This is a genomic window from Acinetobacter sp. YH12070, assembly GCF_013419625.1.
GTDB classification, from domain to species: Bacteria; Pseudomonadota; Gammaproteobacteria; order Pseudomonadales; family Moraxellaceae; genus Acinetobacter; species Acinetobacter amyesii.
Map to the genome: position 1 here is coordinate 1 of NZ_VOZT01000014.1, position 57,671 is coordinate 57,671.

Here is a 57,671-nt window from a genome sequence, read left to right on the forward strand (position 1 = left end):
TTGTTCCATTTTAGAGATTTGTTTAAGATAAGATATAACTCATTGAGATGTGTCATAGTATTCGTCGTTAGAAAACAATTATTGTGACATTATTTCAATGAGTTATCTATTTTTGTCGTGTACAGAGGCAAAATTCAAAAAAAATGGTTGATTTCACAATGAACTTTGAAATTTTTTAGATTGTTGAAAATTAAAACTGTTTATTATTTCTTAATTAAATATTTTTTTTAGTAATTTTTTCTAAATGATGTTGTAAAAAAATTGTATTTAAGCTTTAACTGTTATTTTTATTAGAATAATTCAAATGAAAATTGATCTATGCAAAAACTAGCATTAATATATTTTTATGTCATAAATAAAATAACAAACTTTTAGGAATGTATTATTCCAAATCATTGATTGCCTTTTTTTAGTACAGACCGGCTTTGTTGCACAAACATATCTTTAAAGGCTTATTCCACAATATAATTTTGAGATGAATAAGCCTACACCTAAAATCTACTGTACAACCAATTGGTCCACATACAACCGAGCTCTCATCAATCGTGGGAATATTGCCATTTGGTTTGATCCAAAAACACAATGGTATGCTCAACCAAAAGGCAAACCTGGTCGAAATCAAACTTATTCCGATACTGCTATCCAGTGCTGCTTAATGATTAAATCTATATTTCGTCTTTCTCTACGTATGGTCACTGGCTTTGTGCAAAGCCTCATTAAGCTTTGCGGTTTAGATTGGACAGCACCAGATTATTCCACTATTTGCAGAAGACAAAGGTATATTGATATTTCGATTTGTTATCAAAAAAGTAGTGATGGATTGCATTTACTCGTAGACTCCACTGGCTTGAAATTTTTAGGTGAAGGCGAATGGAAACGCAAGAAACATCAGCCTGAATATCGTCGACAATGGCGTAAATTACATATTGGTATAGATGCGAAAACCCTACAAATACGAGCAGTTCAGTTCACAACGAATAATGTGAGCGATTCACAAGTCCTTGGAGATTTACTTGATCAAATTCCGTTGAATGAACAGATTGATTCAGTTTATACAGACGGGGCTTATGACACAAAACAATGCCGTCAGTTCATTGCAGATCGGCAAGCACATGCAATTATTCCACCCAGAAAAAATGCAAAGCCTTGGAAAGATACAAAGGTTCATTCGCAAGAGCGAAATGAATTACTGAAAACAGTTAAGCGCCTAGGAAGAGCCCTTTGGAAAAAGTGGTCTGGTTATCATCGTCGAAGTTTGGTAGAAACCAAGATGCATTGCATCAAATTATTAGGCGATAAACTCTGCTCAAGGAATTTTGATAGTCAAGTGAATGAGCTCCATGCACGCGTAGCTGTATTAAATAAATTTACAGAATTAGGCAGACCTCATACCCAAGTTGTAACCTAAATTTTAGCAACTTAGGAATACTTTACCTTCAAAGGCTTTATGCAACAAAGCCTCAGAAATGTACCTTTTTTTTTGATCATTAACTTTAAGCGGTTGTAAACCTGAAATCTCAGTCCAATATTTAATACTATTGACCATATTTTTACCTACACCTAGGTCAACAACCAAATTTTCTTCATTTTTTTCTTTATAATCTAATGAATTATACGACTTATTAAGCCATCCATATCTTAATGCAAAAGTCTCATGACCTGAAAAGCGCAGTGTAAAACTCATAGTCTAGTCGTCTTAAAAACAGATTTACTGGAAGATTTTCTCCAGTAGCTTATACATCATTATAATTTTATTCAAGGAATAACTCGATTGATACGACACAACCTGTCTCTCTTAGTAGTACATTTAAATATTAAGATACTAATCCGCGATATTTATACAGATGCTCTGATAAAAGTAAAAAATAGCAAGAAAAAATAAGTCATAAAGCATTGAAATTAATTAACAAAATTTAATCCACTAATGGTCATTAAAAATTTTTACTGCGGAATATATTCATATTATTAAACTTACTTTAGTCCAATCCCTCCAATGTAGAGCTAGGTCAAAATTTTCATCAAACATAAACTCATCTGCTCGCTCTTTTTTTAATATCGCTAGGGCATAAAAGAAACATTTTTCACATAACTGCAACTCATATTTTTCACCATCATGCTTGGAACCATAGCCCCAATGCGCCGATAAAGTTCCAAACTCCAATTTCGTTGATTGGTTGCATACATCACATACAACATCTGTAACGACTTCTATCTGTTTCAGTTGTTTAATTTCCCTATTAAGAACCTTTAAGTTTTAAAATAAATAGCATGTTATAGGTTGTTATTTAGTTCTTAAAATTATATAAAAACAACAATATATTGTATATTAATTGTAAATATACACAAGATATGGGGTATATCAATCTTGTTTAATATTTCAAAAAATTATAAGAATATTCAATTGATTGTTTTTTACACTTATGGGGACTATGGAAACGGCTTTTGATTTCAATGAAAAATTTGGCACACCTAAAAAATTGTTGTGTAAAAATTTTAATAAAATCCAAATCAGTGTACATCCTTATTTTTCTGGAATTTATCTTTGCTATCAAGAGGCTTTTAAATCCTTAAAAACTGATTTGTCTACATTAAATCCAAGTCTCGAACTTCACGTATGGAAAGATCCTAATTTCTCTGGTTTTACCATTACAAATAATTTTCAGTGGTTTCTATATTGGTCTCAGCATATACCAAAAAATATTAACGTACTTGTTCATTCTTTTCCTCAAGATGAGGACAAAATTGAGCTATTAAAAAAAGTGGCAAGTTCAGAATTCATAAAATTTCTGTCCTTTTATCATGAACTGGACCGACTTAACCCTAAAAAAATGCAATCGCTGATTAATGCCCATATTTCATCTGAAGTTATCCTGGCTTTAAACAAAGAAAATTCTTTCAAACCTCACCGTACTATGAGCTTGGATCTGCTTGCAGAACTGCTGTCATGCACACAAAATCAACTGAAATACCGCAATAAAGTTATAAACCGGAAAAGACAGAATGTGCTTGATCAACTGCAGCAAACCAGTGGAATTGTGCAGCAGCTTCTAAACAATCCCGACTTCGTTCTCACGCCAGATCAGCTATGGAAAGCATAATGTCAGAATCTAACCCAAGCCATCAAAATGCTGCTGATATTACGCGGGTATCATTAAAACAGACACTGGAAAAACTCTTTGGTGACGAGCAGCTCCAACGTACCAAACATATTCAATATGTTGCTGATTTACTGATTTCATATCCAACTGATCAATGTCTGGAAGGGCTGAATCTCGATCTATTAGATTTTGATCTAGAAACCAGTTCTGTTGTTGCTAGACCCGCTGCCTTGGTCTCCTCTCGAAAACATACTGTTAGCGCAACACCAGTCACTTGGTATGTGAACTCAATTGCACAATTAGCAGAGTCCGAAGAAAATGCTTTAATCTGGAATATCCTGGTCTTAAAAGCAGCAGTTTATCTGATTGCTCTTCCGGACATTAAACCTGAACTTTTTAAAGAGGACCACACTGAGCATTTCAATACTGTAAAACGTTTATTCCAGCGCTTCCGTACCGCCAATCGGGTTCTGAATGCCGAAAAAGAATATCAAAATACTCCTGAATATATGCTTCTTTGGAAAAAGTATCTTAAAGATTCCTCCCTTTCCTTAGTTGAATTTATTCGGTATTTGAATGAGGTTATTGATGAAGAACGTTATAAAGAGTCATCTAATGATTTTATGCAAAACCTGCTAAAAGTGATCCGCATCACCTTTAATTATGTTTTGGAAAATAAGGCAAAAATTGCCAAAGAGAGCATCGAGACTCAACTGCAACATGAATTTTTAGACGAAGATCAGCTGATTGTAGAAAGTTCAGAAATTAAAAAAGGGCAAAAATCTAAAGCTCTCAATATAGAAAAACAACTAGATGACCAAGATACACGTCAAATACTTGTAGACCCAACCATCGTTACCCCCATTGCTGCATATTCAGAATCCAGCCAGAGCTATGTGCTGCCTCTGGTTGCCAAGCATATTCAACGAAAAGAACATTTGCTGGCATACAGCAGTCTCTTTCCTAATACCGCAAGTACAAGTGCCCTAATTACTGAACTCTATAAAAATTACCTTGTTGAAATTAAAGAAGACTATAAAGACAAGGATAAAGAAACCAAAAAAAAGAAGGCTTCCTTGATCCTGATGCTGTCATTTCTGACAGGAAATAAAATCCAGGAGTGGCTACGTCTACAAAGTAAACGTGCTAAAAATTTAAATGCTCGCCAACAGATCAAGCAAAGCAATGGGCAATATTTTCTGAGAAGTAAATTTTCAATTTTTGAAAATAAGGATTTTGCATATCCAGATGGCTTACTCAACCAAACAGTCTATCTGGATATTCCAATTCCAAATTCATTTATTGCTTCGCTACAAGATGGTGACACCGTTACGGAAGAGGATCTGCAGCAACATTTGAAACAGCTGAGAGCCAAACTTTATATTCCAAAATTATCATTAATAAGAATTAGCTCTCTTTTACATCAGACTATTTTGCAACGCACTGGAAATAAACAGCTTGCCGACCTCCTCACCGGTATTGATGCAAATAAGTCTTCTTCTACTTCTTATTGCCATCAGAATATTCCGGCTTTACAGACCGAGTATGTCTCAATTTTAAAAGAGCTGTGTGAGTCGTTTTCCGCTGACTACCACAGCATCGATTATAGTAAAGAAAAAAACTTTGGGAGCCGCAAAGCACCAACTTCAAATGTGATTCAAAATACCTTTGCCACACTCAAATCCAGAATAATTTCACAACGAGAAGGTGACTGGATAGCAATTTTTAATCACTACAATATCTGGATGTGGCATTTCTTGTTGCTCTTTACTGCTGCACGACCCGTCGCTGAATTTCCTGGTTTTTTAAAAAGCTTTAACCTGAAAAGAAAAATATGCATGGTTTCTGATAAAGAGGTGGGTGGGCGTCAAGGCTATGGGCGTTTAATTCCCCTAGGTCATTTTGTTGTACAAGAACTCCAGAAATTCATAGATTTTTTAGATTATTTTAAAACTCACATTGCTCCTAGTCAGCCAGAAATTCCACAACATATTCAACAAATTTTAGAGAGCAAGCTCCCACTGTTAAATATCTTTCAGAATGGTCAATGGCACACCTTAAGACCATCGATTATAAAAAAATTTAATCCTGAGTTAGGTTTGCACCATGAAAACTGGCACCGGCATACTGCCCGTGCGTTTCTCAGCCATAAAATTAGCGAAATTGAAATTTTAGCTTTATTCGGTCATGAACCGATGCAGCAAGAAGCTGCTCATCCTTATTCGAGCTTATCTATTTCACAATATTCAAGCATTGCCCATGTTCTTGAACAAATGAAAGATCATTTTCAAATTACCGGTATTGAACTCGATGTCCTCACTCAATAAACATACTAAGCAAACTCGAACACTATATGCCGAAGCACGTAGAAAACAAGACCGACTCGATCAGGAAAAACAGCTTCGAGCAGATGTAGAACAGGAGCTAATTCAATATTTCCAAGAACAAGATTTGGAACAAAAAGAGCATCTTGAATCCTTCTATCCGGCAATTTATGAGTTTATTAAACGCAAAGCTCCAGGCCTGGCATGGAAAAAATATGCGCATGAATTTTTTCGGTCATATATTAAAAAAATCAATTTAAATCGTCGTGAGACTTTGCCCCTACCGAATCTGACATTTGAGATGCAGCGTGATCAGCCGGTTTTTACCATGGACTGGATCGAGAAGGGGCATCAGATTGATGAAATTATTGATAAGCTTTGGGACTACTGGATTCTAGCGAAAGATAGCAAGACATTTTCTGATGATGAAATCATTGGGAATATTGTTATTTCTGCCCTGCTTTACTCCGGCTTAAATCAAAAATCCTCTTTAGAAGCTTTGCTTGAACACTTAAAAGATCCGGCAAAAATCAGAAAAATCGAAGATCTGAACATTATATTTTTAGAACCGCTCTCCCCCTCTTATGGAGATCTCTTTATTGATGAAAAAACCATCCGTAAATCGCGTAATTTTATTCCGGATCAAATTACACGCTTATGGTTAATCCATTTTAATAGCAGAAATATTCGTACAGTAAACCAGAATGTAGAAGACTATCTACAGCTTATTTTTAATAAGATTAAGTTACCATTTAATCTCAAAACTTATAAGTTATTACGCGACTACGCCAACTTTAACTGGATGCAACTCCCGAAAGTTGACATTGATCCTGCACTTTCACAATGCCTCATTGAGAATACTGCAACCTGTGGCTTATCAGAAATAGAATTTGAAAGATTTCTTCATCCAAAATTCAAATATCAGCAGGACACTCTTACTGATTCAAATGTAGAAAAATCACCATCTATTGTGGGTCAATCCTACTCCAATGATGACATTCAGCAAGCCTTGGATGATGTTATAAAGATTCACAAAGACCTTTTACAATTGATTCGTACCACACAAACCGATCAAAGCATTGATGCACTAATTATTGAATATTGCATTGAAAATACTAATAAATTTAATGAGTACAGTAAACGTGTCGCCTTATGGCTCATCAGCCTTTATAAACCAGAATTAGCACAGATTCAGCCACTGGCTGAACGTTTTAATTTTTGCGTAAACCAATTTCAAAAATCGTTTCAGCAGAATAAGCGTTTAAAAGACGGTTCGATTTACACTTATTATTCGCGTATTGCCGAGCCTTGGCTAACCCATTCTTTACAATATCTAGATAGCGAAGATGATCTGAATACGATACTGGCTAATATCTATCAGCAAATCATTACGAATACCCGACTTGCAGATGAGGCAGGCGAGCTTAACTTTAAAAAGTCCAGTGGTCAGACCGTCAGAATGTTGAAACGCTTCCATAGCTTTCAACAAACAGTTTTTGACGCTGAGTCTCTCGAATTAGAGTCAATTGCCATACAAAACAGACCGAGAGCACGTATCATTGGTCCCATGACTTATCAAGCTTTCATGAACAAGTTAGATACCTTATTTTCAGGGGCTAATAGTCAAGAAAGCACTTATAAGATATTAAAAATCATCTATATCTTAGCTTACCGTACTGGTATGCGTATTAATGAAATTCTAGGCTTACGTGTGCGGGATATCGAGGGCTCTAGCTGTCTATCAGTATGGATTCAGCCATACGGCTCAAAAAAGAAAGGAAACTTACATCAACTTAAAACAGATAGTGCTGAACGCAAAGTCCCTGTGTATTGCTTATTAAAAACTGATGAATATCAACTATTTCATAATCATGTAGTCGAGCAACGACTACTCAATCAGGAAAACTTATACCTATTCCGTAATTGGAATGAAAATAGCAAGCTGAACAAACATACGGTGACAACACCTTTTAGAATGATTATGAACGAGCTTTTTAAAACTCATGATTATTCTTTTCACTCATTTCGACACACGGCTGCCAATCACTTATCCGTTCTGCTCAACTGCGAGTACGCTCCCCTAGTTAAGAATCTGACGGATTATACTGAAGAACAATATCAGTCCATTCGGACAGAGTTACTCCGTCATACACATGGTCAAAATCATTGGTTTATGATTGCCCATTTACTGGGTCACATTGACCCTACAGAAACTTTTAAAAGTTATATTCATCTAAGCTACCTGATTGCTGGGCATAAAATACTGAAATATCACCCAGACATCGATACTCAACTGGCAAAAAAGATGATGGGCTACCTACCTTCTTTCAAATTTTTAAACACAGTAAAAGATTCTGCTCCATTCAATTTTGAAAAGCATGCTGTTCATTTAAGTCAGCAGTTACTCAACGATCAGACTGACTGGTTAAAAAGTAACGTAGAAGACATTCTAGATGAGGTTTCATTTAACTCACAGCCTCATGATTTTTTTAAATATTTCGCAGGAACAAAAGAATCTAAAGTTTCATTTGCATGGTTTTTTAAGTGCCTAAATTTACTGGAAATTCATCATGATCCAGATCGGGTATCACAAGAAATGAGTTTACCTGTCGAACTGGTTAACTATTGGTATGAAAATGCCAAACAACTGGGCCAACTCAAGTCTCAAAAAAACAATCTAAGGTTATTTGATCTCAACAACACAAATCATCTGGATAAACCTTTGAAACCCGCCATGATTGATACCGTTGAAGAGCGCACAGCAAGGAACTATTTCTTTGAAAATATTCAAAATATCTTTGAAAAAAAGCCAGATCAAATACAAGCAGTGCTTGAGACTTTTTTAAGTCGTGTTACGATTTCGCACACTGGCATTCATTATCGATGGAATAAAATCGATCACTTGGAATCATTTTATTCCAAGGTAAAAGACCTGTTTCCCCATCAATTTTGGCATTTGCTTGGACAAGACTTGGTACAATTGTTAGATAAAAAGAAACAACCTTTATTACTAAAGCTGGCCAAATCAAGCACAACAGAGCATCCTACGACCCAAGAAGATTATGTTCGTCTTCAGCTTTACTCAACAAAAGACGCCAAAGCACTGGCAGCGTTTAAATTCTGTTTACATCTAGCTTGTATTGGCAGACCCCGATCTCTTGAACTTAAAACTGAAGGTCCAACTTGAACACCCATTTCTCATACAAGCAGGGCTATTTTACAGATCGAAATGATAAATTCATAAATTGCTTTTCAAAAAAAAAGAAACTAATATGTTTCTTATAGTACCTAAAAGCAATAAATGTATCTACAATGAATAAGTCTTTACTTCATCAAATCAAAAAAAGACGAACCCAATTAGGCTTAAAGCAAGTTGATATGCAATCCCGTACAGGCATTTCAAGACAGCAGTACCAAAAGCTGGAAAGTCAGGGCAACCCTCGATTAGAGACCTTAGAAATTATAGCGGCAGGATTAAATGCTCAACTGATGCTCATCCCTGATGATAAGGTTCATTTGATCAGACAATTATTGAATGATGACATTAAAGTCACTATTGAAGATCAGGATGACTTAATGTCTAACCCATGGAAGGGTCTTCTCGGAGGAGAGGAACCATGAATACTGTTGCCGTCCTGAAATTAACATTACATCACACTGTCATTGGATACATGGCAGGATTTCAGAGCGGAAAAAATATTCTGGTTTTTACGGATTCTTTTCACTTGGATCAGCAACGTCCGACCTTGAGCTTGCTTACTTCCCCTTTATATCCTCAAGCGGATAAGATTTTAGAAAAGACCTATGTTACACATCAGCGCTTACACCCCTTGCTATCAAATCTGCTACCAGAAGGTGCATTACGCGAACTCATAGCACAAAGCCTCAAAATACATATAGACAATGAATTTCAGTTATTGGCAGCTTTAGGTCATGACTTACCTGGGGCACTGATTGCAACCCCAGTAGATCCAGAAGAAATCCCAGATGGAATAAAATTTAAGCTTCAGATCTCGAATCCAGATCAGATATTAAAACAAGAGATTCGGACAAATAATAAGTTTTCCTTGGCTGGCGTCCAAATGAAGTTTTCCATGAAAGCCAAAGATGGGCGTTTTACATTAGCACAGGCAACGGAATCCAGCCTACTCGGTGATTGGATTGTCAAAACTCCTTCTACCAGACATGCTTTTGTTCCGCTGAATGAATACTCTATGATGATCCTTGCCAAAATGGTCGGAATAGATATCCCAGAGATTCGTTTGGTAGATATGGCACTCTTACAAGACCTTCCACCATTAAATCTACCCCAAGAGCAATATGCTTTTGCAATTAAGAGATTCGATAGGCAGAGTACTGCTAATACTACAGAGCTTATTCATATTGAAGATTTTGCTCAGATCTTTGGTTCATATCCACACCAGAAATACAGCACCACAAATTATGAGCAGATCGGTAAGATCATTTATCACTATTCAGATAACAAAATTTTTGATATTCAGCAATTTGCCAGCCGTTTACTCATCAATATTTTACTCGCCAATGGAGATGCACACTTAAAGAACTGGAGTATGATTTATCACGATAAAAGAACACCAAGATTATCTCCCGCATACGATATATTGATGACAAGTGTATATATTGAAAATGAGCGTCACTTCGCATTGAATCTTGCCAAAAATAAAGATTGGTATTTAGCTGAGATGAAACACTTTGAACAATGGGCAGAAAAAGTCGGTGTTCCATGGCGTGTAATTGAAAAACAACTTCACGAGATCATGGACAAAGCACGGTCAGTATGGCCAGCGCTATTACTAGATTTACCAATGGGTTCTGCCCATAAAGAAAAACTAAGAGAACATTGGAAAAAATTGCATCCAGACTTTCAAATACTTGCAAATGATTAGAACCCGTAAATACGGTGAGTCTGATAACTGCTATGGTAGCTTATCGTTTTTGACTGGGAAAATCTTGATGGTAGTCATCTCAATTACGCCGCAACGATTGGTTCATTGCAATAGATTCCATTAGATTGTAAATGTCTAATTAGATTTCTTTAATCTAATAGGATCTAATCAGCCAATAAAGCACCTTTTCACCGATCAACCGACACATTTTATAACTCCATTATTTTGTGGCTTAATAGCCATATCTAAACATAAGACACAATATTATGGATTTAAGATTCAGAAAACCAGACAAAGTTATTGCGTTATGATGTGCGAGACTTCGTAAAGAGCGACTGTTGAGTAGCCACCGATTTAATCCAACGCAGCCTAATCAACGGTGGGTTACTGATACAAGAAGCACTGCTTCGCAAGGGGTGGAGAACCAAATGCGCCCCTGGGCGTTGGGACGTAAGAACTGGCTGGTTGCTGGCTCACTGCGCATTGGTCAGCGAGCGGCGAACATCATGCCTTTAATCCAGTCAGTAAAACTGAATAGGCTAGATCCCTATGCCTATTTAAGTGATGTGCTGAAAAGGCTGCCGACACTGAAAGTGACCCAAATAGAAGAATTACTGCCACACCGATGGAAACCCAACTCAAATTAAAAAATAGCGATGGGGCTCAGCGGACGCTTACCAAGAATCTAGGTCAATTTGTTTGACTATTGCTGCTTACCAAATTCAGGACTCCTCAGCAGCTAAATAATTTTTATCAAATAGTAAAAAATAAAAATAATAAAAAATAGAAGCATATTTTATGTTGGTTATTATTGTTGAATTTTAATGCATATTAAAGTGACCAACTTCTTCTTACCCTACCCTACTTTAAATTACACCATTAAATATTAAGGAATTAAGTATTTGTTTTATATGTATTTATTTTAATGTACTTTTAATATATTTAATGTAATTTATGTCGGTGAACATTGCCAAGGTTGGGGTCGGGAGTTCGAGTCTCCTTTCCCGCTCCAAATTCAAAAAGCCCTCATCGAAAGATGGGGGCTTTTTTTATGACTAATTTTATTCATTTTTTGAAAACCTCCTACTACTAGCTACTCGAAAATTAGGATTATTCTTTAAATATACGAGACAAAATAACATCCCTTGATTTGATAATATGTGATGAAACACCGTGTATCAAATAAATTACATGACTCTCTTACTCCCTATAATTAAGGTGACGAATTAAGCATAAAAAGGGACTTTAAAAGTTGAATGCGATCTACGTTTTAGAATTTGTGAAAAACTATGATTAGTGTAGTTAATTACTTATTAAAATTTTAGATATTGATCATTATTTTTTCAAAAAAAACCAAAGCCTAAGCTTTGGTTTTTTAGTAAATTGTATGTCAATTATTTTTGATCAGGCAAAGCATAGGCAATGATGTAATCACCTACATCTTTAGAGTGGCTTGCACCACCTGCAGAAATAACCACATATTGTTTTCCAGTTTTTGGTGACTTATAAATCAATGGTGCTGCAACAGCAGCCACAGGAAGTTCAGCTTTCCACACTTCTTTACCGGTTTTAGAGTCTAAAGCACGTAAGTAGTAATCTTGAGTACCTGCAAAGAATACTAGACCAGAAGCAGTTGACGTTGGACCACCTAAAGTAGGCATACCAAGAGGCATTGGCATATGAGATTTAATACCTAAAGGTCCAAGTTGTTCAGCAGTCCCCATTGGCACTTCCCAAACGACTTTTTTAGATTTCAAATCAATCGCTGTCATGGTTCCGAACGGAGGGCGGTTACATGGTACACCCAATGCAGACTGCATGATGTCGATTTTTACACCTGCATATGGACCTGCAAATTGTGGACGTACAGTCCCCATGAATCCTGGAACTTCATCCGTTGAGATTTTGTACTTGCCCATGTCTTCTTTACGTACAAGAGACATACGAAGTGGCATACGCATATCGTTGACGAACATCAAACCTGTTGATTCATCGATAGAAATACCACCCCAGTTCATACCACCTAAAAGACTTGGCCATTCTATATATGGTTTTTCACCCGGCGGGGTATAAAGACCTTGATACACAGAATCTTTATAATCAATACGACAGTTTAATTGGTCAAAGGTAGAGATCCCCCACATGTCTTTTTCACGTAAAGTGTCATTCCCAATTTGTGGCATATCGACAGAATATGGTTGAGTTGGAGAAAGTTTTTCACCTTCAGCAGCACCAGAGGTTGGAACGGCTTTTTCAACCACTTTAGACACTGGTTTACCCGTACGACGGTCTAAGACAAAGATTTGTCCCATTTTAGTGGTTTGAATCAATGCAGGAACTTTTTCACCTTGATCATTGGTCATGGTGTAAAGCACAGGTTGTGACGGTAAGTCATAATCCCATACGTCATGATGCACAATTTGATACGACCACACTGTTTTACCAGTCGTTGCATTGACAGCAACGACAGCCGAACCAAATTTCTCTTTAGCACCACTACGGTCACCACCCCAATAATCTGGAGGACCATTACCAGTAGGTAAATAAACAAGATTTAAGTCTTTGTCATAGGTTGGAATGGTCCACATGTTTGGCGTTTCAAGGGTATAACCTTTACCATCTTTAGGCTCACCAACAAGTTCAGGATTACCAATATCCCACGCCCAAGCCAATTTACCTGTACGAACATCATAGGCACGTACGACACCAGAAGGCTCGCCGTGCACAATATCACGGACCCAGCCACCTAAAATTGCAACATGACCTGCAATGAGAGGAGTTGATGTTGGGTGGTAGCGTTTACTTTGTTCAGTTGGCCCCATGTCATGTAAAACATCGACTTGACCATTGATACCAAACTCAGGGCATAAAGCACCTGTTTTCGCATTCAAGGCAATTAAACGACCATCAACAGTAGAGGTTAAAATACGTTGTGGACATGCTTTGATGCCGTTAGATGCTAAATCGGCAGGTGTAAGTGATTTATCTTTAGTTGCATCGTAGTAGCCTACACCACGACAGGTAATATGTTCCGCAGTTTTTGCTTTAGGATCATATTTCCAAAGTGCTTTACCACTATCACCATCAATGGCAGTGATAATATTGGTCGGTGTACATGAATACAGTGTGCTACCAATTTGAATGGGTGTATTTTCGTCTACACCTGCTTTCAAATCACGACCCGTATGGTAGGTCCAAGCAACTTTCAAATCTTTGACATTTTCAGGGGTAATGTCAGTATATGGAGCGAAACGTGTACCGTTACCATTACGACCAAAATACTCCCAGTTGTCTGGGTTTTCAGCATTTGGTTTTGCTAAACTTGGATCTTGTACGAGATCAACTGGATTTAAAATTTTGCCATGTGGGAAGAATGCGGCAATCAGCGCAACCACACAGGCAGCTAAACCAACGAATCCAACTTGATTGGCTATTTTAACTTTTGTGAGGCTCAGTGCAGGCAGACTACGACTTGCCCATAGGCTTAAAACAAATAAAACAGTTGGGGTCACTAAACGTGGAATATATTGCCAAAAGTCAAAACCTTGCACTTCAGCAATTGCCCAGATCACAGTTGCAATAAATGTGATGATAGACAACCAAAAGCCAGCGGCTTTTTTCATTGCATATAAAACAGCGATGACGATATACGCAACACCAGCAATGAGATAATAGCTTGAACCACCGAGACTCAATAATTTAGAACCTTGGATGATTAAATATAGTGCGATCAGAGCAGTCAGTACGATAAAAAAATATCGGTAGACTTTAGCCCCTACACGCTCTTGCGGAGAGGTTTGTTCTGTGTTCATACCTTGCCTCTGGGTAATATAGGCTTGGTTGAATAGCCAAAAAATTAGAATAAAGTAAAGTCTTTTAAATCGTATGCTATAAATACATGGTGCCCAACAAAACGCATTTGAAATCGTATAAATCTAATTACATTCTACTCATTCAATTCTTGAAGTTATGGCTAGCATTCAGTTTTAAATACTTACAGATAAGGAAATAATTTGGGCTATTGATACCAAATAGTTGCCTATGTAACGAAGTTTGAAGATTGAGTACAATCACACACTGTGATTGTACTTTAGTAGTAGAAGTATACTCCTTTTCAAGTATTGTGTTTTGATCGACATGCTTATTCAAAGATTCAAAAAATTAAGCCCTCCTAAACAACTTAGATTTAAGTCATCATTGAGGGGTGAAAACAGCCTCGTTCGTTCAATTGATTTCAAACCATTACACATGCATGAATCTGATTAATTTAAGAAATATTGAACTGGTAATTTAGAATCTCATCCTTTATTCCTGTTCGAAGCAATTTCTTAACTGCATTGGCAACGATATTCAGACTGAGGTTTCCACTCATCCCATTTAATGTATGTTAAAACATCAAGCTCTAGAGCCAATAGCTAGATGAAGCCTATCACTACTTTCTTTATAGCTATCGTAATATTACTAAGCTTTTGTCTTCTACAAAGAAAGTGAGATAATTTGGAGCGATTCAGACGAATCTACAATGTTAAATGAGGCCTTGAACAAAGCTATACTTCATTCAAATAGAAGTATCTAACCCACTGTCTTAGATATATTATTTTTAAGGTTGAATATCTGCAAAGTTGCTAATACCTTATTTTCTAATAAATTCATTTGTTGTTATTTCTACATCTATTGTTTTAAATCAAACACTTATTTTATCAAATTTGCATAATTTTTATGCAGATTAAATGCTAAAAAGACATTCTGCTAAGTTAAGAATAATCCATCATTTAAAGAATCACGCATTTACGAGTAGCGTTTTGATATCTATTAAAGGTGTCATTATGTCTCATTTAATCTCTGAAAATATTCATGTTATTGAAAATGACTTAGAAGCAATTCATGCAGCGTATCACGTTGCAGATTTTGCTTTGGAAGGTCGAAATGAACGTGATCAGAACCGCCTACTGCCTTTTGCAGAAATCGACTTATTCAGTCAGAAAGGTTTAGGCGGCATTCGTATTCCCAAAAAATTTGGCGGTGCCTACGTGTCCAACAAGACACTGGCGCAGGTTTTTCGCATTATCAATAAAGCAGATTCTAGCGTGGGCCAAATTCCACAAAACCAAATTGCCTTGCTGTATATGATTGACCTCATGGGAACGGATGAACAAAAAGCCTTTATTTTTAATGAAATTTTACAGGGAAAACGTTTAGCCAATGGTGGCCCAGAGCGCAATACCAAAGACACCAAAACCTTAAATACAACGCTGCGCATTGAAAATGGAACGTATGTGGTCGATGGTGAAAAGTTCTATTCGACCGGCAGTAGTTTTGCAGATTGGTTGGCGATTAAAGCCGTTCACCCTGAAGGTCATGTTGTCCTGACCATCATTGATCGACACGCTACAGGCGTAGAAGTGATTGATAACTGGAATGGTTTTGGCCAACGCACAACGTCTAGTGGCACTGTCAAACTGAATCATGTGGCAGTAGATCCCCTATTAATTTTTGATGAACGTAAGCTTTCTGCAGGGCCAACGTATCGCGGTGCCTTTTCGCAATTGATGCAAGTCGCGATCGATGTGGGGATTGCGGAAGCTGCCTTTGCAGACACCCTTTCTGCGGTACAAAAAGCCCGTCCAATTGTAGATGCACAAGTCGAGAAAGCCAGTTTTGAGCCTTACACCCTACAGGAAGTGGGTAAATCTGCCGTTTTATTGGATGCTGCGATTTTACTTTTAGATGAAGCCGCAGATTACCTCGATGAATTAGATCAGCTTGATCAGGTGAGCGAACAACAAGCTGCTCTAGCTTCGATTCGTGTCGCTGAAGCCAAAATCTATGCCAATGATGCAGCCTTACAGATCTCTGAAAAACTCCTTGAATTAGGCGGCAGCCGTGCAAGTTTGAGTGCCCATAACCTTGATCAACACTGGCGCAATGCCCGAGTACACACCTTACATGATCCTGTGCGATGGAAGCTGCATACCTTAGGCGACTATTACTTAAATCATAAATTACCTGCACGCCATGCGTGGATTTAAGGAGAATTCTGATGACCTCATTTCCAAATATTAATTCGCTACAGGCCATATCAACAACACCTGCGCATATTATTCAGTCCGATGCAGAAGCACTTGAAATTGCAAAACAATTAGCCGAACAATTTAGAAAAAATGCCGTGCAACGTGATGCCGAACGCATACTGCCGTTTGATGAAATCGAGGCCTATAGTCAATCTGGTCTCTGGGCAATCACGGTTCCCAAGGCATTTGGCGGTGCCGAAGTTTCAAGTTATACCGTGGCGCAAGTGATTGCGCTTATGAGTGGTGTAGATGGCTCAATTGGGCAAATTCCACAAAACCATTTTTATGCATTGGAAGTATTACGAAACACCGGCACAACTGAACAAAAGCAAAAGCTTTATGCCGAAGTGCTTGCTGGCGCTCGTTTTGGCAATGCCTTAGCCGAGTTTAAAACCAAAACCGCTGCTCAAAAACAAACGTCGATTCGCCCTCATGACGATGGTTTTGTAGTGAATGGTGAAAAGTTTTATTGCACCGGCAGTTTATTTGCACATCGCATTCCCACATTGGTCAAAGACCCCGATGGTCGTGAATATTTAGCCTTTATTGCACGTGAAAGTGCAGGTCTAGAGCTGATCGATGATTGGACAGGGTTTGGACAACGCACCACGGGCAGCGGTTCTGTAAAATTTCATCAAGTTGCGGTTCCTGCCACAGATGTCATTCCCTTTGATCGTGCATTTACGGAACCCACATTGGTTGGGCCATTTGCGCAAATTATGCATGCTGCGATTGAAGTCGGTATAGCCCGCGCAGCCTTTGAAGAAAGTTTGAGCCGCGTACACCAAGCTCGACCATGGATTGATTCAGGTCTTGATCTTGCAAGCGAAGATCCTTTAACCAAATACGAACTCGGTCGCATTGCCGCAGATGTTCGCGCCAGTGAGGTCTTGCTGAAACAAGCTGCTCGCTCCATCGATGCTGCTCGCCCACAGCCCAATGCCGAAAACATCGCAAAAGCCTCATTAGATGTAGCGAAAGTGCGTGCGCATAGTACTGAAACTGCACTGAAAGCGGCTTCAAAATTGATTGAGCTTGCAGGCAGCCGTGGCAGTCAGCGTGAAGATGGCTTAGATCGATTTTGGCGTAATGCACGTGTCCACACCTTGCATGATGCAGGGCGTTGGAAATATTTCTTCATTGCCAATTACCTCCTAAATGGCGTATTGCCCCCACGTCGAGGGACCTTGTAATGAGCCAAATCACCACAGCAGATACCCAATCACATTCTGCCAAGAAAATTTTACTGAATGCCTTCGACATGAACTGTGTCGGCCATATCAATCATGGCTTATGGACCCATCCACGCGATGAGTCACACCGCTTTAATGAACTGAGCTATTGGACCGATCTTGCCAAAACCTTGGAGCAAGGGCTGTTTGACGGGCTATTTATTGCGGATATCACCGGGGTCTATGATGTTTATGAAGGCAATATTGATCTCACACTTAAAGAGTCGATCCAACTGCCGAGCCATGACCCCAGCACCCTAATTTCTGCAATGGCTGCGGTCACTGAAAACTTAGGTTTTGGTGTAACAGTCAATTTGAGCTATGAAACGCCTTATCAATTTGCACGTCGATTTGCCAGCCTAGACCACCTGACCCAAGGTCGAATCGGTTGGAATATCGTGACTGGATATCTAGACAGTGCAGAACGCTTGATTGGGCAAAAAGGCCTGAAAGATCATGATCTACGCTATGAACAAGCTGAAGAGTTTTTGCAGCTTTGCTATAAGTTTTGGGAAGGCTCTTGGGAAAATGATGCGGTTCAAAAAGATAAAGCAAATCGCATCTTTAGCGACCCAAAAAAAGTACATGCCATTCAACACCAAGGCAAGTTCTATCAAAGCCAAGGGGTATTTCAAGTTTCTCCATCGATTCAGCGCACCCCTGTGTTGTATCAGGCCGGTGCTTCACCACGTGGTTTAGCTTTTGCGACGCAACATGCAGAAGGCATGTTTATCGGTGCAGACAGCGCAGAAAAAGTTAAAAATCAGGTACAAAAAATTCGCAGCCAAACTGCAGCGCAAGGTCGTGACCCACAAGCTGTGAAACTCTTTGTTGGCATTACGGTGGTGACCGCAGAGACCGATGAACTCGCCCAAGAGAAATTGGCTGAATACATTCGCTATGCCAATCCTGAAGCGGGACTGGCACACTTTTCCAGCTCGATTGGGATGAACCTCGCCAACTTTGCAGAAGATGAAGCCATTCCGTATCAGCAGACCAATAGCATCGCATCGGTCAATCAAAAATTTAAAGAGCAGAAAATTACGCGCCAAGATTTGCGTGCTCAGCACGTTCTAGGTGGGCGTTATCCGCTCTTTGTTGGGAGTGGTGCCAATGTTGCAGAACAGTTAATTGATTATTTGGATGAAACTGGCATCGATGGATTTAATCTGACTCGCACCGTTGCACCTGAGTCACATCAAGATTTTATTCGTTTGGTCATTCCTGAATTACAGCAACGTGGTCGCTATAAAACTGCATATGACACCGGTAGTTTGCGGCAAAAACTGTTTCAACAAGGTGACCATTTAGCCACGACACATCCTGCTCATCGCTACCGATGTCGCACTTCCGACGCGGGATCTCAGGCAGCAATTAAAAACGTTGAGACAGCATAAGCTGCACTTAAAAAATAAAATTTTAGTCAAAAAATTTAATTATTTCAAAAAATAGAGGTGTGCCATGGCACAAACAGCAAAATCTAAATTCACACTGATTGGTGTGATCGTGGCCATCTTGGTGATTGGCTTAGTCATTTGGAATCAACAAAAGAAAAATCATCAAAGTGAATTGGTGATTGGGATTAGCCCATCTTTTGCTAAACCCTTACAAGTCGCCGCAGATGAAGCCAAGCAGCAAGGGCTGAATGTGAAATTGGTGGAATTTTCAGACTGGAATACCCCGAATATCACTCTAAACCACGGCGATATTGATGCAAACTTTTTCCAACATCAGCCGTTTCTAGACAATGCAAAAAAAGAAACGGATTTTAAAATCAAAGCCTTTGATGTTGGTGCTGCAACCCATGTCGGACTGTATTCAAAAAAGTATAAAAACTTTGCTGATTTACCCCATAAAGCCAAAGTGGTGATTCCGAATGATCCGGTCAATCAGGGCCGTGCCTTACAACTTTTACAGCAAGCCAAGCTCATTGAACTGAAACAGCCAGATAACTTTTTATCGACCTTAAACGACATTGCAGCAAATCCTAAACAACTTCAATTTATTGAGGTGGAAGGCCCTCAAACGGCACGTGCGATTGATGATGTCGATCTGGCTTTTGGCTATCCACATTATTTACGTCTAGCAAAAACTGCCGATCCTGAAAATGCCTTACTGTTTGACTCCAATACCGACAAGCGTTTTGCCATCTTATTTGCCGTTCGTGATGACTATGTAGATCGTGACGATAAACTGCGTAAATTTGTCGATATTTATCAAAACTCACCTAAAGTTAAACAGGCATTGGACGCAGATTTTGGTGCAAAACTGTGGTTCCCTGGTTGGAAATAAGGAGTCGCTCATGGTGAGTTTCGGTTCATCGGTTGAATTTGCCGTCCCCCATATCCAAATCAAAAATTTAAATAAATTTTATGATGTGCAAGGACAGCAGGTTCATGCCTTAAAAGATATCAATCTGAATATTCCACAAGGCAAAATATTCGGCATTATTGGGAAAAGCGGCGCGGGTAAATCTTCGCTGATTCGAACGCTGAATGGCTTAGAACAAATCAGTGATGGCAGTATTCACATCCATCAACAAGAATTATCAAGCTTAACTCACGCAGAGTTGATTGCTCTGCGTCAGCGTATTGGGATGATTTTTCAGCATTTTAATTTGATGTCTGCCAAAACCGTGTATGACAATATCGCGCTGCCCCTTAAAATTGCTAATTTCAGTCAAGCTGATATCGCTCAGCGAGTGAATGAAGTGCTGAAGCTGGTGGGACTCGAGAATAAAGCAGCGCACTACCCTTCTCAACTTTCCGGTGGGCAAAAACAGCGCGTCGGGATTGCACGGGCTTTAGTTCATCATCCGGAAATTTTACTCTGTGATGAAGCGACTTCTGCACTCGATCCTGAAAGCACCTCTGTTGTGCTGTCTTTGCTTAAAGAAATTAATCAAAAGCTCGGTATCACCATTGTGTTGATTACCCATGAAATGCAAGTCATTCGAGAAATTTGCGATCAAGTTGTGGTGATCGATCAAGGCAAAATTGTAGAAGCAGGACAGGTTTGGAACGTGTTTTCTACGCCTCAGCAGCAAATCACACAAGAGTTGCTCAACCTTGAACAGCTTGATTTACCAAGTGATATTCAGTCACAACCGTCAGATCCAAATGATCAAATCATTTTAAAATTACGCTATGAATCGACACTACAACAGTCGCCGGACTTAAAGTTTATTTTTGAGCAATTTCAGGCGCCAGTACATCTGTATCAAAGTCATATCGATAGTATTCAAGGGCATTTAATCGGTTCGTTGATTGTTGCAGTGGACAGCAGCCATTTAGAGATCAACGCCGTATCTGAACAACTTAAACACCATATCGCACAGATTGAGGTACTCGGCTATGCACGACCAACTCATTGATTTACTGATTAGTGGAACCATTGATACCTTACTGATGGTCGGCGTTTCAGCCTTTGTGGCCTTTCTGATCGGCCTGCCTTTAGCGGTCGTATTGGTGTGTAGTGCTGAACACGGGATTTATCCTTCAAAAAGCCTAAACCACACCCTAGGTTGGTTGGTCAATATTACCCGTTCGGTGCCTTTTCTGATTTTAATGGTAGCGCTTATTCCGCTCACGCGCTTTATCGTGGGCACCAGTTATGGCGTTTGGGCCGCTGTCGTACCTTTAACCCTTGCGGCCACGCCTTTTTTTGCACGTATAGCTGAAGTAAGTTTACGTGAAGTCGATCAAGGTCTGATTGAGGCCGCTCAAGCCATCGGCTGTAATCGCAAACAAATCATTTGGCATGTGCTGCTCCCTGAAGCGCTTCCTGGCATCGTCGCAGGCTTTACCGTGACCTTGGTGACCATGATTAATTCTTCTGCCATTGCAGGGGCTATCGGTGCAGGTGGTTTGGGGGATATTGCTTACCGTTACGGTTATCAACGCTTTGATATGCAAATCATGCTGGCAGTGATTGTGGTGTTGGTCGCGATCGTGATGCTGGTTCAAGCTTGCGGAGATCACATTTCCAACCAGCTCGATAAACGCAAAATTTAAAGCGACCCTCTCGATTATTTTTCGTATTTCTTAGAAAAAAGCGTGTCGCTACACATAAAAAAATACCCTAATCTGGATTAGGGTATTTTTTCGATCAGTTGCAAAATTGATTCTGCTTAAACAGAATCTTTAGACCGAATTAATAAGTCACACGGACATAATCGCGATATTCAGGTTTCCAGAAATTCGCTTCAATCTCATGTTCGAGTACTTCAACGCTGACATTTGGCGCAACACCATCAGCAATCGCAGCCAATGCCACTTTCAATGCGATTTTCTTCGAAATATCCTGTAAATAATCCAAACTTGGCAATAAATCGGCATTTGGATCTGCCAATTTTGGTGAACAGTCTGCCAATGCCGTACTAGATGCCATCAGCATATTTTCCGTCACGCGTTTCGCCCCAGATGCAATCACACCGAGACCAATCCCCGGGAAAATATAAGAGTTATTGCACTGTGAAATATGATGAATCTTGCCGTGATAATTCACCGGTGCAAATGGACTGCCTGTCGCAATCAGAGCCTTTCCTTTGGTCCACTCGATAATATCTGCAGGCACCGCTTCGACACGTGATGTCGGATTAGACAGTGGCAACACAATAGGCTGTTCACAATTCGCAGCCATCGTTTCAATGACCTCTTGACTAAACAGCCCCGGTTGTCCCGAAACCCCAATCAATACAGTCGGTTTGGCATGTGTCACCACATCCAATAGGGAAATGACCGAATCTGCATTTGCCCAATGAGCAACGTTATCCGGTGCTTGTGCAAGTTTGCGTTGGAAATCTAAAAGATTCGGCTGATTTTCAGTAATTAAACCAAAGCGATCGACCATAAACACCCGCGCACGTGCTTGAGCATCGGTTAAACCTTCCGCCACCATTTGCTTGATGATCTGTTCTGCAATCCCACAGCCTGCTGAACCTGCCCCTAAGAATGTGACAATTTGATCTTTGAGCTGTTTACCTGCTGCACGTGATGCCGCAATTAAACTTCCGACAGACACTGCTGCTGTCCCTTGAATATCGTCATTGAAGCAGCAAATTTTATCGCGATATTTTTCCAGTAATGGCATCGCATTTTTTTGTGCAAAGTCTTCAAATTGAATCAGCGCTTTAGGCCAACGTTGTTGTATGGCTTTAATCACATCATCGACAAATTGATAATATTCTTCACCGCTGATACGAGGCTGACTCCAACCCATATAAATCGGGTCATTCAACAGCTGTTGGTTATTGGTTCCAACATCTAAAGTAATCGGCAATGTATAGGCTGGACTGATGCCACCACACGCGGTGTACAGCGACAACTTACCAATCGGAATCCCCATCCCCCCAATCCCTTGGTCACCAAGACCAAGAATACGTTCACCGTCTGTAATCACGATCACTTTCACGTTCTTTTTATTCACGTTATGAATAATTTGATCGATATGATCACGGTCAGGATATGAAATAAAAATCCCACGATGACGGCGATAAATGTCCGAGAAGCGCTGACAAGCCTCCCCCACTGTTGGTGTATAGATGATCGGCATCATCTCACTGAGGTGATTTTCAATTAAGTGATAGAACAATGTTTCATTGGTATCTTGAATATTGCGCAGGTAGATATGCTTATTGATATCACTATTAAATGCACAATATTGCTGATAAGAACGCTGACTTTGTTCTTCAATGCTTTCTGTAACGTGTGGAATTAAACCGTGTAAATTAAAGCTCTTACGTTCATCTTCATTAAACGCAGAGCCTTTATTTAAAAGTGGGAGTTCTAAAAGTGTATTTCCGGCATAAGGAATATATAAAGGACGTTTCGTTTTCAAATTTTCACTGGGCATTATTTAACTCGTTTAATTAATCTTTTGTTTTGCACTGCAAAAAGCGAAATGCACAAAAGTGACTATCTCGTTATTTGTTATAGCCTATCCTGATTCGAGCGCTTTGGGGCATTTAGTAAATTGATAGTAGTTTTAGTTAGATTTTATAATCTGATAACTCGATCATACATCTAGTCACAGCAACGCCTATTTTGGCTTAAATGTATACGACTTTTAGCGAATCTTAGAAAATAACAAAAATAATTAATGATTAAATTTCAATTGATTAAATAAATTCAAAACAAAGTTTTAATTTTGGTAGGTCTTTGGTAGGTGTGAATTTAAAACATCCCTCGCAATACTCATTTCAGGTGAGTATCACCCATAACAACTCAAAATGATGGTAGAAGGAATCGCACCATGGCTTTTAAAAATATTGCAGATCAAACAAACGGTTTTTACATCCCTTGTGTTTCACTTTTTGGCCCCGGCTGTGCTAAAGAAATTGGTGCAAAGGCGCAAAATCTTGGCGCAAAGAAAGCGCTTATCGTGACCGATGCCGGTCTATACAAATTTGGTGTGGCAGACACCATTGCCGCATATTTAACTGAAGCTGGCGTAGAAAGTCATATATTCCCGGGCGCAGAACCCAACCCAACTGACACCAACGTACATAGCGGTGTAGATGCCTACAATGACAATGGCTGTGACTTTATTGTCTCTCTCGGTGGCGGCTCTTCTCATGACTGTGCCAAAGGCATTGGCTTAGTCACTGCCGGTGGTGGTCATATTCGTGACTATGAAGGCATCGATAAAAGTACAGTTCCAATGACTCCACTTATTGCGATTAATACCACCGCAGGTACGGCATCAGAAATGACCCGTTTCTGTATTATTACCAATACTGACACCCACGTTAAAATGGCGATTGTCGATTGGCGTTGTACCCCACTTATCGCTATTGATGACCCGAAACTGATGATTGCGAAACCTGCGGCGCTCACTGCAGCAACCGGTATGGATGCATTAACACATGCGGTCGAAGCTTATGTTTCTACAGCAGCCAATCCTATTACCGATGCTTGTGCTGAAAAAGCCATTTCAATGATCAGTGAATGGCTCAGCCCTGCCGTCGCCAATGGCGAAAACCTAGAAGCACGTGATGCGATGAGCTATGCACAGTACTTAGCAGGGATGGCATTTAACAATGCATCTTTAGGTTATGTCCACGCAATGGCGCACCAACTCGGCGGCTTCTACAACTTGCCACATGGCGTATGTAATGCCGTGCTGCTACCACACGTTTGCGAATTTAACCTGATCGCCTGCCCTGACCGCTACGCACGTATCGCACAGCTCATGGGTGTGCCAACCGACGGTTTAACTGTGACTGAAGCAGCTTATGCAGCGATCGCAGCAATCCGTGAACTGTCTGCTTCGATTGGCATTCCATCGAGCCTTTCTGAACTCGGTGTGAAAGAACAAGACCTCAGCATCATGTCTGAAAATGCACAAAAAGATGCCTGTATGCTCACCAACCCACGTAAAGCGACTCATGCTCAAGTGGTTGATATTTTCAAGGCAGCGCTTAAAGCCAATGCTTCTGTGGTCGACTTCAAAGCGGCTGTTTAAGTTAAGCCCTCAAAGGTCTTCATGTTTAAGTGACCTAAGTGCCTACATTACCCTTTGAGTCTGGTGATGTAGGCTCAACTGAATCCATTTCACTTTTTATTTCAGGGAAGCGACTCTAGATTGGTCGTTTTCATACTGAGGTCACTCTTTTTTAGTTCGCATAACAGCATCGATTATTCATTTGACAAAAGCTTATGGCTCATCAAGGATAAAGCATAATGTCCAATAATATTGATGAGTATAATAATGAGCCATTCACATATTCAGTATCAGCCTGACATTTTGGGCGCAGGCTATGAACAAGCCACGCTGACCTTCCCGGATGATTATGAAGGCCCTGTGGTTGCCACACTGGTTCGCAAAAAAGCAGCGGCCCCCACCTCCAAAGCGGTGCTCTATATCCATGGCTTTATCGATTATTTTTTCCAAACCGAAATGGCGGAACGCTTTAATCAGTACGGTTTCGACTTTTATGCCTTGGATTTAAGAAAATATGGCCGCTCCATCCGCCCGCATCAAAAATACTATAATGTGCATGAACTATCTGAATACGATGCCGAAATAGATCAAGCCCTAACGATCATTGCAGATGAAGGTCACGATGCCTTACTGCTTTGTGGTCATTCAACGGGTGGATTAACCACCACCTTGTATGCGGCGCATCATCAAAATCATCCTTTAATTCAAGCCCTTTGGGTCAATAGCCCATTTTATGATTTCAACATGAATCCAGTGAAACGCGCACTGGGTATTCCACAGCTGAGTAAATTGGCAAAAACCTTTCCCAATTTAAAATTTCCAAGTGAACTGAATAAGTGGTACACCGCCAGCTTACACCGCGAACTCAAGGGTGAATGGGACTTCAATTTAGACTGGAAAAAGACCCGCTATCCAATGGTGTATTTAAGTTTCGTGCGGACAATTTATGAGGCTCAAAAAGAGATTCATCGAGGTGTCAGCCTAGATGTACCGGTCTTAGTCATGCACTCGCATCAAACACAAAATCCAAAACGATGGGGTAAAGCAGCACAGACCAGTGATGTGATTTTAGGTGTAAAAGACATCCAAAAATATGCCAAGAAAATTCAAGGCGATGTCACCATTCAAAGCATACACAATGGCTTGCATGATTTAGTGCTTTCGGAAAAAAACGCGCGCGAACAAGTCTATACCCAGCTCTTTGAATGGCTAGCCAATAAAGGTTTTTAACAGCCCGAATGACATTGCAACTTACTGTTTTAATTTCAACAAGGTCTGATGTACGGGATGCGATCTCGGCATCAGCTCGATCAGACGTTCAACCGCATCAATAGCTTCAGGAAAACGCGCGACATGCTTGAGCAGAACATCTGTTTCTTTGGCATTAAAAATCGCTTGGCTTAATCGTGACTCAAGACAATCACGCCATGCCCCTAAAAATGGGCTTTCAGTTTTAGCCAAGAAAACCCCTGAACACAGTTTTAATGCAGAATCGAGATAACCTGCATCTAAAGCTTGCTCGGCTTGTAAAAAGTCGGCTTCGACTTGCGCCAATAAGCGATAGGGTCTTGAGCCTAACATGCCACCCAAAATATCGCGTAGCTGCGACATTTCCGCTTTTAAAGTCCCAACACTCACCTTACGTTCACCATATAAGGCTTGATGCAAAGTATCTAAGGTCATGCCTTGCGGACATAGCGCCAAGATGGTCAAAATTTCTATTTGCCGCGGGGTCAGCACCATCACTTTGCCATTAAATAACACTTGCGGCACAGCAAAGGCCCGAATGTACAAATGCTGTTTTTGAAAATCAAGTAAAGCCGATTGAATAATCGAAGCGCAGCGTTCAGCCGCAAGTAGCCCTAAACTATTGTGGTTTTTCCACACGGTGGATAAATCAACCACGCCCAAAATTTGCTGCGTATGTGGATCGATAATCGGTGCTGCATAGCAGACCCATTCATGTACTGATGGCATGTAATGTTCATTTGAAAACACACAACTCGACTGCTGAGTTTTTAAAGACAACGCTAATGCATTGGTGCCGACCAATTCTTCGCGCCATTGCCCACCTGCAATAAAATGCACACTTTCCGCAGCACTTTGCATTTGCCGACTCGACGCACTCCAAATAATCGTGCTCCCCACATCGCCCACGGCAAGTACCATCGACGACTGTTCGGCAATGTGTTTTAAATCTTCAGCACAATGTTGCAACGCGTGATGCAATGCCGACTGCTGTTGACTCTGAGGACTTAAATTCACCAAAGGCGCAGCACTCCGGTTTTCCGGAATTTCCGCCTGCGCCGATCGCTGCCAAGAACTCGCAATGCTCTCATTCAATTGCGAGCTTTGCTGCTTTGACAGACTCATGCCCTGCCTTAACCGTTCGACATTCTGTCGTTTTTCAGATAAATCCTTCTGTATCATCATTCATTATTCTCACAACAATTCATGACTAAAAATCCGTTTCCCAGCTTATGTTTTTAAGACTGAAAAAAAATATTGTAAACCTTCTTGTCTCCAACCTTTTTCCAACCTTATACAGGCTATGCTAATCAAATAATGTACAAAAGTACCTTATACCAAAGCTGTAGATTGCCACAGATGGGCAGCCCAACAAGATCATAATAAACAAGCAAAGGAAAATTCATATGCGTTATGTCGATCCTAATCAACCCGGTTCAAAAGTTCAGTTTAAAGCTCAGTATGAAAACCTGATTGGTGGCCAATGGGTCGCGCCAGTGAAAGGTGAATACTTTGAAAATATCTCCCCTGTAGACGGTAAAGTTTTTACCAAAGTGCCACGTTCTTCTGCTGAAGATATCGAATTGGCTTTGGATGCAGCGCATAAAGCCAAAACCCAATGGAATGCCTCTTCCCCAACCACACGCTCAAATATTTTATTAAAAATTGCCGATCGACTTGAAGAAAACCTAGAGCTCCTTGCTGTCGCAGAAACATGGGACAACGGTAAACCGATTCGTGAAACCTTAGCCGCTGATATTCCACTCTGTATCGATCACTTCCGTTATTTTGCCGGCTGTATCCGTGCCCAAGAAGGCGGCATTTCTGAAATTGATGAAAATACCATTGCTTACCATTTCCATGAGCCACTTGGTGTGGTCGGACAAATTATTCCGTGGAATTTCCCAATCTTAATGGCAGCTTGGAAACTAGCTCCAGCATTGGCTGCGGGTAACTGCATCGTGTTGAAACCTGCGGAGCAAACACCTGTCAGCATCTTGGTCTTGGCTGAACTCATTCAAGACCTACTCCCACCGGGCGTGCTGAATATTGTGAATGGTTATGGTGTTGAAGTCGGTCGTCCATTGGCGACCAATCCACGCATCTCAAAAATCGCCTTCACAGGTTCAACCGCTGTGGGTCAAATGATCATGCAATATGCCACTGAAAATATCATTCCTGTGACATTGGAACTCGGTGGTAAATCACCGAACATTTTCTTTGAAGACATCATGGACAAAGACGATGAATTCTTAGATAAAACGCTCGAAGGTTTTGCCATGTTTGCGCTGAACCAAGGTGAAATCTGTACCTGTCCTTCACGTGCATTGGTACAAGAAAGCATTGCTGATCGATTCTTGGAAATGGCAGTAGAACGTGTGAAACGTATTAAGACGGGTCATCCACTCGATACCGATACCATGATTGGTGCACAGGCATCGCAAGAGCAGCAAGACAAAATTTTAGGCTGTATCGCTACAGGTAAAAATGAAGGTGCACAGCTCATTACTGGTGGTGATCCACGCAATGAAGTCGGTACAGGTTTCTATATTGAACCAACCATTTTCAAAGGCACCAATGACATGAAGATTTTCCAAGAAGAAATCTTCGGCCCTGTGCTTTCAGTAGCAACCTTTAAAGACTTTGATGATGCCATTAAAATTGCCAATGACACGATTTATGGTCTAGGTGCAGGGGTTTGGTCGCGTTCAGCGCATACTTCATATCGTGCAGGCCGTGCGATTCAGGCAGGTCGTGTATGGACCAACTGTTATCATATCTACCCTGCACACGCAGCATTCGGTGGCTACAAAAAATCAGGGATCGGCCGGGAAAACCACAAAATGATGCTTGATCATTATCAACAAACCAAAAACTTGTTGGTGAGCTATGACACCAAACCAATGGGCTTCTTCTAAGCAGCGTTGAACAATACATGAGATAAAAAGCGAACTTCGGTTCGCTTTTTTTGTTAGAAGCCTCTTCAAAGAATTCATTAAAATTTCTTTTAAAAAGCTGCAAATTTTCTTATGCTTGCTAAACAAATAACTTTATTAATTAAAAATATTTAAATAGCTATGAAATATTGTGTCTCCTGTGGAGAAAAAGCATTAGTACAACATCACTTTTGTAGTGCCTGTGGTCATTCATTTGGTGATCAAGTGTCAGACAAACCTAAGCAAGCACGTTATCCCGCATTTGTGCCCAACCAAGATGATATTTCGACCTATGAACATCATCTCAAATACTTAAACAAATTAAGCTCTTTCCAAAGCAAAGTATTCTATCTTTTCTTCTTTGGTGCTTTCGCGGTCATGTTTTTTACTTTCACAAGTGTATTTTCAGGTTGGGCGTCTGTTTCCAAAGCATTTGAATCTATATGGCTATTTCCTTTTTGTATCATCAGTTGTATTGCCATAAAATTTACAAGTTTGGACTATTGGCTTGCTAAACAAATTTATGGTCGAAATTATCGTTATAAAGACAATGGATTAAGACTCGTTTACCAAGAGCTACCAAGCGCTAAAAATCATAAAGATGAATTTATCTGTATCTTTTGCGGCAATAAACGATTCTTTCGTAAAGGTATTTATGCAAGCGATTCATGCACCGTAAATTGCACCAAATGTCAGCATTATTTATATACGGAATAAAGCTTAAGTTTTTTAAGTTAGTACGCCAAAAATAAGACTCAATACAAATGAAAGCTGAGTAAAAGTAGATGTAAGTAAGACAATCAGCCATGATCCATTCTATAATTTTACTTACATCTACAATAACTTCTGCATTCCCGTCCTAAAACTGGTGCTCATATTCAGTAGCATTCACTCAAGTATTCGTCCAATTAGGCTGATCGTGATGAAGCCTGTAAAGCCGCCTCAACAAAATGTAAATGATCAACACCCCAATATAACTCATCATCGACAAACCAACTTGGCGCCCCAAACACACCACGTGCAATGGCTTCTTCGGTCACCACTTTAAGCTCAGACTTTACTTTTTCATCTTCAAGCCATGATTTAACCTGCGCTACCTCCAATCCAAGCTCCTGCATCAATTGAATTAATTCATTGAGATCATTTAAATTGCGTGGCTGACCAAACATTGCGTTAAAAATACCCGTCAGTACATTGAGAAATACTTCAGGCTGAAATAATTGGACTGCGGTTATCAAACGCATCAACTGCAAAGTATTGATCGGAAAATACGGATTCATCTGTACGGGTATCTGCCATAACTTTCCCCAACGTTGAAGATCAATCATGGAATAACGTGCCTTCGCAGGTACCGCCATTGGGCTACTATTGCCTGTGGCTTTAAACACTCCACCGAGTAGCATTGGCTTCCAGATCAGCTCGGCTTGATACTGCTGTGCAATCTGTTGAATGCGATGAAAACCGATATAACTATATGGGCTGCCGACATCAAAATAAAATTCAATGACTTTCATGTTTTTCGTCCTTTTTTGCTTATTTTCCTAATATTTTTAAATCAGTGCTTACCAGCGTTCCATCCACGGTCGCAGATCTAATTCATGCGTCCATGCATCTCGTGGTTGCTGTGAGAGATGCCAATAATTTTCCGCAATATGTACTGGATTTAAAATACCATCTTGCGCTTTTTTTGCGTACAAATCGGGAAAAGTCTCTTTAATAAAGTCGGTATTAATCGCCCCATCAACCACCACATGCGCCACATGAATATTACGTGGACCTAGTTCCCGTGCCATGCTTTGTGCCAAGGCACGAAGCGCATGTTTTGCGCCAGCAAAAGCGGCAAAGCCTGCGGCACCACGAACCCCAGCCGTCGCACCCGTAAAAATAATTGTGCCAGATTCACGGCTCACCATGCGCTTCGCCACTTCCCGACCCGTTAAAAATGCCGAGAAACATGCCATTTCCCAAATCTTGAAATATTTACGTGCGGTTTCTTCCAAAATACTACATGGCACATTGGCACCAATATTAAAGACCATGACCTCAATCGGGCCAATGTTTGATTCAATGTGCTCGATGAGTTCAATCACTTGCTCTTCTTTTCGAGCATCCGAACCAAAGCCAAAAGCAGTCCCTCCCTGTGCTTGAATTTCAGCAATTAAGGGCTGTAATTTATCGACATTACGCCGCGTCATACATGCGGTATAACCACCACAAGCAAAGCGTCTGACAATTTCACCACCGGTGGCATCTCCTGCACCAATGATCAATGCCACACCTTTGACAGGCTGAGATATATGATTATTTTCCATGACGATCTCCTCGTGCTGGATAGTTTTTATATTCCATTTGCGAACAATTTTATTGAATAACGATCGTTACTATAACGAATACTATGTTATGGTTAATTTATCGTCAATCTTATTTTAAGGGTGTTGCAGATGCGCTACAAACCCGAATACAAACAAAAAAAACGCCAAGAACTTTTAACCATCAGTGGACAAATTGCGAAAAAAGACGGCTTTGCCGCAACAGGTGTGGATGGATTCATGAAAGCCGCTGGCGTCACCAGTGGTGCCTTTTACTCACATTTTTCGTCTAAACAAGAGCTACTTAAAGCCTTAATTGAACATGAGTTACAACACAGTTTTGATATGTGGCAAAACAATCCACATGATAATGCGCAAGATTGGATTGAATTTGAGCTTGACCGCTATTTAACCCCTGCACATGTTCAGCATCCCGAGCAAGGTTGTTCACTCCCCACGCTTGCGAGTGAAGTAGCGCGTGCAGATCAGGACACTAAGTTGGTATATGAAACTGAATTACTGCGTGGTCACGCTTTATTTAGTCAGCATCTCGGTAGCGAAGAACTCGCTTGGGCCATAATCTGCCAACTTGCTGGTGCAATTTTAATTGCGCGAGCAGCTACTGATCCACATTTGCAAAAAAACATTTTAGACGCCAATAAGATGATGATTCGGCAATATTTAGAGAGCCATGTGGCTGCATCAACGTGATTGATTTTTATGTGACAGTTCATGGAGTTAAAGACCGACAGTTTTCCGACAAACTGTTCATCTCTTTCATTTGAATTATTTAAAATCTGTATAAGCTTACCCATTTTTATGCTTTTCAATCGCTTAAAGATTGGGCATAAATGGCACAATTCAAATAAAGTCCTCTTTTCAAGGTTCTGACGACTGTGTATAACAATGAGCCATTAAAGGAAAATGATAAGCATAGGCAAAGAACGCAAAAAAACGTTAGACTATGCAACAATCAATGCAAGTAAATGTCATTCGAGACAAACAAAAAGGTGAAGATTGATGCCGCTCAATACTGTTGAAGAGCTCGTAGCTGATATTCGTGCAGGAAAAATGGTCATCCTGATGGATGATGAAGATCGTGAAAATGAAGGCGACCTTGTTATCGCTGCGACCCACGTACGCCCTGAAGATATCAACTTCATGATTACGCATGCGCGTGGTCTTGTATGCTTAACGCTCAGCAAAGAGCGTTGCCAACAGTTAAATCTACCACTCATGGTAGATGCCAATGGTGCACAGCACGGCACCAACTTTACCTTGTCGATTGAAGCAGCAAATGGCATTTCAACAGGCATCTCACCTGCTGAACGTGCACATACCATTCAAACGGCGGTGGCAGCACATGCTAAACCGGCTGACATCGTACAGCCAGGCCATATTTTCCCGCTGATGGCACAGCCTGGTGGTGTCCTACACCGTGCCGGTCATACTGAAGCCGGTTGTGACTTATCTCGTTTAGCTGGCCTAGAACCCGCATCTGTGATTTGTGAAATCATCAATGAAGACGGCACTATGGCACGTCGCCCAGACCTTGAAGTGTTTGCTGAAAAGCATGGCTTAAAAATGGGGACCATTGCGGACTTAATTCACTACCGCATGACCAATGAGCAAACCGTTGAGCGCATTGATCAACAAACTTTAGATACTGAATATGGTACTTTTGAATTGTTCCGTTACCGTGAAATTGGTAACCCAGACATTCATTTAGCACTGGTTAAAGGCGAACCGAAACAAGGCGTAACCACAGTCCGTGTACACGGTTTCAATCCCGTTCGCGACTTACTAAAACTCAATAAACAAGATGGCGCTCCGGCGTGGAATCTCGATAAAGCACTCAAAGAAATCGCATCCAGCGATCGTGGTGTTTTAGTGTGGATTGGTCAGCGTCATTTACAGGACTTAGGCCCTGCTTTAGAAAATTTAACTGCACCGAAAAATGTTAAATCCAATGCAGCACTGTCACAGCAGTACCAAACCATTGGTGTCGGCGCACAAATTTTACGTGATTTAGGCGTGGAAAAAATGAAGCTTCTTAGCTCGCCATTACGCTTTAATGCATTATCAGGTTTTAACTTAGAAGTGGTGGAATACATCACCGCAAATCAAACATCAGAGAAATAATCGAGGTTGCTATGGCAGTTCGCCGTATTGAAGGTATGTTACATCTCGCGAACGAAGACCGTTATGCGATTTTAGTTGGTCGTTTTAATAGCTTTGTTGTTGAACATTTGCTAGAAGGTGCCGTTGATACATTGAAACGTCATGGCGTATCAGAGGATAATATCACTATTGTTCATGCACCGGGTGCTTGGGAACTTCCAGTGGTTGCAAAGAAACTTGCAGCTTCAGATCGTTTCGATGCCATCATCGCGCTTGGCGCAGTGATTCGTGGTAGCACGCCTCACTTCGATTTTGTTGCTGGCGAATGTGCCAAAGGTTTAGGCGTTGTTGGTCTAGATACTGGCTTACCAGTAATTAATGGTGTATTGACTACGGATAGTATTGAACAAGCGATTGAACGCTCAGGTACAAAAGCAGGCAATAAAGGTAGTGAAGCTGCCTTAACTGCTATTGAAATGGTTAACTTGTTAAAGGCTATTTAACGCTATGTCGCAAACACTTCAAGCAACTTATGCAGCAAAACGTAAAGCACGTCGCTTTGCTGTACAAGGAATTTATGAATGGCAAATGAGCCGCAATCCTGTGCATGAGATTGAAGCACGTACGCGTGTGGAAAATGCCATGCACAAGGTCGATCTCGGCTATTACCACGAGTTATTGACCGAGGTTGTTGCCAATCATGAAGCATTGGATGCGCTTTTAATCCCTGTACTCGATCGCGAAGTTGAAGCCTTAGATGGCGTTGAACTTGCAACACTTCGTCTTGGTGCATATGAACTCAAAGAACATCTTGAGATTCCATATCGCGTCGTGTTAGATGAAGCGATCGAGTTAGCTAAACATTTTGGCGGTGCAGACAGCCATAAATACATCAATGGTGTATTGGATCGTTTAGCGACTACATTGCGTGCAGCAGAAAAACAACAAGCTAATTAATTTTTTAAGTAGTACGTTGTATGGCTGAGTTCTCGATCATTGATACCTATTTTAATCGTCAGAATATTAATTCTGTCGATTTAGGGGTCGGTGATGACTCAGCCTTGCTCACCCCTCCTCCACAGCAACAATTGGTCATCTGTGCTGATACACTGGTTGCTGGACGTCACTTCCCTCTCGACACAAAACCACATGCCATCGGCTGGAAATCTGTTGCTGTCAACCTCTCTGACATTGCTGCAATGGGTGCCAAACCACACAGTATTTTATTGGCATTGAGCCTACCCCAAATTGATCATGACTGGCTCAAAGGCTTTAGTCAGGGTTTATATGATTGTTGCGATCAATTTGGTGTGAGTTTAATCGGTGGTGATACCACACAAAGTCCTCATCTGACGATTTCAGTCACAGCATTAGGCTGGGTCGATATAGGCAAAGCAGTAACCCGCTCAGGCGCTCAAGTTGGTGATTTCATTTGTGTCAGCGGTCAAGTTGGCGATGCTGCGTACGGATTACAGCATTTAGGACACCCACTGCAAAAGCGTTTAGATTATCCAACACCACGTTGCCAACTTGGTCAACAGCTCAAAGGCTTAGCTCATAGCATGATCGATGTCTCTGACGGCTTGGCTCAGGACTTAGGACATATTTTGCATGCCTCTAAAGTGGGTGCAGAAATCGAGTTAGATCAACTTCCTATCGACGACCATGTAAAACAATTACAACAAGAATCCCAATGGCAGTACGCACTCGCGGGTGGTGATGACTATGAGTTATGCTTTACAATAAGCCCGCAGAATTATCAAAAAATTCTGCAACTAAAATTAGATGTAAACATTAGTAAAATCGGTCAAATCACCCCAAATTTGGGAATCCGTTATAACAACCACGGTGTGGACCAAGTCATAAAATTTCAGGGATATCAGCATTTTGCATAAACCAGCCATTAACTTTAAATCCATGTCTTGGTTTAACCGAGTCATCGCATTCTGTGGCGTGGGCTTTGGTTCTGGTCTTGCTCCCAAAGCACCGGGAACATTTGGCTCTGCGTTTGCTTTATTGTTTATTCCTGGTTGGCTTGCAATTGGATTTATCAACTCCATTATTGTCATGATCATCATGTCAATTGTCGGCATTTTTATTTGCGGTCAAACCGCCAAAGTCATGGGTGTTCATGACGATGGCCGCATCGTATGGGATGAATTTGCCGGTCAGTCCATTACCTTCCTCCCAATTTTATATCTTGGGCAAATGAGCTGGACTTGGGCACTGATTGGTTTTGCCCTATTCCGTCTATTCGATGTATGGAAACCGTGGCCTATTCGTGTCATTGACCGTCAAGTCGGTGGTGGCTTTGGCATCATGTTTGACGACATCATTGCGGGTCTTTGGGCCGCACTTTGCATCTGTATTTATTTTTATATTGTGTCTATGTAATAGAAACACCTAGGATTAAACATGTCTACTAGCGTTATTATTCTTGCTGCAGGTAAAGGAACACGTATGCGTTCACGTTTACCCAAAGTTTTACAACCCCTCGCAGGACAACCGCTGCTCGGTCATGTCATCAACACGGCGAAAAAACTAAATGCAGAAGAAATAATTACCATCTATGGACATGGCGGCGAATTGGTTCAAAACGCGTTTGCACATGAAAATGTCAAATGGGTTGAACAAGCAGAACAATTGGGTACAGGCCATGCAGTCAAAGTGACTCTGCCTGTTCTCGCAAAAACCGGGATTTCTTTGATTCTCTCAGGTGATGTGCCTTGTATCACTGAAGCAACATTACAAAAACTATTAGATGCATCTACTCAAACAGGTATTGGCTTAGTAACTTTAACGGTTAATGATGCGACAGGTTATGGTCGTATTGTACGTGAAAATGGCAAAATTCAAGCCATTGTTGAACACAAAGATGCCTCTGAAGAACAACGTAAAATCAAAGAATTTAATACCGGTATTTATGCCGTAAGTAATGCTAAATTGCACGAATGGTTGCCAAAATTAAGCAATAATAATGCGCAAGGTGAATATTACCTGACCGATATCGTTGCCATGGCGATCGCAGACGGTCTCGAAGTGGCATCTGTTGAACCAGAACGTGCTTTCGAAGTGGAAGGTGTCAATGACCGCGTACAATTGGCAGCCCTTGAACGTGAATTTCAAGTATTCCAAGCTAAACAACTGATGCAACAAGGCGTTCACCTGATTGATCCTGCACGTTTCGACTTACGTGGTACATTGACTGTTGGTCAAGATGTCCGTATCGATATCAACGTGATTATTGAAGGTGATGTTGAACTCGGTGATAACGTTGAAATTGGTGCAGGTTGTATCATTAAAAACTCCAAGATTGCGGCAGGCACTAAAGTTCAACCATATAGCGTTTTTGACAGTGCCATTGTCGGCGAAGATGTGCAAATCGGCCCGTTTGCGCGCTTGCGTCCAGGTGCAAAACTTGCGAATGAAGTGCACATCGGCAACTTTGTTGAAGTCAAAAACTCAAGCATTGGCATAGGTTCAAAAGCCAACCACTTTACCTATTTAGGCGATGCAGAAGTAGGCGCAGGTTCAAACATTGGCGCAGGCACCATTACATGCAATTATGACGGCGCCAACAAATTTAAAACCATCATTGGTGATCGCGCCTTTATCGGCTCAAACAGCTCTTTGGTTGCTCCAGTACACATTGGGAATAGCGCAACTGTCGGTGCCGGTTCAACGATTACACGCGATGTAGCAGACAACAGTTTAGCGGTGGAGCGTTCAAAGCAATTTGCCAAAGAAAACTATCCGCGTCCGCAAAAGATTAAGAAATAAGAGGAATTCATTATGTGTGGTATCGTCGGCGGCGTTGCAGAACGTAGTATTACCAATATTTTAATTGAAGGCTTAAAGCGTCTTGAATATCGTGGCTATGACTCTGCGGGTTTAGCGCTGATTAATAAAGGCCATGTTCTACGTGAACGTCGCGTAGGTAAAGTTGCAAATCTTGAACAAGCCGTTGAAGAAGCAGATATCGCAGGTTCGGTCGGTATTGCACATACACGCTGGGCAACCCATGGTAAACCGACTGAAAATAATGCCCATCCGCATATCTCAGGCAATGTGGCTGTTGTTCATAACGGTATTATTGAAAACTATCAAGAGCTTAAAGATGATCTTGAAGCACTTGGTTATGTCTTTACCTCACAAACAGATACAGAAGTTGTCGCGCATTTAGTCAATGATGCTTTAAAAAGCACTCCGAGTCTTTTAGAAGCAGTTAAAAGTGTCGTGCCTCAACTCAAAGGTGCTTATGCACTGGGTATCGTACATACCGACTATCCTGATGAATTAATCACGGTCCGTGAAGGTTCACCTCTTGTGATTGGTGTCGGTATTGGCGAGAACTTTATTAGCTCGGATCAATTGGCACTTTTACCGATTACCAACCGTTTTATCTACCTTGAAGAAGGTGATATTGCACGTTTGACACGTAATACCATTGAAGTATTCGTCGATGGTAAATTGGTGAATCGACCAGTCAAAGAGCTTGATGCGACTGTCAGCAATGCTTCAAAAGGTGAATATAAACACTATATGCTCAAAGAAATTTATGAGCAGCCTGAAGCGATTAAGCAAACGATTTCACAAGCATTAAATGGTAATGCGCTTCGTGATGATTTCCTTGCCAATGCAGCTCAAGATTTCAGCCAAATTCAACAAGTGCAAATCATCGCTTGTGGTACTAGCTACCATGCCGGTATGATTGCCAAATATTGGTTTGAACAACTGATCGATGTGCCTTGCCAAGTCGAAATTGCCAGTGAATTCCGTTATCGCTCGCCTGTGATTGTGAATAACACACTGTATGTTTGTATTTCTCAATCAGGTGAAACAGCCGATACTTTAGCTGCACTGCGTGATACGCAAAAGCGTGCAGCAGCGAAAAGCTTGAATATCACCACCATGACCATTTGCAACGTGGCAACCTCGTCGATGGTCCGTGAAACCAACTACAGTTTGTTGACGCTCGCAGGCCCTGAAATTGGTGTTGCTTCGACCAAAGCATTTACCACACAGCTTGCGGCATTAATGCTATTGGTATTGAAAATTGGTCAAATTAAGCAAAGCATTTCAACTGACCGTGTTTCTGAAATTATTGCAGCGCTTTGGCATACACCAAAAGTGATTTTAGATACTTTACAAAATAATGCTGAGATTCTACGTCTATCAGAATTATTTGTTGAAAAAAATCACTGTCTATTCTTGGGTCGTGGAACTGAGTTCCCTATCGCCCTTGAAGGTGCTTTGAAACTTAAAGAGATTTCATATATCCACGCAGAAGGTTATGCGGCTGGTGAATTAAAACATGGTCCATTGGCACTGGTTGATAATGATATGCCTGTGGTGATTCTTGCTCCACAAGATGACATGTTGGATAAACTCAAATCGAATATGGAAGAAGTGCAAGCGCGTGGTGGTGAGTTGTTTGTTTTTGCAGATGAAAACAGCGGCATCAAAGCGAAAGATCGTCAACACGTGGTTTATGTGCCAAGTGTGAATGAAATATTGTCACCAATCGTATACAGCGTACCCGTGCAATTACTCTCATACCATGTTGCCGTGCTGCGTGGAACAGATGTCGATCAGCCACGTAACTTGGCGAAGTCAGTGACGGTGGAATAATAATTTTTGATCAAGGGCTGGAATTTCCAGCCCTTTTTTCTATAGTTGGAAATAACATGACAATGCTTACTTGTTTTAAAGCCTATGATATCCGCGGCAAACTTGGTACAGAACTCAATGAAGAGATTGCTTATAAAATTGGTCGTGCGTATGGGCAAATTTATCAACCAAACAAGATTGTGGTGGGCTGCGACATCCGTCTCAGCAGTGAAGATTTAAAACAAGCCACCATCAAAGGTCTGAATGATGCGGGTGTTGATGTATTAGATTTAGGTATGACGGGGACTGAAGAAGTCTATTTCGGTGCCTTTCATCTAGATGTTCAAGGTGGGATCGAAATCACGGCAAGCCACAACCCGATGGACTATAACGGCATGAAATTGGTCCGCGAAAATGCACGTCCGATTGGAGCAGATTCAGGGTTAAAAGAAATTCGTTTATTGGCTGAATCAGGCAACTTTAATGAAGTTATCACTAAAGGCAAGACTGAAAAATACAATATTCTGCCTGAATATATTGATCATTTAATATCATATATTGATCCTGCTAAAATTCGCCCACTCAAATTGGTCATGAATGCGGGTAACGGCGCTGCTGGTCATGTGGTTGATGCCATTGAAGCAAAATTTAAACAGTTCAATATGCCTGTTGAATTTGTCAAAATTCACAACGATGCCGATGGCACCTTCCCGAATGGTATTCCCAACCCGATTTTAGTTGAAAACCGTGACAGCACCCGTAATGCGGTGATTGACCATCATGCAGATATGGGTATCGCGTGGGATGGTGACTTTGACCGCTGCTTCTTATTTGATGAAAAAGGTCAATTCATTGAAGGCTATTATATTGTCGGTCTATTGGCACAAGCGTTCTTACTGAAACAATCTGGTGAGAAAATTGTGCATGACCCTCGCCTGGTTTGGAATACCTTTGATGTGATTGAACAATACCAAGGTGAAGCGATTCAGTCTAAATCAGGGCATTCATACATTAAAGAAAAAATGCGTGAGCACAATGCAGTGTATGGCGGTGAAATGTCAGCACATCATTACTTCCGTGATTTTGCTTACTGTGACAGTGGTATGATTCCTTGGTTATTGGCGATTTCTGTACTCTCAGAAACCCAGCAAACATTGTCTTCACTGGTTGAAGGTATGATTGAAAAGTTCCCTTGTTCGGGTGAAATCAATTTTAAAGTTGCGGATACTCAAGCCACCATTCAAAAGATTTTTGATCACTTTGCCGATCAAAATCCTGCGATTGATGAAACAGATGGCGTCAGTCTGAATTTTGGTGCATGGCGTCTAAATGTACGTGCTTCTAATACTGAACCTTTATTGCGTCTTAACATTGAAAGCCGTAAAGACCAAAATCCGAAACCGATGCAAGCCTACGTGGATGAATTAACACAGCTGATTCAAGGTTAGTATTGTTCTGCATTCCAATAAAAAAAACCATTCAACTTATTCATTAAGTTGAATGGTTTTTTTCTTAGCTCAACTAGAAAGAAATTCTATTTAAGCTGACAACTGATTAAAATAATGAACGATCCAATGGAATTTCGACTCCGATAGACACTCCCGCATCTTGACCATAGACATCAGAATCACTCACCCATCCATTCAGTTTCAATGGCGCATTTGGTTTTAAGTAATGTGTCCAAGTAAGATCTAAAGCTTTAATTTCATCTTTTTGAGTAAATGCCTGATTATTTATCGAATTTGATTGATTAACTTTTGCCACCATTACTCGCCCATTTAAGCGATTCATAACATCAAAGCGAATGTCTCCACCGAGACTTAGCATTTGACCATCCCCGCCCATGGCATGCCCTAACGGGAAGCCGTGTTGATAATAGCCATCTTGATAAATATAGTGATTATAGGAAATACCTTGTACGTCTCCATTGGTTCGAGTATCAGCCCATTCTGCATACACCTGCAGAGGTAAATTATTCAATTGTGAAGAATAATCGACACCAGCTAAATACATTTTTTTTGAAGGAAGAAGCCCAGCTTCATCTTCACCTACATATTGCCCATAAAGGCTAATCGGCACACCACTCCAGTGGTTTAAATTAAGGCGTGCATCAAAACCTGCAATTTGATTAGACTTATCTAGATCGCCATCATAAAAGTTGTCATTACCTTTAATTGCATTCCATAATGAGTCAAAACTTTCTGAGCGCCCCTCACCTCCCCATTGAAGAATTCGAGAAGCGCCTAGCTCCAAGTAAGGCAATGGCTGTGAAGTTAGACGCAGCCCTAATAGTTTGGCATCTGGAATCGCACTGTAGTCATCTAATTGACCTGCAAAAGCTTGATATTGCCAAGGTCCAATCCATGACAGCCACTTTGTTTCAAAGGCCTGTTGTTCTGCTCTTTGCATAGTAAAACCATAAACAGGGCGACTCGCATCACCACGGATTAGGCTTCCTTCATGTCCAGGTCCCCAATAGGTTGGGATTTGTCCCGCAATCAACCATTGATTCCACAATTTTCCTGCAATATAAGAACCTTCTAAATTGACATCCTGCCCATGATCAATGATTGGATCTTTTTCAGCATTTACTCGCAGTCTTGCATCCCACTGCTTTCCACCTGCATTCAATTCAAGCGCCGCTTGATATTGCGATTTTTGCTCATCTGCAAATTTTTGCGGGATGTTTTGTAGATCTGTTTCAGCAAATAAAGCCAACTTAATAGAGGTATTTTCTGCTTCTACATTTGCCATAACCGAATTGACAACTTTCTGCTGAGCATTATTTTCAATTTTGGCAGTAGATAACGCACGCTGAATTTCTTCACCACTCAATGGCCAAGTCGAGGTACTGATTTGGATCACACCTTGTTGGTTTAGCCAATTTAGATCTATACGTAGATCATCATTATTCAAAATGATCCCTTGAGCGTAAACCGGCAGAGCTAGAGAAGAAAAAATCGCAAGTGATAGAACTCTAAGGGTTTGATATTTCATATATTATTTCAATCAATTTATCTTTCACATATGATAACGATTTTTTTCAAATAAAAGATAAGATCTATCATCATTTTTGCACAATCAATACACGACTCATGACTTAAGTTAAATAGTTAGAAATATGGCAAATACAAAATTCGCCATACTGTCTTTAATGAATTTACACACTAAATTTAAATCTTAGTTGTATCCATTCGGATTTTGCTTTTGCCAGTTCCAGCTATCCTTCAACATATCTTCTAAACCATATTGAGGCTGCCAATCTAATTCTGCGACAGCACGGGCATTATCAGCAAATGAGGTTGCAACATCACCTTCTCGACGAGGTACATATTCAAAGGGTATCTCAATACCATTTACCTTCTCAAAAGTATCTCGAATTTGTTTTACTGAAATCCCATTGCCTGTACCAATATTCCAAGCGCGGCATCCTTGCGTTTTTAAACGATGATTCAATGCGCATAAATGTGCATTGGCCAAATCAACTACATGAATATAATCACGCACACCTGTACCATCTACCGTGTCATAATCATTGCCAAAAATTGACAACTTATCACGACGGCCGACTGCCACCTGTGTGACATAAGGCATCAAATTATTGGGTATCCCTTGTGGGTCTTCACCCATTTGACCACTTTGATGTGCCCCTACAGGGTTAAAATAACGCAGCAAAGCGATTGACCAGCGCTCATCTGCAGCCGATAATTTTTCTAGTAATTGCTCGACAATCAGTTTGGTATAGCCATAGTTATTACTTGGCATACCTGTAGGCATGGTTTCATTCAAGGGTGAAATATTGGCTTCATCATAAACGGTTGCCGATGAACTAAAGACCAACTTAAAGACTTGAGCACGCTCCATCGCTTTAACTAAGCTAATAGAACCTGAGATATTATTTTCAAAATATTTTAGTGGCTTTTTTTGGCTTTCACCCACAGCTTTTAAACCTGCAAAGTGAATCACAGCATCAATAGAATGATGCTGAAAAATTTGATCTAAAATTTGCTGATCGAGAATATCACCTTCAACAAAATCTAATTTTTTAGCTGCCAACGCTTGAACACGTGCTAAAGATTCGACAGAACTGTTGGATAAATTGTCCAGTACAACAACCTCATGCCCTGCGCTCAAAAGTTGAATACAAGTATGTGAACCAATATAACCTGCACCACCTGTTACTAAAATTTTAGCCATTTGTTTTTCCTAATAATATGTGTAGTAAGCCTTGCGTTGAGCCATCTAAATCCGAAATATCCTTTCGATCACCATTTAATATTGGAAGTAGCTGATTGGCAATTTCCTTGCCTTTTTCTACACCCCATTGATCAAACGGGTTAATGTTCCAAAGCACCGACTGTACAAAAACTTTATGTTCATACATTGCGATCAACATGCCCAAACTATATGGATTTAGCTCTTGCAATAAAATGGTTGAACTTGGTTGATTGCCTTCATATTGTTTATATTCCGGCAAATCTTGTACTTCTTGTTGATTTAAAGCTTGATTACCAAATGCCAGTAAGCGCGATTGAGCCAAACAATTGGATAAGGCCAAATGATGCTGTTCTACCAGCGCCTCTGCATTATCGACATAGGTAAATTGTTGGGCCTGATAGCGCTGCACTGGCGCAATGAAATCACAGCTCACTGCTTGACTGCCTTGATGCAGCAATTGGTAAAAAGCATGTTGCGCATTTGGTCCCACTTCCCCCCATATAATCGGGCAAGTATCCCAATCCACTTTTTGACCATTACGCTGAATCGATTTACCATTCGACTCCATTTCCAACTGCTGCAAATAAGAGGCGAAATATTTCAAACGCCCATCATAGGGCAGTACTGCATGGGTCTGAATATCAAGGAAATTATTATTCCACGCACCCAATAAGCCCATTAATACAGGAATATTTTGTTCGAAAGGTGCCGTCTGAAAATGCTGGTCTACCGCATATGCGCCAGCTAACAGTTGTTTAAAGCCATCAACTCCAATCGTCAGTGCAATCGGTAAACCAATACATGACCAAAGTGAATAGCGACCGCCAACCCAATCCCAGAGCAAAAATTGGTTTTCGGCTGCAATACCCCATTCTGTCATTTTATCTGCTTTGGTAGATACGCCAATAAAATGATGCTTTAAAATTTGTGATTCTTGTCCAAGTGCTTTTTCGAGCCATAAACGAACTGTTTGCGCATTGGATAAGGTATCAATGGTCCCGAACGATTTTGAAGAAATAATAAATAGCGTGGTTTCGGGGCGAAGTTGATGCAATAAATCTGAAAGCTGGCTACCATCAATGGTCGACACAAAATGCACATTGAGTGGCTTATGTGTGGATTTTTTGAAATCAGATAAGGCATGACTCACCATCAGTGGTCCTAAGTCTGACCCTCCGACACCAATATTGACCACGTCTTGAATGACTTCACCCGTTGCACCGCGGCATTGGCCAGCATGAATTTTTTCTACCAAAGCATACATACGCTCAAGTTGTGCATGCACTTGAGCTGCTATTTCAGCATGCTGGCGATCCTGCTTCGGCAAACGCAGCGCCCAATGCATAGCTGCACGCTGTTCGGTATAGTTAATTTCTTCAGTAGAAAATAAACGCTTTATCCACGACGGTAAATCTTGTGTCTGTGCCCACTGGACTAGATTTTTGACAACGGGCTGATTGACTCTATGTTTACTAAAATCAAAAACCACCGGCTCTAAAGGCACAGAGAATTTTTCGAATCGCTGAGGGTCTTCAGCAAAGAGTTCTGTTAAATGCTTATTTTCAAATTCAGTTTTCAAACTATGAAGTCCGCCTACAACTGAATCTAAATGTTCGACCGTATAGGGTTGAGTTTTCATAGCCATTAACGTCCTACCCCCATATATGCAAAACCTTGAGTCTTCACATACGCTGGATCATAAATATTGCGCCCATCCAAAATCAGCGGATGCTGCATGGTTTTAAGCAACTCGGCATAATTCGGACTCCAATATTGTTTCCATGCAGTCAATAAACACAAAGCATGTGCATCTTGCACTGCCTCATATTGCGTTGTGCAATACATCAGATCAGGCCGCTCACCGTATATTTTTTTAATTTCCGCCAAGGCTTGAGGATCATGCAATTGAACCTTAACGCCTTGTGCCCATAGTGCTTTCAGCATGGCATGAATAGGAGATTGTCGCGTACTGGACGTTTTTTCTTTAAATGCAGCGCCCCATATTGCAACAGTTTTCCCTTTTAAATCACCATGATAATAATTCCATAATTTGCGGAATAAAACTTCTTTTTGCTGCTCATTAATTTCCCAAACTTGAGCTAGTAATTGGCTATTTGCACCAACACCTGACACCGTATGCGTTAGGGTCTGAATATCATGTGAAAAATTTTCTCCACCAAAGCCTGCACCCGGATAGAGATAAGATCCTCCAATACGATTATCCGCAGCCATCCCCTGACGAACTGACTCAATATCAATGCCTAATTTCTCAGCAACCATTGCCAAGTCATTGATATAACTAATTCGTGTCGCCAACATGCCAGAGATACTCAACTTGGTAAATTCAGCATCTAAAATGGGCATAAAAAGATACTGCTGCTGACGTGGGAATAAAGGGCGTAAGAGTTCCTTAATTTTAATTTGAGCAGCATCTGATGCAGACCCAACAATCAACTGCTTGGCTTGGGCAAAGCTTTGTAAAGCGTTTCCTTCCTGAATCATGTCGGGTAAATAGACCCACTCATCTTCATGCAAAATTTTTGCAAATTTTTCTGTCCCATGTAGTCCTAAAGTAGACGCATTGATCATCAGTTTAGGGTGAATAATGGGACGTTGTTTGATGTTTTGAAGAATTTCAATACATTGCTTTTCTTCGGCAGGGTTAAAACTGAAGAAATAAGCATCTGCATCTAAAGGAATATCATTAAAGTCGCAGTATTTTAAAAAACTACTTTGTTGTTTGTTGAGTAGATTTTTTACAGCTTCATCTTGCATAAACACATGTTCGCTTTCATACGTTTTCAGTGGTTCATACCAAAAAACGTGATGACCGCATTCTGCTAGCAAAGCAGCAAATACACCTGAAAAGAGCGTTTGTCCAAATACTGCAACCTTCATATCAATCTCTTTTTATAGTTTTAGTTCTTTGATCAGCGCTTTAAATTCCTCACCTAATTTTGGATGGTCTACGCCATAATGTAAAACTGCTTTGAGATAGCCCAGTTTACTGCCGCAATCAAAGGTTTGCCCTTTCATGCGATAGGCTTCCACTGTATCGGTCGCTTGCAAAGCTGCAATTGCATCGGTGAGTTGAATTTCATTACCTGCCCCTTTAGGCGTGTTCTCAAGTAATTGCATAATTTTCGCAGGCAAAATATAACGACCAACCACAGAAAGATTTGATGGTGCTTTACCCACTGCGGGCTTTTCTACAATCCCTTGCATTTGGATGCTATGACCTTCAGCAGGTGTCGATGCAACATCCACAATGCCATATTGATCGACCATGTGATCTGGTACAGCTTCCACCATAATTTGTGATGCATTAGTTTCATCAAAACGTTGAATCATTAAGCTCAAATCATTGGTTTCTGATGAATCTTTTACAAGAACATCTGGTAATAGCACAGCAAAATCATCATCACCTACTACAGCTTTTGCACACAGTACAGCATGGCCTAAACCAAGTGGCTGTGGTTGACGTACGCTGATCACACTGACATGTGGCGGTAAAATTTCAGTGATTTCTTTGAGTAAATCAAATTTCTTTTTATTTTCTAAGGTTGTTTCTAGTTCGAAATTTCGATCAAAATAATTTTCAATTGATGCTTTTGAACTGTGTGTGACCAAAATAATCTGGTCAATACCAGCAGCAATTGCTTCTTTAACTACATATTCAATCGCTGGTCGGTCAACCACGGTGACCATTTCTTTGGGAATGGATTTACTCGCAGGTAAAAAACGTGTACCTAAGCCTGCGACAGGGAGAATGGCTTTTTTGATCATATGATTCATTAAAAAAATAATTTATTTATCGATTGATTCGGACTGAGAATTATTTTGGCTTGAAAAACGGACAGCTCCAACCTCTTGGTCCGGAGCATTAATACCTTCTTTCTTTAACATGACTTCAACTGTTTTAAACATAATTTTAAAATCAAGCCATATCGTATGCGTATCAACATATTGTACATCTAACTCAAATTTTTCTTCCCATGAGAGATTATTGCGTCCACTGACTTGAGCAAGCCCTGTCATACCTGGCTTTACGTCATGTCTTCGCATTTGCTCAGAAGTATAGTGTTCCAAAAAGTCTTTCATTTGTGGACGTGGTCCAACAATACTCATGTCACCTTTTAGTACATTTAAAAGTTGTGGCATTTCATCTAATGTTGTTGCTCGTAATTTATGCCCAAATGGTGTAATTCGTTGATCGTCTGGTAAAGGATTTCCTTCTTTATCAAATGCATCTTTCATCGATCGGAACTTAATCATTTTAAATAATTTACTATCTTTTCCAGGGCGTTCTTGAAGATAAAAAATAGGTGAACCTAAGTTGTTACGAACCTTAAATGCAACCCAACAAAAAATTGGTGATAAAAGGACGAGTGCAATCAATGAAATTACTATGTCAACAATGCGCTTCATATCAGTCTTCAATTTCCATAATTTCAAATAGTTTTTTATTTACTTTATGAACATCAAATTTTTCACATGCAATCTTATAACTTTCCTTGCCCATAATGTTGATTTGGTCAGGGTTTTCAATAAAAAAACACATTTTTTCTACAAGTGCATTGACATCCCATTTAGGAATTAAGAATCCATTGACCCCATCAATTACAGTATCACGACAACCCGGTACATCTGTCGTAATTACGGGGCGGCCAATGGCCATTGCTTCTTGTGTACTGCGAGGTACGCCTTCTCGATAATATGAAGGTAATACAAATACTGCACTCTCTGCTACATGTTCAGATACATTATTTACATAACCAGGATATTCAATAAGCTTCGACGCTATAAGTTTATCTAATTCTGATTGTGAAAGGCCATATGGATTTTCTAAATCCAAACCTCCAATTACTTTGAAAATGGTTTTAGGATACTTCAATTTTACAATTTTTGCTGCTTCTAGATACTCATAAATACCCTTTTCAGCAAGCAGTCTCGCCACAAAGATAAAAGAGATATTTTGTGAGTCATTCCAAGGTTTATAAGGATAATCACACAAACTCAGGCCGATAGGACCTAAAACATTTACAGCATTTGGTGTATGATAAATTTTATTCTTTTCTATTAAATCAACAGGATCATCCTTATTCAAAAAAATAATTTTATCTAAAAAAGGAAAAACTATCCGATAAAGAGAAATTTGAACAAATTTTATAATTTTAATTTTAATGGTTTGACCATTTTTATGCTCAGTAAAAGGAGAGCCTAATCCCTCAATCATACCATTAATTTTTGGTACATGCGCCAACTTAGCAGCTATAGAACCATAAATTACAGGCTTCGTAAAATAAGAAAATACTATATCTGGTTTAATTTGATTAATTTTCGATTTTAGTTCATATATCGTTCTAAAATCTGAAAATGGATTAAGACCAGCTCTATTCATTTTATAAGTAATAGGGTGAGTGCCTAATCCTTCCAATTTTTTTAATTGTTCTTCATTAAAATCACATACAAAAGCATAAACCGTCCAATTATTCAACAAAAATTCCTTAATTAAATCAGAACGAAAATTCAGCATCATTGATGCTGTATTTCCAATCAAAACAACTCTCTTCTGGATCATTTTTTTAACCACTCTATAGTTAAAATAGGAATTTAATTAAATAATTTTGATAAGGAATCCAACCTTCATCAGCAAAATTACCATAATTAAACCAAATAAATAATGTTAAGGTTGAAAATAAAAAAATTGTAATTAATAAGTAAATTCTAGCTTTGAGACCATAGACTCCACACAAAAACGCATAAACAAATACATCAAAAAAATATAAATACAAATTAAACCTATCAGACAAAGTTGAATAAAAAAAGGCTAAAAACACACAATAAAAAATTAAAATCAACAAGAAATCCAATATAAAAATATTTTTACCAAATTCACTTTTAAAAATATTTCTACTATATAAATACAAATAAATCGGAATCAAATGGTAAGTTAAACGAAATAAAGCACCACTAGAACTAAGTTCACTATCAGAACTAGTATATATATTCTCCCCATTAATTGATGAATAATATAGAGCACCTGTAATAAATATTATTGATAAAAAAACATATATAAAAATCATTAATTTATTTAATCTAAATTTTAAAATATAAAAAATTGGAAATATAACAATTAAAAAAATTGCAGACTTATGAAATAATGAAGCAAAAAAAATTAATAATAAAAATTTATATTTTTTATTATTCATCGCAAAGTATAAAGCCAACAAAGATATAGATATAGCTACAGATTGCCTAACATAATTCATAGAAACTACAATTATAAAATATGTATAACTAACAAAAAAAGGTATGGCAACATATTTAAATTTTTCTGAGAATTTATAAAGAAAATAAAATAATATTATAGAACAGCTTAAATTTACAAGCCACATCCCCTCAATACCAATTTTATTTGATAAATAATTAAATGCACCATACATTGGATCAGTATATAAAATAGTGTCTTTAAAACTAAGGCCGTCTAGATAATCATAAATTATTAAATAGGTATACCAATCCACTCCTATTTCATAGCGAAAACCAACAAATAAAATTATAAAAACAAAAGTAAAAGCGTAAAGATATTTAAAAATAATGTTATTTTTTTCAAAAAAAGCTAGTAGGGTTATCCACCCCCAAACCAACCAATATATTAACATCAGATAATTACCCTATCTTTTTTAAAAAATCACAAAAATTTAATATATATTTTTCTTGATTATAATAAGTTAAAAAAACCAATCTAACCTCATTTAAAAAATTACCTTTAAAATCAATTAAACTTGAAGAAGAATCAAACCTAGTGATTGTTTCTTTCCACGTTTTTACTGTATCATATGCATTCAACATTACGAAATAATTGCTTTTTCTAATATTTTCGTTAAAATCATCGATTACATTTGTGTAGATTGGAATTACTCCATTAGCTAGATAAGAATTCATTTTTGTTGGCGTAGACACATTATTAACAATGTGATCTTGCCTAATAAGAAAACCATACTTATATTTCATAAGTTCAGCGTCCAATTCATTTAAACTAACAAAACTAATTTTATAGTTTTTAATATTATATCTTTTTATTAATTCTTCAGCTTTAATTTTGTCTTTTGTTAATAAAGTTAAACTCGCCGCTGGAATACTCTTTTCAATCTGACAAAATATATCCAAAGTTTCCTCAATACATTGCCACTTATCTAACCCCCCAGCATATACAAATGAAGGTTTATCATACTTATCAACCAGATTAAAAGCATCTTCATTTAGCTTTTTATTAAAACATGGCATAATAAAAAAATTCTTATCTTTTACTCTATAAATGTCTTGATAATAATTATGCATTCTTTCCGATACATAAATATTTATCCAAGAAAATTTTAATGCAAAAAATTCAACGCAATTCCATAGTCTTTTTCTGACCAGTGAATTTCTAGTCATTAGTGCTTCCTCAGCACCAAGCCCCTGGAACCAAGTAACAATTTTTGCTTTTGGATTAAAAAGTTTGACTATAAAACACCATTTTGCTGACATTACAAAAATCTTATTAATTTTTTTTAAATCTGATAAATCTTCAGTTTCTTCAACACTATACCCTGCTTTTATAAATCCATGTTTAAGGATATCAACGTAATAAACTGTTGCTTCATTCATAGTTTTCTTAGGTAAGAAGAAAATAATTTTATTAGTCATTATGAAAGATCACTCAAAAAATTAGCAATACGTTGACTTGCTTTTCCATCACCATAGGGATTATGTAACTTACTCATTTCCATATATAAATCTGAATTATTAAGTAAGTTAGACACTCCCATTTTTATAAGTTGTACATCTGTCCCTACCAATTTTACAGTACCCGCAGCTACAGCTTCAGGTCTTTCAGTAGTATCGCGCATAACCAAAACTGGTTTACCTAAAGAAGGAGCTTCCTCTTGTATACCACCAGAATCTGTTAGAATTAAAAAAGACCTATTCATTAAATATATAAAAGGTAAATATTCTAAAGGTTCAATCAGAAAAATATTATCTTTATTAGATAGATACTTCATTACAGGTTCTCTTACATTTGGATTCAAATGCATAGGATATAGAAACTGTACTTCAGGATAATCATTAGCTAAATCACTAATTGCTTGACATATATTTTGAAAACCCTGTCCAAAATTTTCTCGTCTATGACCAGTAATTAAAACTAATTTTTTTTCATGGTCTAAATATGAGAATTGTTCTTCTAATTTTATTAAAATCTCCTTATCCTTTTTTATTTTATCAACAACATAATACAAAGCGTCAATTACCGTATTTCCTGTCACAATAATATTTTTTAAATCAATATTTTCTTTGACCAAATTATTTTTAGCTTCTTGAGTAGGAGCAAAATGATAATTACAAATTGCGCCAGTTAGTCGTCTATTACCTTCTTCAGGCCATGGGGCATAAATATCATTTGTTCTTAAGCCCGCTTCAATATGACCAACTTTAATTTTATGAAAATAACATGCTAAAGTAGTAGCAAAAGTAGTTGCAGTATCGCCATGAACTAAAACCAAGTCTGGAGTATAGCTACAAAATATTTTTTTTAATCCATCTAAAATTCTAACGGTAACATCTGTTAGATCTTGACCACTTTTCATAATATCTAAATCAAAGTCTGGTGTTATTTTAAATAATTTTAACACCTGATCAAGCATATTTCGGTGCTGCCCAGTTACACACACCTTTATATCTAATTTATAGTTTTTAGATAAATTAAGATATAATGGAGCCATTTTAATAGCTTCGGGTCTAGTTCCAAAAACCAATAGAATTTTCATAAAACTAATTTCCTGACAATTGGTTAATTTCTTTTGAATGAACATAATTTAAAAAAAAGCTTAGGACAAATTGATCCTATTTTAAAAATCAATTGATTAATAGAATACTTATACACTGAAGTAGATTTATTGACAAAAACATTAAAAATATTTACATCTTGAATTGTTTTTGCACAGAGAAATGCATAACTTAATAAAATATCTGAGTATTTTTTTTGAATATTTAAATATTGCTTACCAGTAAACTCATTTACATCAACAGATTCATAAAGATGCTCTACTCTATCAATAATAATTGGGTTTATAAATTTATTTTTAAAGGTGACTCCCACATTTTCACGATACTGACCTAAATATTCATTCATTAGATATATATTACCATACTTGCTTTGAGTAATATGTAATTCAATATCTAGTGTATTCTCATGTAAGCTGTCAATATATTTTTCAATATTATTTAAAAACATTTTTGAAGAATGGCGAAATAAGGTATGTATTAAATACAAATCATATGTAGTGTATTTTCCTTTTGGATTTAAAACATGATCTATTCCAACTACTTCATCATTTTCATTTATTAATTCCATCTGATGTGCACAAATAACACAATCATTATTTTTTTCTAAAACCTCAAACTGCTTTTGCAATTTACCTGGTAATGCTATGTCATCACCATCCATATGTGCAATATACTTACCTTTAGCTTTTTTATAGACCTGCTTAATATTTTCAACTGGACCTAAATTTTCTTTATAAAATAGAGGTACAATTAAGTCTGGGTATTTTTCTACATAGCGCTGAACTATTGAACGAGTGCCATCTGTTGAACAATCCTCACCAACAATAATTTCATATCTAAAGTTTGTTACTTGGTTGACTAAACTTTCAAGGCACTCTGCAATGTAGTTTTCTTGGTTATAAGTAACTACACATACGGATACTTGAATATCATTTTCTATATTCATGGAAATCTCTTTAACACCCTCGATTGAATGATACTTCTGGCTTGTTTAGAACTAATTACCGCAACAACTAGACATAACAGGCTAATAGCAAAAATTTGAAGGAATGCAATATATCTTTGCTCTGAAAAATTCATAAAATGCATAATGGCATTGGAGACAATAGATACACAAAAGATAATTGGTAGAAAAGACTTAAACCACTGCAAATTAATATCAGGTTCAATCATTTTATGTACATAACTGACCCATAGTAAAAGGTAGGTGAGTTGGATCAGTACCCATGCCCAGCCAGCCCCAATTGCCCCATAGTTTTTTGCAGCCCAGATTATAACAGGTATGAGCAAAATGGCAGTTATTAAATTTCCAATAAAATGCAGCCGTAAGTTGCCTTTAGCATATTGTAAGTAATAGGGGAAAGCGCCTAAAGTTAAAATAGCATTACCTAAAGCATATAGCTGTAAAATAGGTGCTGCCTTTTGCGCAAGTACCGCATCCCCTGTCCAAACATAAAGTACATGCTGTGCAAGTGCAGCTAAAATAATCCCCGCAGTCACCACTACAACGGCAACAAACTCGGTTGCACCGACGTAAACTGCTTTTAATTCATGGTATTTTCTTTCACCTTGCAAACGCGCCATTCTAGGCATAATGGCCGAACTTATTGGCGTTCCAATTTGTAAAATCCCACCCGCCACTAAAACTGCCAAAGTAAAATAACCGTACTCAGATAAAGGTAATATACCTGACAAAACAAATTTATCGAGTTGTGTGAGCAAAACCCAAATGGATGATGTAAATGCAATCGTTAAAGCAAAACTTAAAAGCGGCTTAACTGGTTGTAAAGACCAGCCTATTATTTTAGAGGAATTTAATTTTGGTAATAAAATATTAGCTTTCAATGCGAGTATTACAAACTCAAGAACCGCAACAATAAGCTGAAATATAAAAAAACTTTTAATAGTAAAGCCAAAATAATACATGTACAGCAAAACACCGGGAAACCGAAGCGTTGCAATGACAATATTGCTCACACTCAGCCAAACAATGCGCTCGAAGCCTGAAATTACACCGCGATATAAACCGGTCATCCATCTTAAAGCCACGCAGATTGCCATAGTCTGTAGACAGAACAGCACATCCGACATGGCTAAGTTTTCTAATTTTAGCCAATGCTCTGCAATATAGTGATTAAAATAAAATAGTAAACCACCACCAAGACATGCGATTCCGAAAAAAATAACACTCAATGACCTAAAAAGCTGCCGAAAGCCTAAAGCTGATTCTGCACCAGCATTGTATTGTGCAGTTTGCCGGCTGATTGTTGGGGTAAGCCCAAAATCAAGTAAGCTAAAAAGACCTTGCAACATAGCAAAAAAGCCCACTAACCCGTAGGCTTCAGCTCCCATATGTTTCATATATATGGGTAATATTGCAATACTAATAATTACTAAATAAATTTGGCTAACATAACTTGCCAATATATTAAGCTTTAATGAGTTGGTTTTCATATTTCTATAATAAAATATTCATAGTAATACTATGTGGATCAGTTGACTCAACACTTTTAAAACCTAAAGATTTATATAAGTTTAATGCATTAACATTATCTCGCCTAACTTCAAGGCTACAGCTCTTAAAATCTTTTTCTTTTAGCAAAGTAAAGAGCTGGGAGAATATTTTCTTTGATATACCTTTCCCCCTGTACAACTTATCAATCAATACCAAAGAAATAAATGCTCTTCTTGATTCATAGTTATTACAATAGCATGCAATAAATCCTGCCAAATTTTCATCACAATAGTGCTTTAAAAATTCAGCATTTTGATCAATTTTCAAAAAATAATTTTCTTTTCCCTCATTAGAAAACTCAAGAAAATTTGGATTAATCTCCAGTTCTTGTTCAATCAACTCTACACAATCATTATTCTGATATAGCTGCAACACTAATAAACTTCCTTATAATATGCACATATTATAAAATTAAATATTAATTACAAATTTTAGATCAACTCAAAATCACACAATTTCATATTGACCTCATTAATATCATTAAACATCAACACATCAATAATGGATAAGAATGGAACAAACTCTTCAGAAAACTGTGGATAAACTGATTTATTAGCCTTAATGAAAAATAACTCAATATTTTTTTCCTGAAAAACACTCTTAGAGTACAGCTCCATACCACCAATAGGGTTTATATACGTTGTTGCTTTTTCATTTATGCAAATATCCAGAACACGATTTTGACCTGAGAAATATGTATTTGAATACACATCACTGCAAACTTCAAATTCAGTTTTCAAATCTAAGTACTGAGAAACCTCTATAACACTTTTAATTGCTAGCTCTGAAATTGTTTCAGGTTTTTTTTCCAAAATTCTTTCTATCAAAGCATTTATTTTCGAATAGTTCTTCGCTTTTTTATAGCTAAAAAGAATAGAGTTTAAAAAACTTTTCTTCCATTTCTGATATGCACTTTCGCTTATTAGAACATCTTTAATTAACACATGCGAGCTTGCATTACTAAGCGGGATACTGAACATTTTAGCCTGATTATTAATCAAAATTTGATTTCGATTAATCCAGCCTTGTTTAATAAACGTGACATCATCATAAAATATGAATTTATCAACAGCATTTATCAGCTGAAAATACCCAATATATGGCATGAAGTAAGGTTGCATAATTGCTAATTTCATTATATTTCTACCTCACTGCACTCGCAATAAAACTCACAATAACTTCAACTTGTTCAACTGTTAAACTTGGATACATAGGCAAACAAAGCACCTGTTCAGACAACAATTTAGCTTTAGGCGTAAAAGAAACATATTCTTGGTAGATATTCAAATCTGTCATCAAAGGATAAAAATATTTACGTGCAAAAATCTGATGTTCTTTCAATTTATCAAAAAGCTGATCACGGCTAAGCGGATAATCTTCAGAAATCACAATAGGAAAATAAGAACAGTTGTCTCTATCTAAATTTAATCGATCAATACAATGAATACCCTCGACATCTTCAAGTAGCTGACGGTATAAGATATCTATTTTATTACGTGCCTCTAAGGTTTTTTCAATGGTTTTCAGTTGTAATAAGCCTAAAGCTGCATGCACTTCGCTGAGTTTACCATTAAGAGAGACATCACTTATTGTTGTTTCGTTGACAATACCAAAGTTCTTCAATTGATCAATACGTTGTTTCATCTCAACCGTATGACAAACAATTGCACCACCTTCAAAAGTATTAAAGACCTTTGTTGCATGAAAACTAATGATACTCATATCACCAAAGTTTAATAAACTTTGTCCCTGATGCTTTACACCAAATGCATGTGCAGCGTCATAAATTAATTTCAAATCATATTTATCCGCTAATATTTGCAAACGATTTACATCACACGGTATTCCATAACAGTGGACAGGAAGTATAGCGACTGTTTTTTCCGTAATAGCCGCTTCTACTTTAGCAGGATCGATATTCGATGTTTGTAGATCAATATCAACAAAGATAGGTCTCAGCTTATTCCATATAATTGAATGAGCTGTTGCTACAAATGTATAAGGTGTCGTAATGACTTCACCACCCTCTTGCAGGTCCAGTGCTTGTAATGCTGTAACTAAAGCAATCGTTCCATTATTGAATAACGAAATAAAAGGAACATCCAAATATTCACATAGTTCTTTTTCTAATTGCTGATGTAAAGGACCACCATTAGTCAAAATTTTATTTTTCCAAATTTGCTCTAAATAAGGAATAAAATCTTCTAACTCTGGCAATACAGGCTGAGTAACATAAATTGGATTATTCATTATTCTTCAACTACCAAAGAAATCAAATATTGACCATAGTCATTCTTACTCATGCTTTGCCCAATTTTTAACACTTGCTCTTTACTCAACCAACCTTGATTAAAAGCAATTTCTTCTAGACATGCAACTTTATAACCTTGACGCTTTTCTAAGGTCTCTACAAATTGTGCTGCTTCAAGCAAACTTGCATGTGTACCCGTATCGAGCCATGCAAAGCCTCGACCCAATAGCTCAACACTTAAGTCACCTCGCTCCAAATACATTTGGTTCACTGTCGTGATTTCCAACTCACCACGGTCAGAAGGTTTAACTTCTTTTGCAATTTGAATCACATCATTGTCATAAAAATATAAACCTGTCACTGCAAAATTTGATTTTGGTTGCTTAGGTTTTTCTTCTAATGAAATTGCGCGTTTATGCTCATCAAACTCAACTACACCAAAACGCTCAGGGTCTTTTACTTGATAGCCAAAAACTGTAGCGCCTTTTTGGCGAGCTACAGCCTGCTTAAGCATTGGTGTAAAGCCCTGACCATAGAAAATATTATCGCCAAGTAC

Annotated in this window: 47 protein-coding genes and 2 pseudogenes (1 of these 49 running past the window's edge); 26 read left to right on the top strand and 23 right to left on the bottom strand. The window is 38.9% G+C overall.

Annotated features, from left to right (window positions below):
* Positions 1-475 precede the first annotated feature (475 nt).
* Positions 476-1,408, top strand: coding sequence for an IS5 family transposase (locus FTU17_RS05785; RefSeq protein ID WP_180134883.1), 933 nt, complete (start codon positions 476-478; stop codon positions 1,406-1,408).
* A 3-nt stretch (positions 1,409-1,411) separates the two neighbouring features.
* Here the strand turns inward: FTU17_RS05785 and FTU17_RS05790 are convergent, their stop codons facing one another.
* Both FTU17_RS05790 and FTU17_RS17655 read right to left on the bottom strand, forming a co-directional pair.
* A complete protein-coding gene (locus FTU17_RS05790; RefSeq protein WP_257227366.1) occupies positions 1,412-1,684 on the bottom strand; it encodes a DUF4007 family protein in 273 nt (90 codons plus the stop codon).
* A gap of 287 nt (positions 1,685-1,971) precedes the next feature.
* Positions 1,972-2,230 (bottom strand): annotated as a pseudogene (locus FTU17_RS17655) (hypothetical protein).
* A gap of 199 nt (positions 2,231-2,429) precedes the next feature.
* On the opposite strand from FTU17_RS17655, the gene FTU17_RS05795 reads away from it, so the two are divergent.
* From FTU17_RS05795 to FTU17_RS05820, 6 genes and pseudogenes are all read left to right on the top strand, one after another.
* A complete protein-coding gene (locus FTU17_RS05795) occupies positions 2,430-3,098 on the top strand; it encodes a hypothetical protein (protein ID WP_180134884.1) in 669 nt (222 codons plus the stop codon).
* On the top strand, positions 3,098-5,425 hold the full coding sequence (locus FTU17_RS05800; RefSeq protein WP_180134885.1) for a hypothetical protein: 2,328 nt from the start codon (positions 3,098-3,100) through the stop codon (positions 5,423-5,425). The genes FTU17_RS05795 and FTU17_RS05800 overlap by 1 nt, the downstream gene beginning before the upstream one ends.
* A complete protein-coding gene (locus tag FTU17_RS05805) occupies positions 5,409-8,609 on the top strand; it encodes a tyrosine-type recombinase/integrase (RefSeq protein ID WP_180134886.1) in 3,201 nt (1,066 codons plus the stop codon). Before FTU17_RS05800 ends, FTU17_RS05805 begins: the two co-directional genes overlap by 17 nt.
* A gap of 125 nt (positions 8,610-8,734) precedes the next feature.
* On the top strand, positions 8,735-9,043 hold the full coding sequence (locus FTU17_RS05810) for a helix-turn-helix transcriptional regulator (protein WP_180134887.1): 309 nt from the start codon (positions 8,735-8,737) through the stop codon (positions 9,041-9,043).
* On the top strand, positions 9,040-10,329 hold the full coding sequence (locus FTU17_RS05815) for a type II toxin-antitoxin system HipA family toxin (protein WP_180134888.1): 1,290 nt from the start codon (positions 9,040-9,042) through the stop codon (positions 10,327-10,329). The genes FTU17_RS05810 and FTU17_RS05815 overlap by 4 nt, the downstream gene beginning before the upstream one ends.
* A 416-nt stretch (positions 10,330-10,745) precedes the next feature.
* Positions 10,746-10,976, top strand: a pseudogene (locus FTU17_RS05820) (transposase domain-containing protein); the annotation flags it as partial.
* Between the two features lie 747 nt (positions 10,977-11,723).
* Here FTU17_RS05820 and FTU17_RS05825 read toward each other — a convergent pair.
* Positions 11,724-14,141 (bottom strand): membrane-bound PQQ-dependent dehydrogenase, glucose/quinate/shikimate family, encoded by a 2,418-nt coding sequence (locus tag FTU17_RS05825; RefSeq protein ID WP_168378843.1) that lies wholly within the window; start codon positions 14,139-14,141, stop codon positions 11,724-11,726.
* 990 nt (positions 14,142-15,131) lie between these two features.
* Between FTU17_RS05825 and FTU17_RS05830 the strand changes: the two genes are divergently transcribed.
* From FTU17_RS05830 to FTU17_RS05855, 6 genes are all read left to right on the top strand, one after another.
* The gene (locus FTU17_RS05830; RefSeq protein ID WP_216076653.1) at positions 15,132-16,358 is read left to right on the top strand and encodes an SfnB family sulfur acquisition oxidoreductase; all 1,227 of its coding nucleotides are present in this window, start codon (positions 15,132-15,134) and stop codon (positions 16,356-16,358) included.
* An 11-nt stretch (positions 16,359-16,369) separates the two neighbouring features.
* Positions 16,370-17,593, top strand: a complete 1,224-nt coding sequence (locus FTU17_RS05835) for an SfnB family sulfur acquisition oxidoreductase (RefSeq protein WP_180134889.1) — start codon at positions 16,370-16,372, stop codon at positions 17,591-17,593.
* Positions 17,593-19,029, top strand: coding sequence for an LLM class flavin-dependent oxidoreductase (locus tag FTU17_RS05840; protein ID WP_180134890.1), 1,437 nt, complete (start codon positions 17,593-17,595; stop codon positions 19,027-19,029). The genes FTU17_RS05835 and FTU17_RS05840 overlap by 1 nt, the downstream gene beginning before the upstream one ends.
* A gap of 64 nt (positions 19,030-19,093) precedes the next feature.
* Positions 19,094-19,924, top strand: coding sequence for a MetQ/NlpA family ABC transporter substrate-binding protein (locus FTU17_RS05845; RefSeq protein ID WP_180123837.1), 831 nt, complete (start codon positions 19,094-19,096; stop codon positions 19,922-19,924).
* 10 nt (positions 19,925-19,934) lie between these two features.
* Entirely contained in the window at positions 19,935-21,005 is a 1,071-nt protein-coding gene (locus FTU17_RS05850; RefSeq protein ID WP_180134891.1) for a methionine ABC transporter ATP-binding protein, read from the top strand.
* Complete coding sequence (locus tag FTU17_RS05855; RefSeq protein ID WP_078191524.1) at positions 20,986-21,645, top strand: methionine ABC transporter permease; 660 nt, start codon at positions 20,986-20,988, stop codon at positions 21,643-21,645. The genes FTU17_RS05850 and FTU17_RS05855 overlap by 20 nt, the downstream gene beginning before the upstream one ends.
* Before the next feature lie 139 nt (positions 21,646-21,784).
* On the opposite strand, the gene FTU17_RS05860 is transcribed toward FTU17_RS05855, so the two are convergent.
* Entirely contained in the window at positions 21,785-23,485 is a 1,701-nt protein-coding gene (locus tag FTU17_RS05860) for an NAD-dependent malic enzyme (RefSeq protein WP_180134892.1), read from the bottom strand.
* A 399-nt stretch (positions 23,486-23,884) separates the two neighbouring features.
* Here FTU17_RS05860 and FTU17_RS05865 point away from each other — a divergent pair, with 399 nt between their 5' ends.
* Positions 23,885-25,096: an iron-containing alcohol dehydrogenase gene (locus FTU17_RS05865; RefSeq protein ID WP_180123833.1), complete on the top strand. Its 1,212-nt coding sequence runs from the start codon at positions 23,885-23,887 to the stop codon at positions 25,094-25,096.
* 246 nt (positions 25,097-25,342) lie between these two features.
* Positions 25,343-26,305, top strand: coding sequence for an alpha/beta hydrolase (locus tag FTU17_RS05870; protein ID WP_180134893.1), 963 nt, complete (start codon positions 25,343-25,345; stop codon positions 26,303-26,305).
* Between the two features lie 21 nt (positions 26,306-26,326).
* Here the strand turns inward: FTU17_RS05870 and FTU17_RS05875 are convergent, their stop codons facing one another.
* Positions 26,327-27,508 (bottom strand): transcriptional regulator, encoded by a 1,182-nt coding sequence (locus FTU17_RS05875; RefSeq protein ID WP_180041639.1) that lies wholly within the window; start codon positions 27,506-27,508, stop codon positions 26,327-26,329.
* A gap of 221 nt (positions 27,509-27,729) precedes the next feature.
* Here FTU17_RS05875 and FTU17_RS05880 point away from each other — a divergent pair, with 221 nt between their 5' ends.
* Positions 27,730-29,241: an aldehyde dehydrogenase family protein gene (locus FTU17_RS05880; RefSeq protein ID WP_180073538.1), complete on the top strand. Its 1,512-nt coding sequence runs from the start codon at positions 27,730-27,732 to the stop codon at positions 29,239-29,241.
* A gap of 243 nt (positions 29,242-29,484) precedes the next feature.
* Complete coding sequence (locus FTU17_RS05885; RefSeq protein WP_180024783.1) at positions 29,485-29,976, top strand: hypothetical protein; 492 nt, start codon at positions 29,485-29,487, stop codon at positions 29,974-29,976.
* 191 nt (positions 29,977-30,167) lie between these two features.
* Here FTU17_RS05885 and FTU17_RS05890 read toward each other — a convergent pair whose 3' ends face one another.
* The gene (locus FTU17_RS05890) at positions 30,168-30,773 is read right to left on the bottom strand and encodes a 2-hydroxychromene-2-carboxylate isomerase (RefSeq protein WP_180063316.1); all 606 of its coding nucleotides are present in this window, start codon (positions 30,771-30,773) and stop codon (positions 30,168-30,170) included.
* Between the two features lie 48 nt (positions 30,774-30,821).
* On the bottom strand, positions 30,822-31,571 hold the full coding sequence (locus FTU17_RS05895) for an SDR family oxidoreductase (protein WP_180134894.1): 750 nt from the start codon (positions 31,569-31,571) through the stop codon (positions 30,822-30,824).
* 129 nt (positions 31,572-31,700) lie between these two features.
* On the opposite strand from FTU17_RS05895, the gene FTU17_RS05900 reads away from it, so the two are divergent.
* The 9 genes from FTU17_RS05900 to FTU17_RS05940 all read left to right on the top strand — a co-directional run bounded on the left by FTU17_RS05900 (position 31,701) and on the right by FTU17_RS05940 (position 40,747).
* Positions 31,701-32,279 (top strand): TetR/AcrR family transcriptional regulator, encoded by a 579-nt coding sequence (locus tag FTU17_RS05900; protein ID WP_180134895.1) that lies wholly within the window; start codon positions 31,701-31,703, stop codon positions 32,277-32,279.
* A gap of 309 nt (positions 32,280-32,588) precedes the next feature.
* Positions 32,589-33,710 (top strand): bifunctional 3,4-dihydroxy-2-butanone-4-phosphate synthase/GTP cyclohydrolase II, encoded by a 1,122-nt coding sequence (ribBA, locus tag FTU17_RS05905; protein ID WP_111885508.1) that lies wholly within the window; start codon positions 32,589-32,591, stop codon positions 33,708-33,710.
* A gap of 11 nt (positions 33,711-33,721) precedes the next feature.
* Positions 33,722-34,192, top strand: coding sequence for a 6,7-dimethyl-8-ribityllumazine synthase (gene ribE, locus FTU17_RS05910; protein WP_111885509.1), 471 nt, complete (start codon positions 33,722-33,724; stop codon positions 34,190-34,192).
* Between the two features lie 4 nt (positions 34,193-34,196).
* Positions 34,197-34,646 (top strand): transcription antitermination factor NusB, encoded by a 450-nt coding sequence (gene nusB / locus FTU17_RS05915; RefSeq protein ID WP_067765594.1) that lies wholly within the window; start codon positions 34,197-34,199, stop codon positions 34,644-34,646.
* A 20-nt stretch (positions 34,647-34,666) separates the two neighbouring features.
* Positions 34,667-35,584 carry a thiamine-phosphate kinase gene (thiL, locus tag FTU17_RS05920; protein ID WP_180041647.1) on the top strand — a complete coding sequence of 306 codons (918 nt, stop codon included), beginning with the start codon at positions 34,667-34,669 and terminating at the stop codon, positions 35,582-35,584.
* A 22-nt stretch (positions 35,585-35,606) separates the two neighbouring features.
* The gene (locus FTU17_RS05925) at positions 35,607-36,083 is read left to right on the top strand and encodes a phosphatidylglycerophosphatase A (RefSeq protein ID WP_180041656.1); all 477 of its coding nucleotides are present in this window, start codon (positions 35,607-35,609) and stop codon (positions 36,081-36,083) included.
* A 21-nt stretch (positions 36,084-36,104) separates the two neighbouring features.
* On the top strand, positions 36,105-37,469 hold the full coding sequence (glmU, locus tag FTU17_RS05930; protein ID WP_180041648.1) for a bifunctional UDP-N-acetylglucosamine diphosphorylase/glucosamine-1-phosphate N-acetyltransferase GlmU: 1,365 nt from the start codon (positions 36,105-36,107) through the stop codon (positions 37,467-37,469).
* Positions 37,470-37,481: 12 nt separating this feature from the next.
* On the top strand, positions 37,482-39,320 hold the full coding sequence (gene glmS / locus FTU17_RS05935; RefSeq protein ID WP_180134896.1) for a glutamine--fructose-6-phosphate transaminase (isomerizing): 1,839 nt from the start codon (positions 37,482-37,484) through the stop codon (positions 39,318-39,320).
* Positions 39,321-39,376: 56 nt separating this feature from the next.
* Positions 39,377-40,747 carry a phosphomannomutase CpsG gene (locus FTU17_RS05940; RefSeq protein WP_180134897.1) on the top strand — a complete coding sequence of 457 codons (1,371 nt, stop codon included), beginning with the start codon at positions 39,377-39,379 and terminating at the stop codon, positions 40,745-40,747.
* Between the two features lie 106 nt (positions 40,748-40,853).
* Here the strand turns inward: FTU17_RS05940 and FTU17_RS05945 are convergent, their stop codons facing one another.
* The 16 genes from FTU17_RS05945 to rfbA form a co-directional block, all read right to left on the bottom strand.
* Positions 40,854-42,296 carry a capsule assembly Wzi family protein gene (locus FTU17_RS05945; protein ID WP_180134898.1) on the bottom strand — a complete coding sequence of 481 codons (1,443 nt, stop codon included), beginning with the start codon at positions 42,294-42,296 and terminating at the stop codon, positions 40,854-40,856.
* A 183-nt stretch (positions 42,297-42,479) separates the two neighbouring features.
* Positions 42,480-43,496, bottom strand: coding sequence for a UDP-glucose 4-epimerase GalE (gene galE, locus FTU17_RS05950; protein ID WP_180134899.1), 1,017 nt, complete (start codon positions 43,494-43,496; stop codon positions 42,480-42,482).
* Entirely contained in the window at positions 43,489-45,162 is a 1,674-nt protein-coding gene (pgi, locus tag FTU17_RS05955; protein ID WP_180134900.1) for a glucose-6-phosphate isomerase, read from the bottom strand. Before pgi ends, galE begins: the two co-directional genes overlap by 8 nt.
* Positions 45,162-46,415, bottom strand: a complete 1,254-nt coding sequence (locus FTU17_RS05960) for a nucleotide sugar dehydrogenase (RefSeq protein ID WP_180134901.1) — start codon at positions 46,413-46,415, stop codon at positions 45,162-45,164. Before FTU17_RS05960 ends, pgi begins: the two co-directional genes overlap by 1 nt.
* Positions 46,416-46,427: 12 nt before the next feature.
* On the bottom strand, positions 46,428-47,303 hold the full coding sequence (gene galU / locus FTU17_RS05965) for a UTP--glucose-1-phosphate uridylyltransferase GalU (RefSeq protein ID WP_180134902.1): 876 nt from the start codon (positions 47,301-47,303) through the stop codon (positions 46,428-46,430).
* Between the two features lie 21 nt (positions 47,304-47,324).
* Positions 47,325-47,945, bottom strand: coding sequence for a sugar transferase (locus FTU17_RS05970; protein WP_180134903.1), 621 nt, complete (start codon positions 47,943-47,945; stop codon positions 47,325-47,327).
* A 1-nt stretch (position 47,946) separates the two neighbouring features.
* On the bottom strand, positions 47,947-49,098 hold the full coding sequence (locus FTU17_RS05975; protein WP_180134904.1) for a glycosyltransferase family 4 protein: 1,152 nt from the start codon (positions 49,096-49,098) through the stop codon (positions 47,947-47,949).
* A gap of 19 nt (positions 49,099-49,117) precedes the next feature.
* Entirely contained in the window at positions 49,118-50,182 is a 1,065-nt protein-coding gene (locus FTU17_RS05980) for an EpsG family protein (protein ID WP_180134905.1), read from the bottom strand.
* Positions 50,183-50,189: 7 nt separating this feature from the next.
* A complete protein-coding gene (locus FTU17_RS05985) occupies positions 50,190-51,209 on the bottom strand; it encodes a hypothetical protein (RefSeq protein WP_180134906.1) in 1,020 nt (339 codons plus the stop codon).
* The gene (wecB, locus tag FTU17_RS05990) at positions 51,209-52,330 is read right to left on the bottom strand and encodes a non-hydrolyzing UDP-N-acetylglucosamine 2-epimerase (protein WP_180134907.1); all 1,122 of its coding nucleotides are present in this window, start codon (positions 52,328-52,330) and stop codon (positions 51,209-51,211) included. Before wecB ends, FTU17_RS05985 begins: the two co-directional genes overlap by 1 nt.
* A 23-nt stretch (positions 52,331-52,353) precedes the next feature.
* A complete protein-coding gene (locus tag FTU17_RS05995; RefSeq protein WP_180134908.1) occupies positions 52,354-53,295 on the bottom strand; it encodes a glycosyltransferase family 2 protein in 942 nt (313 codons plus the stop codon).
* Positions 53,292-54,803, bottom strand: coding sequence for an oligosaccharide flippase family protein (locus FTU17_RS06000; protein WP_180134909.1), 1,512 nt, complete (start codon positions 54,801-54,803; stop codon positions 53,292-53,294). Before FTU17_RS06000 ends, FTU17_RS05995 begins: the two co-directional genes overlap by 4 nt.
* 4 nt (positions 54,804-54,807) lie before the next feature.
* Positions 54,808-55,239, bottom strand: a complete 432-nt coding sequence (locus FTU17_RS06005; RefSeq protein ID WP_180134910.1) for a GNAT family N-acetyltransferase — start codon at positions 55,237-55,239, stop codon at positions 54,808-54,810.
* 56 nt (positions 55,240-55,295) lie between these two features.
* Entirely contained in the window at positions 55,296-56,000 is a 705-nt protein-coding gene (locus tag FTU17_RS06010; protein WP_180134911.1) for a WbqC family protein, read from the bottom strand.
* 7 nt (positions 56,001-56,007) lie between these two features.
* On the bottom strand, positions 56,008-57,114 hold the full coding sequence (locus FTU17_RS06015; protein ID WP_180134912.1) for a DegT/DnrJ/EryC1/StrS aminotransferase family protein: 1,107 nt from the start codon (positions 57,112-57,114) through the stop codon (positions 56,008-56,010).
* Positions 57,114-57,671 carry the 3' portion of a glucose-1-phosphate thymidylyltransferase RfbA gene (gene rfbA, locus FTU17_RS06020; RefSeq protein WP_180134913.1) on the bottom strand. 318 nt of this gene lie beyond the right edge of the window, so only the last 558 of its 876 coding nucleotides appear in the window; the start codon falls outside the window, past its right edge; the stop codon is at positions 57,114-57,116. The genes FTU17_RS06015 and rfbA overlap by 1 nt, the downstream gene beginning before the upstream one ends.

What these genes read in the sequence shown, in the direction of transcription:
- FTU17_RS05785 (WP_180134883.1), top strand. Translation starts at nt 476, where the DNA reads ATGAATAAGCCTACACCTAAAATCTACTGTACAACCAATTGGTCCACA.
- FTU17_RS05790 (WP_257227366.1), bottom strand. Translation starts at nt 1,684, where the DNA reads ATGAGTTTTACACTGCGCTTTTCAGGTCATGAGACTTTTGCATTAAGA.
- FTU17_RS05795 (WP_180134884.1), top strand. Translation starts at nt 2,430, where the DNA reads ATGGAAACGGCTTTTGATTTCAATGAAAAATTTGGCACACCTAAAAAA.
- FTU17_RS05800 (WP_180134885.1), top strand. Translation starts at nt 3,098, where the DNA reads ATGTCAGAATCTAACCCAAGCCATCAAAATGCTGCTGATATTACGCGG.
- FTU17_RS05805 (WP_180134886.1), top strand. Translation starts at nt 5,409, where the DNA reads ATGTCCTCACTCAATAAACATACTAAGCAAACTCGAACACTATATGCC.
- FTU17_RS05810 (WP_180134887.1), top strand. Translation starts at nt 8,735, where the DNA reads ATGAATAAGTCTTTACTTCATCAAATCAAAAAAAGACGAACCCAATTA.
- FTU17_RS05815 (WP_180134888.1), top strand. Translation starts at nt 9,040, where the DNA reads ATGAATACTGTTGCCGTCCTGAAATTAACATTACATCACACTGTCATT.
- FTU17_RS05825 (WP_168378843.1), bottom strand. Translation starts at nt 14,141, where the DNA reads ATGAACACAGAACAAACCTCTCCGCAAGAGCGTGTAGGGGCTAAAGTC.
- FTU17_RS05835 (WP_180134889.1), top strand. Translation starts at nt 16,370, where the DNA reads ATGACCTCATTTCCAAATATTAATTCGCTACAGGCCATATCAACAACA.
- FTU17_RS05840 (WP_180134890.1), top strand. Translation starts at nt 17,593, where the DNA reads ATGAGCCAAATCACCACAGCAGATACCCAATCACATTCTGCCAAGAAA.
- FTU17_RS05845 (WP_180123837.1), top strand. Translation starts at nt 19,094, where the DNA reads ATGGCACAAACAGCAAAATCTAAATTCACACTGATTGGTGTGATCGTG.
- FTU17_RS05850 (WP_180134891.1), top strand. Translation starts at nt 19,935, where the DNA reads ATGGTGAGTTTCGGTTCATCGGTTGAATTTGCCGTCCCCCATATCCAA.
- FTU17_RS05855 (WP_078191524.1), top strand. Translation starts at nt 20,986, where the DNA reads ATGCACGACCAACTCATTGATTTACTGATTAGTGGAACCATTGATACC.
- FTU17_RS05860 (WP_180134892.1), bottom strand. Translation starts at nt 23,485, where the DNA reads ATGCCCAGTGAAAATTTGAAAACGAAACGTCCTTTATATATTCCTTAT.
- FTU17_RS05865 (WP_180123833.1), top strand. Translation starts at nt 23,885, where the DNA reads ATGGCTTTTAAAAATATTGCAGATCAAACAAACGGTTTTTACATCCCT.
- FTU17_RS05870 (WP_180134893.1), top strand. Translation starts at nt 25,343, where the DNA reads ATGAGCCATTCACATATTCAGTATCAGCCTGACATTTTGGGCGCAGGC.
- FTU17_RS05875 (WP_180041639.1), bottom strand. Translation starts at nt 27,508, where the DNA reads ATGATGATACAGAAGGATTTATCTGAAAAACGACAGAATGTCGAACGG.
- FTU17_RS05880 (WP_180073538.1), top strand. Translation starts at nt 27,730, where the DNA reads ATGCGTTATGTCGATCCTAATCAACCCGGTTCAAAAGTTCAGTTTAAA.
- FTU17_RS05890 (WP_180063316.1), bottom strand. Translation starts at nt 30,773, where the DNA reads ATGAAAGTCATTGAATTTTATTTTGATGTCGGCAGCCCATATAGTTAT.
- FTU17_RS05895 (WP_180134894.1), bottom strand. Translation starts at nt 31,571, where the DNA reads ATGGAAAATAATCATATATCTCAGCCTGTCAAAGGTGTGGCATTGATC.
- FTU17_RS05900 (WP_180134895.1), top strand. Translation starts at nt 31,701, where the DNA reads ATGCGCTACAAACCCGAATACAAACAAAAAAAACGCCAAGAACTTTTA.
- ribBA (WP_111885508.1), top strand. Translation starts at nt 32,589, where the DNA reads ATGCCGCTCAATACTGTTGAAGAGCTCGTAGCTGATATTCGTGCAGGA.
- ribE (WP_111885509.1), top strand. Translation starts at nt 33,722, where the DNA reads ATGGCAGTTCGCCGTATTGAAGGTATGTTACATCTCGCGAACGAAGAC.
- nusB (WP_067765594.1), top strand. Translation starts at nt 34,197, where the DNA reads ATGTCGCAAACACTTCAAGCAACTTATGCAGCAAAACGTAAAGCACGT.
- thiL (WP_180041647.1), top strand. Translation starts at nt 34,667, where the DNA reads ATGGCTGAGTTCTCGATCATTGATACCTATTTTAATCGTCAGAATATT.
- FTU17_RS05925 (WP_180041656.1), top strand. Translation starts at nt 35,607, where the DNA reads ATGTCTTGGTTTAACCGAGTCATCGCATTCTGTGGCGTGGGCTTTGGT.
- glmU (WP_180041648.1), top strand. Translation starts at nt 36,105, where the DNA reads ATGTCTACTAGCGTTATTATTCTTGCTGCAGGTAAAGGAACACGTATG.
- glmS (WP_180134896.1), top strand. Translation starts at nt 37,482, where the DNA reads ATGTGTGGTATCGTCGGCGGCGTTGCAGAACGTAGTATTACCAATATT.
- FTU17_RS05940 (WP_180134897.1), top strand. Translation starts at nt 39,377, where the DNA reads ATGACAATGCTTACTTGTTTTAAAGCCTATGATATCCGCGGCAAACTT.
- FTU17_RS05945 (WP_180134898.1), bottom strand. Translation starts at nt 42,296, where the DNA reads ATGAAATATCAAACCCTTAGAGTTCTATCACTTGCGATTTTTTCTTCT.
- galE (WP_180134899.1), bottom strand. Translation starts at nt 43,496, where the DNA reads ATGGCTAAAATTTTAGTAACAGGTGGTGCAGGTTATATTGGTTCACAT.
- pgi (WP_180134900.1), bottom strand. Translation starts at nt 45,162, where the DNA reads ATGGCTATGAAAACTCAACCCTATACGGTCGAACATTTAGATTCAGTT.
- FTU17_RS05960 (WP_180134901.1), bottom strand. Translation starts at nt 46,415, where the DNA reads ATGAAGGTTGCAGTATTTGGACAAACGCTCTTTTCAGGTGTATTTGCT.
- galU (WP_180134902.1), bottom strand. Translation starts at nt 47,303, where the DNA reads ATGATCAAAAAAGCCATTCTCCCTGTCGCAGGCTTAGGTACACGTTTT.
- FTU17_RS05970 (WP_180134903.1), bottom strand. Translation starts at nt 47,945, where the DNA reads ATGAAGCGCATTGTTGACATAGTAATTTCATTGATTGCACTCGTCCTT.
- FTU17_RS05975 (WP_180134904.1), bottom strand. Translation starts at nt 49,098, where the DNA reads ATGATCCAGAAGAGAGTTGTTTTGATTGGAAATACAGCATCAATGATG.
- FTU17_RS05980 (WP_180134905.1), bottom strand. Translation starts at nt 50,182, where the DNA reads ATGTTAATATATTGGTTGGTTTGGGGGTGGATAACCCTACTAGCTTTT.
- FTU17_RS05985 (WP_180134906.1), bottom strand. Translation starts at nt 51,209, where the DNA reads ATGACTAATAAAATTATTTTCTTCTTACCTAAGAAAACTATGAATGAA.
- wecB (WP_180134907.1), bottom strand. Translation starts at nt 52,330, where the DNA reads ATGAAAATTCTATTGGTTTTTGGAACTAGACCCGAAGCTATTAAAATG.
- FTU17_RS05995 (WP_180134908.1), bottom strand. Translation starts at nt 53,295, where the DNA reads ATGAATATAGAAAATGATATTCAAGTATCCGTATGTGTAGTTACTTAT.
- FTU17_RS06000 (WP_180134909.1), bottom strand. Translation starts at nt 54,803, where the DNA reads ATGAAAACCAACTCATTAAAGCTTAATATATTGGCAAGTTATGTTAGC.
- FTU17_RS06010 (WP_180134911.1), bottom strand. Translation starts at nt 56,000, where the DNA reads ATGAAATTAGCAATTATGCAACCTTACTTCATGCCATATATTGGGTAT.
- FTU17_RS06015 (WP_180134912.1), bottom strand. Translation starts at nt 57,114, where the DNA reads ATGAATAATCCAATTTATGTTACTCAGCCTGTATTGCCAGAGTTAGAA.